Raw genomic sequence first — 57671 nt, forward strand, 5'->3', positions numbered from 1 at the left:
CGCCCTTGACGTAGGCCGCGTGGTGCTTGGCGTGGTGCAGCTCCAGGATCTCCCCGGTGATCGCCGGCTCCAGCGCGGCGTAGTCATATGGCATGTCCGGCAGGGTGTACTGCCCCATCGGTGCTCCTCTCTCTTGATCTATTGCAAACTACTCGCAACAACCAGAGAGTCGCAACAGGATCCGGCCGTGATCCGGCCACACGCGGCGCCCGGAACGGCGTCTACGCCAGGGCCTGGCGGATCTTCGCGGCGTACGAGGCGGCCTCGGCGTCGCCGTCGTACTTCACCCTCGGCCAGAAGAAGCCGCGCAGGCCGTCCTTGCGGTTGCGCGGGACGACGTGGGCGTGCAGGTGGGGGACGCTCTGGCTGACGCGGTTGTTCATGGCGACGAACGTTCCCGCCGCGCCGAGGCCCTGCTCGACGGCGCGGGAGATCGCCTGGACCCGCTGGAAGAACGGCCCGACCTCCTCCCCCGGCAGGTCCGTCAGGGTCTCCGCGTGCCTGGACGGGACGACGAGCACATGGCCCTTGAACACCGGGCGGGCGTCGAGGAACGCCACCGCGACCTCGTCGGAGAGCACCACGTGGGCGGGCACCTCGCCGGCCACGATGGCGCAGAACGGGCAGGGCGCGTCCGCGGCCGGGCTCACCAGCCGACCTTCGTGGCGCCGGACAGCAGCGAGCGCGCGATGACCATGCGCTGCACGTCGTTGGTGCCCTCGCCGATCGCCATGAGCGGCGCGTCGCGGTAGAGGCGCTCGACCACGAACTCCTGCGAGTAGCCGTAGCCGCCGTGGATGCGCATCGACTCCATCGTCGCCCGCAGCGCCACCTCCGAGGCGAAGTACTTGGCCATGGCCGCCTCGGAGGTCACCGGCCCCGACTCCGAGCGGGAGGCCGCCCAGTAGGTGAGCAGCCGGGCCGCCTGGATGTCGGTGACCATGTCGGCCAGCTTGAGCTGGATCGCCTGGAAGTCGGCGATGGGCCGCCCGAAGGCCTGGCGTTCCTTGGCATAGGCCAGCGCCGCCTCGTAGGCGCACTGCGACACCCCGACCGCGCGGGCCGCGATGTTGACCCGTCCCAGTTCGAGGGCGGACAGCACCTGCTGCATGCCGCGCCCCTCGACGCCGCCCAGCAGCGCCGAGGACGGCACGCGGACCCCGTCGAGGACGACCTCGCACGTCTCGGTGCCCTTGTAGCCGAGCTTCGGCAGGTCACGGCTGACGGTGAACCCCCGGTCGGCGTCGACGAGAAGCACCGACATCCCCTTGTGCGCGGGCTCGGTGACGGAGGTCTTCACCAGCACCGGCAGCGGGTCGGCGTGCCGGGCGTTGGTGATCCAGGTCTTGGTGCCGTGGACGACGTACCCGTCGCCGTCCCGCACGGCGCGCGTCCGGATGCCCTGCAGGTCGGTGCCGGCGCCCGGCTCGGTCAGGGCGATGCCGGTGCGCCGCTCCCCCGAGGCGAGGGCCGGCAGGTACCTCGCCCGCTGCTCCTCGGTGCCGTACTTCGCGATCATCCACGTCGACAGGGAGTGGGACCCGAGGACCCCGGCCACGCCCATCCAGCCCCGGGCGATCTCCTCGAAGACCAGGGCGAACGACACCCGGTCGAGGTCGAGGCCGCCGTACTCCGCCGGTACGGTGATCCCGAACAGCCCGAGCCGTCGCAGGCCCTCGACGATCTCCTCCGGGTACCGGCCCTCGCGCTCCCACTCGGAGGCGACCGGCACGATCTCCCTGTCGACGAACTCGCGCAGCGTCCGCCGGAACAGCTGCTGGTCCTCGTTCAGCTCGAAATCCATACGGGGTCCGATCTACTCGGCGCCGAGCGGGCCGCTCTTGGCCTCGGGGAAGTGGTCCTTGTCCTGCGGGGCGTCCCGCTTGTAGACCATCACGGACCGGCGCCACGACATGACCTCGTCGCCGTCCTGGTTCAGGCCCCGCGTGCGGCAGGTGACGATCCCGGCGTACGGCCGCGACCTCGACTCCCGCGTGGCCAGGACGATCGACTCGGCGTAGAGGGTGTCGCCGACGAACACCGGATGGGTCAGCCTGATCTCGTCCCACCCCAGGTTCATCATCGCGTTCTGGCTGACGTCGATGACCGACAGGCCGAGGACGATGGCGACCGACAGGCCGGAGTTGACGATGATCTTCCCGACGGGGGCGCGGGCGGCGAAGTGGGCGTTGAAGTGATTCTGGTTGGTGTTCATCGTGAGCAGGGTGAACCAGGTGTTGTCCGCTTCGGAGATCGTCCGGCCGAGTGGGTGCCGGTAGACGTCGCCGACGACGAAGTCCTCGAAGTAGCGCCCGATCCGGGCCTCGTGCACGGTCACACGATCAACATCTCATGCCGGGCGGCCCCGGATCGAGGGCGCGGCGCGGACACGCGCCGGGGCCGCCCGCCCCCGGAAGGTCAGGCGAAAGCCTCCTCGCCCGCCTCGACCAGGTAGAGCGTGATGATCGTCCGGTTGCCCTCATCGTCCACGATCTCGAACCTTCGTTCGATCCCCGGCCCCACCACGCCGGCCAGGATGGCCCGCGGGCGGTCGATCGCGTGGCGCAGCACCACCGGGTAGCGACCCTCGCGGCCTCCCACGCCCACCGAGAACTGGTCGTCCTTGGGGTCGTACTCCAGGTAGGCCAGCGGTAGCCTCTCCGCCTCCACGAGATCGCCGAAGGTGCGGTGCAGCTCCTCGATGGTCACGGCGGCGCCCTCGTAGTCGCGGGTCATCGCGTCGAAGAACGCCCGCCACTCCTCGCGCGGGACCTCCGGCCGCTGCTGGTTCATCTCATGGCCCCCTCCCGGCCCTGGCCTCGTCACCATGGTCGACCGGTCCGGGCGCGCGCACATCACCCAGGCGGGTAGGAGTCCTCGCCCCGGGGCAGCAGGACGCGGAACACCGTGTGCCCCGGCTTGCTCTCCACCTCGACCGAGCCGCCGTGGGCGAGCGCGACCGCCCGTACGATGGCGAGCCCCAGGCCGCTGCCGCCGGAGGCGCGCGAGCGGCCCTCGTCGGCCCGCACGAACCGTTCGAAGATCTCCGGCAGCAGCTCCTCGGAGATGCCCGGACCGTCGTCCGACACCGACAGCTCGACCCATCGCCCCTCCCGGACCCGCGTCCCCACGCGGACGACCACGGTGGAACCGGCGGGTGTGTGGCGGCGGGCGTTGTCGAGCCGGTTCGTCAGCACCTGGTGCAGCCGCTCGACGTCCCCGAGGACCGTGACGGGCTCCTCCGGCAGCTCCAGCCGCCGGCGGTGGCCGGGCCCGGCGACCCGGGCGTCACCGGCGTCCAGGACCAGGTGGTGGCCCTGCTGCACCACGTGGCGGGGTCGCCGAGCGCGGCGCGCACGTCGACCCGCACACCGGCCTGCCGGCCACGGCGCTGGCGTCCGTCACCGTGGTCACCGGCGACCTGACCAGGGCCGACACGACGGCCACCGCCGCCCTCGCCATGGGCGGCGCCGCCCGTGAGTGGCTGGAGGGCCTCCCGGACCTGGAGGCCTTCGCCGTCCTGCCCGCAGGCGGAACCTGGTGGACCGCCGGCTTCGCCCGGTACGCCGCACAGGCCGGCGAGCCGGATTCGGCGCGCCCCCGCTGACCTGCGAAAACGACCTCCGACCTGCCTTGTCGCCCTTCCGGCCGTCTGCGAGGATCGGCATCTGGACACGATCAAGGAGGATCTTGTGGCCTCTCGGCTCAACCCGTACATCACCTTCGACGGCGACGCCCGTCAGGCGATGGAGTTCTACCAGGACGTCTTCGGCGGCACCCTGCGCACCAGCACCTTCGGCGAAGCCGGGATGCAGGACCCCGCTCTCGCCGACAAGATCATGCACGCCATGCTCGAGACCGACCGCGGCTTCACCCTCATGGCCTCCGACACCGCGCCCGGCATGGAGCGCACCGCCGGCGACAACATCTCCGTCAGCGTGAGCGGCGACGACGCCGACGACCTGCGCGGCTACTGGGCGAAGCTGTCCAGCGGCGGCACCGTCACCGTCCCCCTGGAGAGGCAGATGTGGGGCGACGAGTTCGGGGCCTGCGTCGACCGCTTCGGCATCGGGTGGATGGTGAACATCACCGGGGCGCAGGGCTGAACCCCGTGATCGGGCCCTCGTCCGGCCGAGCCGGGCAAGGGCCCTCCCTTTCGCTCCCGGAAGAGCGAGGACGGGCGACCGGGTTCCGGAGGTGATGATGTGCTATGACGTGAAAGAGGAGCGAAACGGATGATGCCGGGCGCCCCCCGATGTCATCGGTGCGACCAGAAGGATCCCATTTGACCAGCAACAGCACCGCGCCCGGCGGCCCTGCCACCGGGCCGCTCACCGCCTACAGCCTCGACCAGCTGCGGGAACGGCACAGCGTCAAGTGGCAGGAGTACCCTCCGGGCGTGCTGCCGCTGTGGGTGGCCGAGATGGACACCCCGCTCGCCGAGCCGATCGCCCAGACCCTGGTCAAGGCGGTCACCATGGGCGACACGGGGTACGCCTTCGCCGGTGGCCTGCCGGAGGCCTTCGCCGCCTTCGCCGACCGGCGGTACGGCTGGCGGCCCGACCCGGACGGGATCCGGCTGGTGCCCGACGTGATGGCGGGGATCGTCGAGATGCTGCGGCTGGTCACCGAGCCGGGCGACCGGGTGGTGTTCAACACCCCGGCCTACCCGCCGTACTTCTACTGGCTGCCCCGCATCGACCGCGAGATCGTCGAGAGCCCGCTCGCGCTCACCTCCACGGGGTTCCGGCTCGACCTGGACGCGCTGGAGCGCGACTTCGCCGCCGGCGCGGCGGCGTACCTGCTGTGCAGCCCGCACAACCCCACCGGCCTGGTCTTCTCCGAGGAGGAACTGCTGGCGGTCGCCGAGCTCGCCGACCGGTACGGCGTGCGGGTCGTGGTGGACGAGATCCACGCGCCGCTCGTCTACCCGGGCGCCCGGCACGTGCCGTTCGCGTCGCTGGACGCCCCCGCCGCGGCCCGCTCGGTCACGCTCGTGTCGGCCTCCAAGGCCTGGAACCTCGCCGGCCTGAAGGCGGCGCTCGCGGTGGCCGGCGAGGACTCCCGTGACGACGTCGGCGCCATCCACCCGGAGGTCAGCGAGAGCGCCGGGCTGCTCGGGGTGCTCGCCTCGGAGACCGCGTTCACCGCCGGCGAGCCGTGGCTGGACGAGCTGGTGACCGGGCTCGACGCCAACCGGACGCTGCTGAAGGAGCTGCTCTCCGAGCACCTGCCGGAAGTCGGCTACCAGCCGCCGCAGGCGACCTACCTGGCCTGGCTCGACTTCCGGGCGTGCGGCCTCGGCGACGACCCCGCCGAGTGGTTCCTGCGGCGCGGCGGCGTCGCGCTGTACCCGGGACACAAGTTCGGCGCCCCCGGCCGCGGCTACGTCCGGTTCAACTTCGCCACCTCGGCGGAACGGGTGACGGAGGCGGTCCACCAGATGTCGTCCTCCCTCTCCGGCCGGCCGGGCGCCGGCCCGGCCGGCCTCGACGCCCTGTAGGCCCTCAGTCGAGCAGGGCCGCCAGGAAGGGGTTGGAGAAGACCTTGTGGGGGTCGAGTCCGTCCAGCGTGGCGACGGCGGTGTCCCAGTCGTCGCCCGCGGCCTGACCCGCGCGGTAGGCGTTCGGGATCGTGATGTCGCGGACGGTGGGATCGGCCCAGGCCGCCGTGCCGGAGTAGCCCCACCCCTTCGACCACTCCGGCCGCACCGCCGCGTACGAGCCGGAGTAGTTCGACAGGACCCACTGCTCGGTCTCCCGGTAGAACTGCTGGGAGTACGGCGTGCCGGGCACGGTGAGGATGTCGAGCCACACCGCGACGTTCCATTCGGGGTGGTCGGGCCGCTGCCGCAGCGCCGACAGCTGCGGTGACACCGCGCCGCCGACCTGGCAGTCGGCCGGGTCGTCCAGCCCGGTGACGCGGATCTCCAGCGGGCCGTTCATCGGGTAGCGTCCCTGCGCGGCATAGGCGCCGATGGCGTTCTGGTAGTAGGTGTAGAACTCGCTGACCACCCGCTGGATGTTGTTCCTGCTGGTCAGGACGGCATAGCCGTTGGCGGTCACGCGCAGCGTGGTCGGGCGGACGTACAGCAGCAGGTTCTTCGACCAGCCCCAGATGTCCCAGGTGCCGGTGACGATGAGCCCGGAGCCGACGACGGCCATCTGGGTGTTCTCGAACGTGGGGGTCAGCCCGGCGTTCCCGGCGACGATCTGCGACAGCTGGTCGGAGGCGTCCTTGGAGAGGAAGTCGGAGAAGCTGTAGTTGTAGGGGCCGTCGACCTGCCTGGACAGGAGCGGCTTGGACGGCGCGACGCTCCACACCTTCAGCCAGGGAACGGTGGTGAAGGGGAACCAGATGGCCTCGACGCGGCCGGTGGCGTTGACGTAGCCGGCGAAGGAGTCCGATCCGGCGGTGGCGGGCGGCGCGAACAGCGTGCCGACGTTGATGTGGTAGAAGCTCTGGCAGCGCAGCCGCTTGTTCGCACCGACCCGCAGGGTCACCTCGGTGACGAAGGTCCGGCCGAGGTTGACCAGGAGCGCGGCGGCGGCGGGGTCGGAGCGCTCGAAGGTCCGCACCACGTACTGCCCGGACGCCGCGTCCCACACGACGGCCTTGAGCCGGACGACCAGGTTGCTCACCGACCCGAAGGTGTGCCCGGGCGTGAGCGTCTCCCCCGTCTTCGGCACCGCCGTGCCGTGGCCGTCGACGGCGAGCACCCCGCCGAGCGACAGGTCACCCGGCGCCGGGGTGGCGGTGAGGCCGTACCCCGCGGCCTCCAGGGTCGTGAGCAGGGACTCCATGGTGACGCCGGTCTGGGCGGTGACGCTCGCGGGCGAGCCGGGGTTCACCGTGACGGCGGTGAGATGCCGGGTGGTGTCGACGAGCAGCGTGTTGGACGGGGTTCCCGGCGGGATCACCAGAGGGGACCAGTTGTGCGACATCCCTCTCGGGCGGATCTTCCATCCGCTGGCCCTGGCCCAGTTGGCGAGGGTCACCACCTCGGCGACGGACGCCGGCGCCGACGTCCAGACGCCGTCGGCCTCGATCTCACCCGACCAGTTCTCGTAGGTCTGCTGGTAGAGGGAGAGGCCGGCCGGGTAGCCGGGGGGCGCCGCGAGGGTGGCGCCGGCGGCGGGGGTGAGGCGCGCGCCGGGCGTCCACGAAAGGACGCTGAGCGCCGCGGCCCCGGCGGCGCCGCCGAGTACGGCGCGCCGCGTCACACCGGTCCGCGTGATGTCATCACCGTATGCCATGGGAACCTCCGTTGAGCTGGTGAGGAGGGTGGTGACCTGCGTTTTCCGGGCATGCGGCGGCCCGGGGCGGCGATGAGGGATCACCGGCGTCCCCCGCGCGGCGACAGGGACGGCCGAGGCGGGGAACGCCGGGAGGTCGCGGATCGGCGTCCGCCACGGGGGCGACGGCCCCTGGGGGTCACGGCGCCTGGAAGAGGTGGCGTCCCGGAGGGGTCACGTCCGCGAAGGTGGAGAGGTCCGCGAGAGGGCAGAGAAAGGCGGATAGGAGGCCGGCCTCGTGCCGGTGGCCGGCGGTGCGAGCTCGCGCCTTTGCCCGCGTGTAGCGATATGTCAGGAACTCACAGTTTCCCGATGGCCTTTTATACGCCCGCGAAACATGTCGGTCAAGCACTTGCTTGGTGTCCTTCCGATGTCCCGGTGGGGCGCGGTGCTGCGGGAAATCGTTGGGTCTTGACGGAAGGGCACGCCACTGTAAAGGTCCTTTGCAGAGAGCGCTCTCTCACCGCCGGGCCGGACCGGTGGTGAACCCGCGGAACATGCCACCCCGGCGACCGGCCCCTCCTTCTCACCCCCCGGGACGCACATGATCCTGCTCCGCAAGCCGCTCCCGCGCGCACTGGCCGCCGTGACGGCTCTCCTCCTCGCGGTGGCCGGCCTGACGCTCACCGCGTCCGGCGCCTCCGCCGTCACCTGGCAGCCGAAGACCCCGCCCCTGTCCACGCCGTGGACCGCGCTGGTCTCTCCCACCAACGCCCTGCCCGAATATCCGCGCCCCCAGCTCGTCCGCCCCGACTGGCTGAACCTCAACGGCGTGTGGGAGTTCGCGGGCGCCCCGAACCTCGACTCGCCCCCGATCGGCCGGACCCTGTCCGAGGGCGTGCTCGTGCCGTACCCGATCGAGTCCGCCCTGTCGGGGATCAAGCGCCACGAGGACGACATGTTCTACCGGCGCACCTTCACCGTCCCGTCCGGCTGGAACGGGCGCCGGGTGAAGCTGAACTTCGGGGCGGTCACCTGGGAGACACGGGTCTGGGTGAACGGCACCCAGGTCGGCCGGCACACCGGCGGCTACGACGCCTTCTCCTTCGACATCACCTCCGCGCTGCGATCCGGGGCCAACGAGCTCGTCGTCGGCGTGTACTCCCCCGTCGACGGGAGCACCTTCCCCATCGGCAAGCAGCGGCGCTCCCCCGGCGGCATCTGGTACACCGCGTCGTCGGGCATCTGGCAGACGGTCTGGCTGGAGCCGGTGAACGCCGACCACATCACCCGGCTCGACACCGTCCCCGACGTCCGGGCCGGGGTGCTGGACCTGGTGGTGCGGGGCTCCGGCGACCAGGCGCGGGCCGAGGTGCTGACCGGCGGCGCGGTCGTCGGCTCCGCCACCGGCGCGGTCGGCGCGCACATCCGCGTCCCCGTCCCGAACGCCCGCCTGTGGTCGCCGGACGACCCGTTCCTGTACGACCTGCGGGTCACGCTCACGGGCACCGGCGGGGGCGACGTCGTCACCGGGTACTTCGGCATGCGGTCGATCGGCAAGGCGGTCGTCGGCGGCGTCGTGCGCCCGCTCCTGAACGGGAGGTTCGTCTTCCAGCTCGGCACCCTCGACCAGGGGTTCTGGCCGGACGGCGCTTACACCGCGCCGACCGACGAGGCGCTGCGGTCCGACCTGGAGCGACAGAAGGCCCTGGGCTTCAACATGGTCCGCAAGCACATCAAGGTCGAGCCCGCCCGCTGGTACTACTGGGCCGACCGGCTCGGCCTGATGGTCTGGCAGGACATGCCCTCGCTGGACGCGGTCGACGACCCGCCGGACCGCGGCCGCGCGAACTACGAGTCCGAGCTGCGCAGGATCGTGGACCAGCTCAAGGGGATCACCTCGATCGTGCAGTGGATCCCCTTCAACGAGGGATGGGGCGAGTACGACGATCAGCGCATCGTCGACCTGGTCCGCTCGATCGACCCCAGCAGGCTCATCGACCACGACTCCGGGTCGAACTGCTGCATCTCAGATCCGGAGCCGACCAACGGCGACGTGATCGACGACCACTTCTACCAGGTGCCGGACGACACCGGCACCCGCCTGCCGTCGTCCACCCGGATCGCCGTGCTGGGCGAGTACGGCGGCCTCGGCAGGCGCGTCGCGGGCCACGAGTACCAGCCCGGCGCCGGCTTCGCCTACGGCGACCTGTACCCGGACGAGGGGTCGCTGACCAGCCGCTACCTGGAGATCGTCAAGCAGGTCGGACGGCTGGTGCACACCCGGGGGCTGTCGGCCTCGGTGTACACCGAACCGTACGACGTGGAGAACGAGGTCAACGGCTTCTACACCTACGACCGGCAGGTGCCGAAGATGACCGAGTCGCGGGTGCGGGACGCCAACCGGCGCCTGCTGGCGGTGGCCGCGGGCACCGAGGTCGCCCGCGGCGAGCCGGTGTCGCTGCGCGTGACCACTTCGGGCTACACCGGCCGCTACCTGCGCCACCAGAACGGCCTCGCCCGCACCGACGTGATCGGCGACGGGAGCGGCGACCTGGCCGAGCAGGACGCGACGTTCTGGGCCCGCCCCGGCCTCGCCGACGCCTCGTGCCTGTCGTTCGAGTCGCGTGACCATCCGGGTGAGTACCTGCGGCACTCCGACTACCGCCTGCGCAAGGACCGCCAGGACGGGACGGCGCTGTTCGCCGCCGACGCCACCTTCTGCCCCCGCGAGGGACAGGGCGGGACGGCACTGGAGTCCTACAACCTGCCCGGTCACTACATCAGGCACTACAACGAGCTGGTCTACGTCGCCCGGCAGGGCGGGCCCAACCCCTGGGACACGGCGGCGAGCTTCGCCGCCGACACGACCTGGGCGGTGACCGTCCCGCTCTGGCGCAGCGGCGCGGACCTGCCGCCGGACCAGGCCCGGTCGTTCCGGGTGACCACACCCGGGTACACCGACCGCTACCTGCGCCACCAGAACGGCCTCGCCCGCACCGACGTGGTCGACGGTACGAGTGCGGCCCTGCTGAAGTCGGACGCGACGTTCGTCGTGCGGCGCGGCCTGGCCGAGCCGACCTGCTACTCGCTGGAGTCGCGCAACTACCCGGGCCGCTACCTGCGGCACTCCTCCTTCCGCCTGCGCCTGGACGCCCCGGACGGCAGCGCGCTGTTCCGCCGCGACGCCACCTTCTGCGCCCAGCCCGGGGCCACGCCGGGAAGCGTGCGCCTGGCGTCGGTCAACGAGATCGGCACGAGCGTGCGGCACTACGCGGCGGAGGTCTGGGTGGCCTCCGACGGCGGAGCGCATCCCTACGACAACCCCACTCTGTACGCCGAGGACACCAGCTGGGCCGTCACCCAGCCCTGGACCCCCTGACCGGCCGCCGTCCGCCCAGGTCACGGGGCCACGCGACCTGGGCGGACGGGTTCCTCTACGGAGGCCGGCGCGATGAACCGGAGCACCGCACCCCATATTCGGAGGGCCTCTTGGCGCCGTACCCCATGGAGCAGTGGCGCGCCCCGGCCCCGGCCCTCACCTGAGCGGGCGGGGCAGCAGGTGTTCGATATTCCGAAAATTCGGAAAAACGGTTAAGCTGATGGGCATGTTCACTTTCCTGACCGCGCTCATGGCCGCCGCGCTCGTGACACCCGCCGCCCCGGCCGCCCCCGCCGACCTGAAGGACGCCGACGCCGTGCTCGGCTACATCGCCGCCCACCCGGCGGACGTCGCTCTGGTGACCCAGGGGATCCGGCACAACGCCTCCCGCCTCACGCCGGTCGCGTCCACCGTCAAGATCGTGCACCTCGCGGCCTACGTCGACGCCGTCCGGAGGAAGAAGGCCGACCCGGCCGAGCCCGTACCCGTGGCCCGGTGGAACGCCTACCACGTGCCGGGCACCGACGGCGGCGCCCACGACAGGGCGCTCAAGCGGCTCCACCCCGGGGCGGACGTCACGCTCGACCAGCTCGTCTCCGCCATGATCGAGGAGAGCGACAACTCCGCCGCCGACCTGCTGCGCGACCGCCTGGGCCCCGAGGCGCTCCGCAGGATCGCCGGCACCCCGGTCGGCACCATCAACGGCGAGATCCTGCGGGCCTTCGCCGGCTGCAAGCTGCCCGCCGACGCCTGCCTGCGGGACTACGTCCGCGCGGGCGAACCGGTCCAGCCCGCGCTGCCCGCCTTCGCCCGGCAGGCGGCCTGGGCGGACACCGTGACCCGGGTCAAGCCCGGGGTCCTCCAGCGCCTGCTCGGAGAGCTGAGGAAGGACAAGACCGCGAGCAGGCACCTGGAGTGGCCGATGCGCCAGCCGGGCATGGACCCGGAGAAGGTGCTCATCGGCACCAAGGGCGGGTCCCTGCCGGGCGTCGTCAGCGAGGCCATGTACGTCGTCCCGGCCGGCGGTGAACCGCGCGAGACGGTACTGGCGCTGCGCAGGCTACCGGAGGGGACGTGGTACTCCGCGATGCGCAGCTATGCTCATCAACAGTTCATCGTGCGGATGGCGACCGACCCCGCCTTCTACGCGAAAGTGCGCGCTGCATTGAAGTGAGGCCACCCTGACGAGCGTCGACGACCGCCTGCGGGAGCTCGAGGAGCGCGTCGCCGCCCTGGAGTCCGCGCTCCACGGGCCGAGGCCACAGCCGGCGGGCGACGACAGCGGCCTGGTCACCTACGGCGGCACGGCCCGGCTCGGCGGGTACGAGTGGGCCTGGGAGGTCAACCGCACCCCCCAATGGCTGCTCCGGCGGCCCACCGGTCCGCTCGCCGCCGTCCTGGCCGCCGCGGGGCACCCGGCGCGCCTGGAGATCCTGCAGTCACTGGTCTCCGGCCCCAAGCAGATCGCCGACCTGCAGTCCGAGCTGGCGCTCACCTCCCCCGGCCAGCTCTACCACCACCTCAAGACGCTGACCTCCGCCGGACTGCTGGAGCAGCCCGAGCGAGGCGTCTACCGCGTGCCGGCCCACGCCATCTTCCCCGTCCTCACCCTGGCCAGCGCCGCCAACGACGTGGCCGAACGCTCCGGCGCCCCCTCCGACACCTCCTGACCGCCGCCCCCATCCCTGGCGGACGGCGCGGCCGCTACATCTGCACACCCCGGAGAGGTGGATCGCCTGCTCGGCGGACGGCGATGACCGGCCGACCGGCACGTACACGGGTGGGGTAGCCGCCAGGACGCTGACGCTGCGACGCGGTTCAGGCTATGAGCAGGCGGAGGCCGAGATCCGCCGCGTCGAAGCCGGCGAGGTCGCCGTTGCGCTCGGCCCACCGGCCGGAGTCGAGGTCGTCGCCGAGGCTTCGCACCGCCCGCTGCTCGGCCTCCGGCCCGACCCTCGTCCACACGGACATCGCACGGCGCACGTGATCCTCCAGGTACGCCGCCGGTCGGCGCCAGTACGCCTCGAACAGGCCATCAGCGCAGTCCCACGGAATGGGCACCGGCTCAGCGCGGGCGCCGATCGCGTCGGCCATCCCGGCGAGCGAGGGGAAGTCCGCGAGGACGGCGGCGAACTCGGGCAGGTAGTCGCGGGTAAGCCAGAACCGGTCCTGCCATCCGGGCTCGTCGGTGTCGAACGTGAGCACCACCACGCGGCGGGCCACGCGCCGCATCTCGCGCAGCCCCGCTATCGGGTCCCCCCAGTGGTGAACGGTGGAGACGGCCATCGCCACGTCGAAGGACCCGTCCTCGAACGGCAGGCTCTCCGCGGCGGCGGCCACGCACGGCGCCGAGCCGGCAGGCCGCTGCCCCCGCATGACCGACGACGGCTCCACCGCGGTCACGTCGCGATCAGCAGGCTCGTAGGAGCCGGTGCCGGCCCCGACGTTCAGCACCGTCCGTGCGTCCCCAAGCGCGTCCCAGATCTGCGCGGCGATCCGCGGCTCGGTACGCCGTGTCGCGGTGTAAGCGCCGCCGATCGCGTCGTACAGCCGTGCACCGAGCATCTCCAGTTGCTCCTCCGGTGTCACCTTCAGTCCCTTCGCCCGCGACTCGAGTTCCCTGTCGATGGCCGCCACCATGGCGTCGGCGCGATCACGCCGCTCCAGCAGCAGGCCGCGCAGCCGGCGCAGGTGCGCGACCGCGTCGGTGGACGGGTCGCCGACCAGTTCCGCGACCTCCCGCAGCCCGAAGCCCAGCCGCCGATAGGCCAGCACCTCCCGCAGCCGCTCCACGTCGCCCGCCGAATAGGCCCGGTACCCGGCCGCGGTCCGCGCCGACGGCCGAACGAGCCTGATCTCGTCATAGTGATGCAGCGTGCGGACACTCACGCCGGCCAGCGCGGCCACCTGTCCCACGGTCCAGTGATCCTCCACGCCCCGACTATGCGGCCTGACGCCACGTGAGGGTCAAGCGCCTGCCTCCCGGCAGCGATGGCCGAACGCCGAGAGGCTCGGCGACCACGAGTGGCTTGGCAGGTCATGTGTGAGGGCCTGCCAGGAGGTCAGGCCGATCCCTGGTCTTTCCCCGGGCCGAATCGGTGCCGGTATTCCAATGGAGTGAGCCCGATCTTGCGCCGCATCAGCGCACGCAGGTTGGCGCCGGTGCCCAGCCCACTGTGCCGTGCGACCGTCTCAAGGTGCGGCTCGCCCCGTTCGATCAGCCTGCACGCCAGAGCAAGCCGTTCCACGGTGAGCCACGCCAGCGGGGTGGTGCCCAGCTGCGCCCGGAAACGACGATGCAGTGTCGCCGGGCTGACCGAGGCGCGCGCTGCGAGGTCGGACACCGTGAGCGGGGCGTCCAGATGCTCCTGGGCCCAGACGAGGACAGGCGCCAAGGACTCATCCGGCACATCTGGCACGGGCCGCTCCACGAACTGCCGCTGCCCGCCGTCGCGGTGCGCGGCGAAGACGAGCCGTCGGCTCACGGAGTTGGCGACTTCGGCGCCATGGTCGCGGCGGACGATGTGCAGGCCCAGGTCGAGCGCGGCCGCGCTCCCCGCGGAGGTGAGGATGTCACCGTCGTCCACGAACAACACGTCTGTTTCGAGCCGGACGGAAGGGAAGCGGGCCCGGAAGGAATCCGCCCACTGCCAGTGCGCGGTGGCCCGGCGCCCGTCGAGGACCCCGGCCTCGGCCAGGGTGAAAGCCCCGCTGCAGAAGCCGACCAGCCGAGCCCCGCGCGCGTGCGCCCGCCGGATCGCGTTAAGCAGAGCGGTGCGGCGGGGCACCTCGACGTCGGGACGGTTGGGAACTATCAACGTATCTGCCGATTCGGCCGCCTCCAGGCCGGCGACGCCCGTGAGCGTGAAGAACCCGTCCCGCATCAGGGTGCACGGCTCGGGGGAACACAGGCGGAAATCATAGAGATCGCGCCCAAGCTCGGGCCTGCGCAGGCCGAAGATCTCGGTCGCGCAGCCCAGCTCGAAAGGGTTGGAGTTCTCGTCCACGATCACGACGACCCGATGCGAGCCGTCCGCATGAGCGACGTGCGAGGATTCTTGCGCCATGTGCTATTCCTAGCACTCACGACGATCGTGCCCAATGGGCGAGGATGCACTCGTGAGCAACGAACCCATCACCCTCAGCGAAGCCCTGGCCTCCTTCGACGCTCTGTGGAGCCCCCGTATCGTCACACGCGTCAACGACTACGACGTACGCATCGCCAAGGTCGAGGGCGAGCACATCTGGCACGTCCACGACGACACCGACGAGTTCTTCCTGGTGCTCGAGGGGGAACTGCACATCTCCTTGCGCGAGCCCGGTGGGGAGCGCACGGTGCGCCTCCCCCAGGGGGCGGTGTTCACCGTCCCCCGCGGTATGGAGCACAAGCCGTCCGCTCCCACCGCCGCCGCGATCCTCCTGTTCGAGCCCACCGGGACACCGACGGTCGGCGATCGCCCGGCTGAGATCCCCGACCACATCGACGCGACGACAGGGCACACGCTCGGCTCCTGAGGGTGACCGGGACGTATCTCTCGACCGGCGCTCACCAAGTGGCGGGCGACGTCCTCGTGGAAGACGGAGCCATTTGAATGCCGGCAGATCCCGGGCGCCGGCGCGCAGGTTTCGACGGCGAGCTGGAGGACGGGCGCGAACCTCGGCTCGACCAGAGGCACCGCGACCGGTTGCGGTGCGACGGTCAGGTGTCGATGAAGGCCGGGGGGACCATGACCCTGAGGCCGTTGGGGATGGTGCGGATGGTCAGGGGGGTGCGCAGGACGACCTCGCCGTCGATGTCGGCGGGCATGGGGGGCTCGGTCTCCACGAGCATCTCGCGGCCGGTGACGAACGGGCCGCCCGCGAGGCTGCTCCAGCGGCCGCTGGTCGCGCGGACCAGGGTCTCCACCAGCAGCCGCAGCCGCTTGCCCGAGCCGAGCTGGTAGGCCACCAGGCGGCGGTTGTCGATGCTGATGTCCTTGGCGATCTGCCAGCCGCCGTGGTAGCGCCCGTTGGCGATGTTGAGCTGGTGGGTCAGCAGCTCGTGGCGCCGGCCCTCGACGGTGATGTACGCCCGGAACGGCTGGTGGCGGGGCAGGATGGTCAGCGCGGTCAACGGGTAGGCGGCGCGGCCGAGGACGCGCTTGACCCACGGCTTGACCGTGCCGGCGACCTCCACCGACACGCCGAAGCTGGTGAGGTTGGCGAACGGATGGTCGCCGGCCATGCCGAGGTCGATGTCGACGACCTTCCCCCGGCTGAACACCTTGATCGCCAGGGCGAGGTCGAGCGGGAGCCCGAGGCTGCGGGCGAAGTTGTTGGTGGTGCCGAGCGGCAGCACCCCGAGCGCGACGTCGCGGTGGGCGACGTGCTTGACGGCCTCGCTGAGGGTGCCGTCGCCGCCGCCGACGACCAGCAGGTCGGGCTGCAGGTCGAGGGCCTCCTCGAGGATCTTGGGCAGCCGGGACGGCTCCATCACGGCGTAGGTGCGCAGCGGCTGGAAGCCCTCGGCCTGGAGCAGGCTCAGCGCCTCGAAGTACCGCTTGCGCCCCCGCCGGGAACGGGTGTTGATCACAAGGACCGCCCTGCGCAGGTCGCGGATCGCCTTGGTGTGTTCCGCCTTGCTCCGCAGCTCGCTCACCGATCTCCCGTTCCGTAGGACGTTCCGCAGACATGCTATGCAGTCTGTGACGCGAAGGGGACGGGTACGGCGAGCCGTACCCGTCCCCATTGTGCCGAGGACCCGTGCGGGTCCCCTGGAGCGCTACTTCTTCGGCGGGGTCACCTGGGCGATCACGCCGAGGTTGCCCGGAAGCGGAGCGATGAGCTTGATCTGGACGCCGAGCTGCTTGCCCTCGTCACCGGGGTTGCCGGTGCCCAGGGTGAAGCCGTTGACGTTCTCGCCGTACACATCCTTGGCGGGGGTGCCGTCGGGGTTGACGACCCGCAGGGAGTACTGCTGGTTGTCCTTGGACGGGACGACCACCGAGCCGTCGCGGAAGCGGTAGAACAGGCTGCCGTCGCGGTACTCCAGGCCGGGGTACCAGGTCTTGGCGTCGGTGAACGTCCTGACCCCGTCCTGCGGCTTGAACTGGGTGCAGTACTCGGTGAACGGCTCGCCCTCGATGCACTCCTTGAAGGCGTACGTCTTGCCGAAGCCGAACGCCGCGTTGGAGGACTGCGGGCGGGACGGGATGTTCTTCAGCGTGCTCTTGTCGACCTCGGCGGCCTTGCCGGACCGGCGCAGCGGGTCGAAGTGGGAGTCGACCAGGAGCAACTCGCCCTTGGCGCCGGCGGACGGCAGCGACCAGATGTTGGACGCCGGGTTGTTGTAGCCGGCCGAGGTGTCGCGCAGCGAGATCAGCAGGCCGGGGGCGTTGTAGGGGACCTTCTCGACCTTCCAGGCGCCGTCACGGTTCCAGGTGGTGTCGTAGGTGTAGCTGAGTCCCTTGTCGAACCCGTCGAGGTTGCGCCACTCGGCCAGGTAGTACTGGGCGCTCTTCAGGGTGCCGTTGTGCTGGGTCCAGCCGGTGCCCTTGGTGTCGGTGAAGGTGCCGGTGACGGCGGTCCAGCCGTTGGCGCCGGACTCGACGTCGTCGCTCCAGACCGTGTTGCCGCCGGCGGTGACCGAGAAGTCGTCGGCGAACCAGCCGCGCTCCTCGGAGGCCGCGTCGGTGGCGTAGCGCAGGCGCAGCTTGACGTTCTTGCCGGCGAACGGCGCGAGGTCGACGTAGTAGTGCTGCCAGCCGCCCGAGTCGCCGGTCAGGCCGTACTTCTTGTTGCCGTAGTCCCGCATCCGCTTGTTCGGGTCGGCGTAGTTGTCGTCGGTGGAGACGAGCGAGCCGTCGGCGGCGTAGATCTTCTGCTCGGCCCAGGTGGTCCCGCCGTCGGTGGAGACCTCGACGAAGCCGAAGTCCCAGTCCTGCTCGATGGTGAAGTCGTTCCAGAACCAGAACCTGGCGTCGTTCCCGGCCGGGACCGCGACGTCGCGGGCGATCTTCACATCGGCCCAGTCCTGGTCGTTGCCCGACCACCACGCCTTGGAGCCGCTGTGCGGGGTGGTGAGGACGACGTCCTTGTCGGGCAGGTTGACCCGCACGCCGTCCTCGGTGAGCTTGGGCGTGCGCGAGGACTGGCCGACGGTCACCAGCTTGGTGCCGTCACCGGGGTTGATCACCTTCGGGTTGGCCCAGCCGAGCACCCACTTGTCCCACAAGCCCATGTGGGTCGGCATCGACTGGAAGATCGGCCCGGAGTGGGAGCCGGTGGACATCAGGTCCCAGAACTCCACGTCGCTGTCGCCGGCGCCGGTGGCGTCGTACAGGTCGGGCAGGCCGAGGTCGTGGCCGTACTCGTGGGCGAACACGCCGACGCCCGAGTTCTCCGGCTGCACGATGTAGTTGGAGATCTTGACCTTGGTGCCGGGGACCGTGTAGCCGCCCGCGATGGCGCTGGAGTGGGCCCAGATCGCGAAGGTGCCCTGGGCGCCGCCGCCGCCGGACTTGTCCTCGCCCGCGTGGATCAGCACCAGGTGGTCGACCACGCCGTCGGGCTCGTTGTAGTTGCCGTCGCCGTCGGCGTCGGAGGTGTCCTCCTGGTCGTAGTCGGCCCAGGGGAAGTTCGGGTTCTGCTTGACCAGCTCGTTGACGGCGTCGATGCCGAGCTGGGCGGCGCCGCGCGGGTTGTCCGGGTGGCCGGAGGTGTCCTGTACGGCGGCGTGGCAGGCGCCCGCGCCGTACCAGGCCTCGGAGTGCGGGACCTTGATCCAGCCGATCGCCTCACCGGTGACGGTGTAGGCGCCCTTGGACATCTCCTCGTACATGTTCTTCATGGTGTAGCCGGAGATGTCGATGCCCGGCTTGCCGTCGCGCGGGTCCTTCAGGTCGGGACGGACCCGGTTGGTGATGCCCTCGCTGGAGTAGAGCATCTTGTTGTAGTGGGCGTTGTTGAAGTCGGACACCCACATGGAGTTGTTGTCCTTGCCACCGCCGGCGGCCAGGGCGGGGTTCGGGATCTGGTTGTGCAGCGGCCCGTTGATCTTCGTGCCCGGCGGCTCGGTGACGCAGTCGTCCGGGTCGTTGATGCTCTTGGGGTGGCTGTAGCCCGAGAAGTCGTCGTTCGCCTGGTCGTTGAACTCGACCAGCAGCGTCAGGAGCTTGGCCTTCTGCGTGGTCTTGGACTTCTTGAACAGGAACTCGTAGGGGTTCTTGCCGGTCCGGACGGCCTGGCTCTCATGCTTGGCCAACTCGCGGGCCGCCACAGGGTTGCCCTCGGCGTACTTGTGGTCGATCTCCTCCGCGGTGGGGGCGGCGGTCCGCCGCTTGCCCGTCGTGGTGTCGACCTTCTCCCCGGACTTCGGCGTGGTGTCGCTCTGCACCCGGGGTGGCGCGTAGTTGATGTAGTAGTCGCTCGCCGACGGCTGGTATCTCGCCACCGTGGTGTCGCTCGACGCCGAGGCGCCGGTGGTCGCGAGACCGGCCGCGGCGAGTCCTACCACCGGCAGAACGGCGACGATGCGCCTGACTCTGCGTGACAACAGGATTTCCTCCTCCGCCCGAAGGGGCGGCCCACCATGGAACGCCCCAAGAATCGGCAAAGCGGACGCTAGAGGAAAAAGTAAAGGCAAAGTAAAGGCAACTCAGGTTGTTGCGAAATCGTCATCCTGACGAGTTTCCGGTTGGGGCGTACACCCCCGGAGAAGTACGAGGTCCCTCTGATGGGCCGCCGAGCACCGCGTGCCGGTGGTGCCGCGGGCCTGGCCAGGGCGCGCGACCGCCGTGGACGGCCAGCGCGGGCTGGGCCCGCCGAAGCATCCGCCGACCCATCCGGCGGCCGGACCGCTGGTGAGCGAGCATCCGCCGGCCCGATCTGGAGGCCGGGCCGCTGGTGAGCGAGCTCGGCACGGCGTGAAGCGGGTCTTCGGTCCGCTGGGGATCATGAATCCGGGCAAGGCTATCTGACACTCCGCCACCTGCCCCAGTTGTCACACTGGTAGCGTTCTTCACCTCAATTGCTGACAAATCGGGGTATCGGGGGTCCAGGTGGCACAACCGCTCACGGACGACGACCCGCGCCGCTTGGGCGCGTTCGAGGTTCTCCAGCGGCTCGGCGAGGGCGGCCAGGGGGTCGTCTACCTCGGCCGGGGGCCGCAGGGCGAGCAGGTGGCGATCAAGCTGCTGCACGCGCGTCTGTCGGGGGACGCCGACGCGCGGGCGCGCTTCCTGCGCGAGGTGTCGGTCGCGCAGCGGGTGGCGAGGTTCTGCACGGCGTCCGTGCTGCACGCCGACCTGGCGGGCAACCAGCCGTACATCGTCAGCGAGTACGTGCCGGGTCCCTCGCTGCGGCAACTGGTCGACCGGGAGGGACCGCGCCGGGGGGCGGCGCTGGACCGTCTCGCGGTCAGCACGGCGACGGCGCTCTCCGCGATCCACCGGGCCGGCATCCTGCACCGCGACTTCAAGCCCGCCAACGTGCTGATGGGTCCCGAGGGGCCCGTCGTGATCGACTTCGGCATCGCGCGGGCGCTCGACACGCCGGGCGCGACCGCCACCGGCGACACCCTCGGCACCCCCTCGTACCTCGCGCCCGAGCAGCTCGCCGGCCAGCAGGTGACCGCGGCGGCCGACGTGTTCGCGTGGGGCGTCACGATGGCGTTCGCCGCGACGGGACGGGCGGCGTTCGGCTCCGACTCCATCCCGGCGGTGATCAACCGCATCCTCAACGAGCCGCCCGACCTCGGCTCGCTGGACGGCCCGCTGCGCGGCCTGGTCGCCGCCTGCCTGTCCAAGGACCCGGCGGCGCGGCCCTCGGCCGAGGACGTCGTCGCGCACCTCATGGGGCAGCAGAAGGTGGCCGCGCCGCCCGCCGCCCCGGAGAACTCCCCGGAAGGGACCCGCCTGGCGGCGGCCGAGCGAGCACGGCCCGGCGGTCGCGGCGGGCGTACGGTCATGCTGACCGTCGCGGCCGGGGTGGCGGCCACCGTGCTCGCCGCGGGCGGCGTCATGGTGGTCAGGAACGTGACGCTGACGGCCAGCACCTCCACCGCCGAGGAGGCCACGCACAAGGCGAACGCCCAGAAGGGGACCACCGCGCAGCCAACCGACGTGGACCCGACGGGCGGCGTGACCGCCGACCCCACCCGGCTGGACCCGCCGGAGCCGCCGCCGGACGGCGAGCCGACGCCGGACATGACGGACGTGGCGTCGCGCCCGGGCAAGACCGCGGACGTCTCCCTGCCGAGCCAGCCCACCGCGAGCAAGCGGCACACCCCGCCGTCCCACACGGCCAGGCCGACCCCCACCGACAAGGTCGACCCCGAGCCGACCGACACCGAGACCACCGAGCCGAAGCCCCAGCCGACGAAGACCACCTCTTCCCCCAAACCGACGCCGAAGGCCACCCCGAAACCGAGCCCGAAGCCCACCCCGAAGCCGACGCCCAAGCCGAACCCGTACACGGCCGCCCAGGTGTGCGGCTCGGGGTTCAAGCCGATCGACTCCCACTCGCTCGGCAGCGCGACGATCTGGCTGCTCTACAACGGCTCGTCCGGGAAGAACTGCGTGGTCACCATGTCGAAGTACGTGGTGCCGCAGAAGATCCGGATGACCGCGGTGCTGCAGGTCCAGGGCGGCGCCACCACCAACGCGGCGGGCGACTACACCGTGTACGCGGGCCCGATCAGCCTGGCGGCGCAGAAGAAGTGCGTCATGTGGGGCGGCGGCTACGGCACGGCGAGCTGGAAGAGCGGCTGGTCCCACTGCGGCTAGCTCCGCGCCGGACGGCCGGCACGGATTCAGCCGGTGAAGGGCCGAGGATACGGCCTGCCCCCTCTTCTGGGTGGTTGCGGGGTGTACTACCTTCTGGATCACGGCCACCGGTATCCGAGGAGTGACGCCTTGATCGACAGCCGGCTCGACACCGCGAGCGCCGAGTTCCAGGCGAGGCGGGACGCCATGGCCGCCAAGCTGGAGGAGCTCTCGGCCGAGCAGGCCAAGGCGGTGGCGGGCGGGGGGCCGAAGTACGTCGAGCGCCACCGGCGGCGGGGGAAGCTGCTCGCCAGGGAGCGGGTCGAGCTGCTGGTCGACCCCGACTCGCCGTTCCTGGAGCTGTCGCCGCTGGCCGCCTGGGGCACCGACTTCCCGGTGGGGGCGAGCGTGGTCACGGGCATCGGGGTGGTCGAGGGCGTCGAGTGCGTGATCGTCGCCAGTGACCCGACCGTCCGGGGCGGCGCGTCGAATCCGTGGACGCTGAAGAAGACGCTGCGCGCGTCCGACATCGCCCTGGAGAACCGGCTGCCGCTGATCAACCTGGTGGAGTCGGGCGGGGCGGATCTGCCGACGCAGAAGGACATCTTCATCCCCGGCGGCCGGATATTTCGGGACCTGACCCGATTGTCCGCCGCCGGCGTCCCCACGATCGCCCTCGTCTTCGGCAACTCCACGGCCGGCGGAGCGTACGTCCCCGGCATGAGCGACCACGTCGTCATGGTGAAGGAACGCGCCAAGGTCTTCCTCGGTGGCCCTCCCCTGGTCAAGATGGCCACCGGAGAGGAGTCCGACGACGAGTCGCTGGGCGGCGCCGAGATGCACGCCCGCGTCTCCGGCCTCGCCGACCACCTCGCCGAGGACGAGTACGACGCGCTGCGCATCGGCCGCCGCATCGTCGCCCGCCTCGACCGGCGCAGACCCGGCCCGCCGCCCGCCGGGGCGCGTCCTCCGCTGTACGACGAGGAGGACCTGCTCGGCATCGTGCCCGAGGACCTCAAGATCCCCTTCGACCCGCGCGAGGTGATCGCCCGGATCGTCGACGGCAGCGAGTTCGACGAGTTCAAACCGCTGTACGGCCAGAGCCTGGTCACCGGGTGGGCCGACCTGCACGGGTACCCGATCGGCGTCCTGGCCAACGCGCGGGGCGTGCTGTTCGGCGAGGAGGCGCAGAAGGCCGCCCAGTTCATCCAGCTGGCGAACCGGTCGCGCACCCCGCTGGTCTTCCTGCAGAACACCACCGGCTACATGGTCGGCAAGGACTACGAGCAGGCCGGCATCATCAAGCACGGCGCCATGATGATCAACGCCGTGTCCAACTCGACCGTGCCGCACCTCACCGTCGTCATGGGCGCCTCCTACGGCGCCGGCAACTACGGCATGTGCGGGCGGGCGTACGACCCGCGCTTCCTGTTCTCGTGGCCGAGCGCCAGGTCGGCGGTCATGGGCGCCGCGCAGCTCGCCGGCGTGCTGTCGATCGTCGGGCGCGCGGCGGCGCAGGCGCGCGGCCAGACCTACGACGAGGAGGCCGACGCGGCGATGCGGCAGATGGTCGAGGCCCAGATCGAGGCGGAGTCCCTGCCGTTCTTCCTGTCCGGCAGGCTGTACGACGACGGGGTGATCGACCCGCGCGACACCCGCACCGTCCTCGGCCTGTGCCTGTCCGCGATCGCCAACGCCCCCGATCCCGGCCCTGCCGGATTCGGCGTCTTCCGGATGTGACGATGATCAGACGACTGCTGGTGGCCAACCGGGCGGAGATCGCCCGCCGCGTCTTCCGCACCTGCCGCGACCTCGGCATCGAGACCGTGGCCGTCCACTCGGACGCCGACAGGGCCGCGCCGCACGTCGCCGAGGCCGACCACGCGGTGCGGCTGCCCGGGGCACGGCCGTCCGACACCTACCTCGACGTGGCCGCGATCGTGGCGGCCGCGCGCGCGGCGGGCGCCGACGCCGTCCATCCCGGTTACGGCTTCCTGTCGGAGAACGCCGGCTTCGCCCGGGCCGTCCTCGCGGCCGGGCTCACCTGGGTCGGGCCGGGCCCGGAGGCCATCGCCGCGATGGGCTCCAAGATCGAGGCCAAGCGGCTGATGGAGCAGGCCGGGGTGCCGGTGCTGTCCTCCCTCGCGCCCGGCGAGCCGGTCGCGGAGTTCCCCGTGCTGGTGAAGGCCTCGGCGGGCGGCGGCGGGCGTGGCATGCGCGTCGTGCGCGACCCGGTCGAGCTGGAGGAGGCCGTCGCGGCCGCCGGCCGGGAGGCCCTGTCGGCGTTCGGCGACGGCACGGTCTTCGTCGAACCGCTGCTGGAGCGGGCCCGGCACGTCGAGGTGCAGATCCTCGCCGACGCGCACGGCACCGTGTGGACGCTCGGCGAGCGCGAGTGCTCGATCCAGCGCCGGCACCAGAAGGTCGTCGAGGAGGCCCCCTCCCCGGGCATCTCCCCCAGTGTGCGCGAGGCACTGCTGGAGGCCGCCGTGCGGGCCGCCAAGGCGATCGGCTACGTCGGCGCCGGGACCGTCGAGTTCCTCGTCAGGGGCGACACGATCGCGTTCCTGGAGATGAACACCCGGCTCCAGGTCGAGCACCCGGTGACCGAGTGCGTGTTCGGGGTCGACCTGGTGCGGCTCCAGCTGGAGATCGCCGAGGGCGGCCGGCTGCCCGGTACGCCGCCCGAGCCCGCCGGCCACGCGATCGAGGTCCGGCTGTACGCCGAGGACCCCGCGCACGGGTTCCGGCCGCAGAGCGGGCTCCTGCGCCTCTTCGAGGTGCCGGGCGTGGACGCCCGCTTCGTGCCGCCGGCGGACGGGCGGCCGTACGGCCTGCGGCTGGACTCCGGCGTGGAGAGCGGGTCGGAGATCGGCGTGCACTACGACCCGATGCTGGCCAAGGTGATCGCCTGGGGTCCGGACCGCGGCGCGGCGGCCCGGCGGCTGGCCACGGCCCTGGCCCGCGCCCGCGTCCACGGCGTCACCACCAACCGCGACCTGCTGGTCCGCGTGCTGCGGCACGAGGCCTTCCTGTCGGGCGACACGCACACCGCCTTCCTGGACGAGCACGAGCTCACGGGGGACGACGGGGTCACGCCCCTGCTCGCCCTCGCCGCCGCCCTCGCGCTGGCCTCGGCCAACCGCGCGGCCGCCACGGCACTGGGCGGGCTGCCGAGCGGCTGGCGCAACGTGCCGTCGCAGCCGCAGCGGGCCGCGTTCGACGGCCCGGACGGCCGGGTCGAGGTCGCCTACCGGCTCACCCGTGACGGGCTGCGGGCCGAGGGCTTCGACGACGCGCGGCTCGTCTCCGCCACGCCGGAGGAGGTCGTGCTGGAGGCGGCCGGGGTGACCCGCCGCTTCACCGTCGCCCGGTACCCGGAGGCGGTGTACGTCGACTCGCCCCTGGGGTCGGCACGGCTCGTGCCCGCGCCACGGCTGCCCGAACCGGTGGTGCGCATCGCCCCCGGCTCCCTGCTGGCCCCCATGCCGGGTACGGTGCTGCGCGTCGAGGTCGCCGCGGGCGCCGAGGTGGCCGCGGGGCAGCCGGTCCTGGCCATGGAGGCCATGAAGATGGAGCACCAGATCACCGCTCCCGCAGCGGGCGTCGTCGCGGCGCTCAACGTGACCCCCGGCCGCCAGGTCGAGGCGGGAGCCGTACTCGCCGTCATCGAGGAGCACCCATGAGCACCCTGGTACACCACGAGGTGGACGGCGGGATCGCCACGATCACGCTCGACTCGCCGCACAACCGCAACGCCCTGTCGATCCGCCTGCTCGGCGAGCTGTACGCCGCGCTGGAGGCCGCCATCGCCGCCGAGGACGTCCGCGTCATCGTGCTGACCGGCACCGGCCCGGTGTTCTGCTCCGGGGCCGACCTCAAGGAGCAGGCCCCCGGGCGCGGCGCGCCGCACGACGCGCCCGTCACCGCGTCCTTCCCCGAGATCATGAGCCTGATCTGGGAGAGCCCGAAGCCGGTCGTCTGCCGCCTCAACGGCACCGCCCGGGCGGGCGGCCTCGGGCTGGTGGCCGCCTGCGACTTCGCCATCGCGCCCGACACGGCGACCTTCGCGTTCAGCGAGGTACGGCTGGGCGTGGTGCCGGCGATGATCTCGGTGACCGTGCTGCGGCGGGTCGAGGCGCGCGCCGCCGCCGAGTACTTCCTCACCGGCGAGGTCTTCGACGCGGCCCGCGCCGCCGAGATCGGCCTGCTGACCCGGGCCGTCCCGGCAGGGGAGCTCGACGCGACGGTGGCCCGGTACGCGGACATGCTGCTGCGCGGCGGCCCGGAGGCCCTGGCGATCACCAAGCAGCTCGTGCGCACCGTGCCCGGCCTCCCGGTCGAGGAGGGCATGCGGCGCATGGCCGAGCTGTCCGCCCAGCGGTTCACCTCGGCGGAGGGCCAGGAGGGCATGCGGGCGTTCATGGAGAAGCGCCCGGCGGCGTGGATCCCCGAGGGGGCCGGGCAGGCGGAGCGGGCGCGGTGAGCCGGGGGGAGGCTCCGCTGCGGATCGCCAACTGCAGCGGGTTCTACGGCGACCGGCTGTCGGCGGCCCGGGAGATGGTCGACGGCGGGCCGATCGACGTGCTCACCGGCGACTGGCTGGCCGAACTGACCATGCTCATCCTCGCCGGGAACCGCCTGAAGGGCCGCCCCGGGTACGCGCGGACGTTCCTCACCCAGATGGAGCAGGTCCTCGGCACCTGTCTCGACCGCGGCGTCAGGATCGTGTCGAACGCCGGCGGGCTCGACCCGGCCGGGTGCGCGCGGGCGGTGGCGGAGCTGGCGGGCCGCCTCGGCCTCGACGCCCGCGTGGCCCACGTGACCGGCGACGACCTGACCGGACGCGACCTCGGTGACGCCGTCGACCTCGACACCGGCGAGAGGCTCGCCGCGTCCCCGCTGACGGCCAACGCCTACCTCGGCGGCCGGCCCATCGCCGTCGCGCTGGAGCACGGCGCGGACGTCGTGGTGACCGGCAGGGTCACCGACGCCGCGCTGGTCACCGGGCCCGGCATGTGGCGGCACGGCTGGGGGCCCGGCGATCTCGACGCCCTGGCGGGGTCGGTCGTGGCCGGGCACGTCATCGAGTGCGGCTGCCAGGCGACCGGCGGGAACTACGCGTTCTTCGGCGAGGTCCCCGACCTGGCGCACTGCGGGTTCCCGATCGCCGAGCTGCACGCGGACGGCTCCAGCGTGATCACCAAGCATCCGGGGACGGGCGGGCGGGTCTCGGTCGGGACGGTGACGGCGCAGCTGCTGTACGAGATCGGCTCGCCCCGCTACCTCGGGCCGGACGTCACCGCCCGCTTCGACACGGTCCGGCTGGAGCAGGAGGGCGAGGACCGGGTGCGGATCTCCGGGGTGAGGGGCGAGGCTCCGCCGGACACGCTGAAGGTGGCGCTGAACCACCTGGGCGGCCACCGCAACACGATGACGCTCGTGCTCACCGGGCTCGACGTCGAGGCCAAGGCCCGCCTCGCCGAGGAGGCCGTCTTCGCCCGCGTCCCCAGGGACACCTTCGACCAGGTGCACGTCGAGCTCGTCCCGCTGGGACCGCGGGCCGCGCCGGCGGTGGGATCGCCGGGTGGCGTGGCGCTGTTGCGGATCACGGTGATGGACGCCGACCCGCGAAAGGCGGGGCGGGTGTTCTCCTCGGCGGTGGTGGAGACCGGGCTGGCGAGCTACCCCGGCTTCTACGGCCTCACTCCGCCGGGCGACGCCTCCCCGTACGGGGTGTACTGGCCCACCACGGTTCCCGCCTCCTCCGTGCAGGCCGAGGTGTGGCTGGGCGACGACCTGGTCTGGCGGCAGCCCCGCACACCGGCGGGCCTCCCGCCGGACACCGCCCTGGACGGCGGCCCCGGACCGGACGGCGACCTCGGACCGGACGCCGTACCGGGCTCCGGCGACGGGGACGGCCCGGTGTCCGGCGGGGCCGTGGAGGACGTGGTGCGGGCCCCGCTGGGGACGGTCGCCGGCGCCCGGTCCGGTGACAAGGGGGGCGACGCGAACCTCGGCGTCTGGGTGCGCACGCCCGAGGAGTACGCCTGGCTGGAGCGGTTTCTCACCGTGGAGCGGCTGCGGGAGCTGCTCCCCGCCACCGCGCCGCTGCGGATCGAGCGCCACCGCCTGCCCAACCTCCTCGCGCTGAACTTCGTGGTGCACGGCCTGCTCGGCCGGGGCGTGGCCGCCAGCCCGCGCCTGGACGCCCAGGCCAAGGCCCTCGGCGAGGAACTGCGCGCCTGCGCGGCCCCGATCCCCCGCTCCCTGCTGCCGTCGGTGTACGTGTCCGGGGCTTGACCTGAGCCTGGCTCATTTTTGATCAAGCGGCTACAATTGCGCGCAATTGTGCCGATCACGGCGCATCGGGGAAGGAAACTCATGCGTCTGCGGTTTCTCGGCTCCACTTCGGAGGCCGGTGCCTGCCCTTCGCTGTACGAGACCGACCGGGGAACGGTCGTCGTCCAGGGCCTCACCCTGACCGATCCCGAGGCCCGGGCGGACCTGCGCGACATCCTGGACGGCGAGTCCGCCGTCGAGGTGCCCCGGGAACTGCTCGTCGAGGTCGCCCGCGCCGTCCTCGGCGAGCCCGGCCCCGCCGCGCAGGACGCCCCGGCGCCGCGGCCCACCCCCGGCGGACGAGTCAATGATCACGAATAGCCCGATCTCTATGGCGCCGGGCCCCGGACCGGTCTAACCTCGACCGAGTCCGGAGCCGACTGGAGGTGGGCGTGAGCTTTCAGCAGGCGCGCATCGACCTGGGCGCCCAGCTCCGGCGGCTGCGCGAGGCGGCCCAGCTGTCCGGCAAGGACCTCGCCGCGCGCCTCAACTGGCAGGCCTCGAAGGTCTCGCGCATCGAGAACGCCCGGCAGAGCGCCACCGAGGACGACGTCGTGGTCTGGGGCCAGGCGGTGCAGGCTCCCGCCGAGGTGATCGACGACCTGATCGCCCAGGCGGTCACGCTGCTCGAACGGCAGGACTCCTGGCGGCAGCGGCACAAGAGCGGCCTGGCCGCCCTGCAGGAGGACGTCCGCGACCTCGAGGCGCGCACCAGGCTGTTCCGGGTGTTCGAACCCGGGGTGGTGATCGGGCTGCTGCAGACGGCCGAGTACGCGCGCCACATCTTCTCCAAGGTCCGCCGCCTCTACGGCGCCACCGACGACATCGACGTGGCGATCGCCGTCCGCATGCGACGGCAGGAGATCCTCTACGACCCCTCCCGGCGGTTCCGCTTCCTGATGCCGGAGGCGGCGCTGCGGTACCGGCTGGCCCCCGACGACGTGATGCGCGGGCAGCTCGACCGCCTGCTCGCGGTCACCACCCTGCCGAACGTCGAGTTCGGCGTGATCCCCTTCTCGGCCGAGCTGCCGTCCGCCCTGCTGAACGGCTTCTGGATCTACAACGAGGCCATGGTGGGCGTGCCCACGCGCACCAAGGACCTCGTGCTGCGCGACCCCGAGGACGTCGCGTTCTACGCCGGCGCCTTCGAGGAGCTGTACCAGGCGGCGGCGTTCCACGAGGAGGCGCGTGAGGTCATCGTCCGCGTGCTCGTCGAGTTCGCCCGGCAATCCCCTCAGTGATCGGGACAATTGCTTGCCGGTAACGGCAAGATCATGCAATCCTGGCGTCTCCGGCCGATGTGGAGGGGGCACCCATGCTGGACACCATGTCCTGTCTTGAGCAGTTCGCCCTGGCGACCCGCAGGCACATCGACCTGTCGGTGCGGGTGCTCGGCGGCACGCCCGCCACCGTGAAGGTGCGCAACCGCTTCAGCGAGACCCTGATGGAAGTGGTCACCCTCACCCCGCAGGGCGCCTTCCTCACCTCGTGGGGCTACCGCCTGGGCACCGTGGACAACGTCGAGGACGCCGCCGGGCGCCTGGCGTACCTCCTGGCCGCGATGCCCGGCTGAACGCGTCCTCCGAGGTCACAGGAGCACGACGCAGCCGCGCGCCCGCAACCGGTCCAGAGCCTCCGCGTGGCCGTAGAGTTTGTTCCAGCGCAGGTCGAGCTTCTCCAGGCGCGGCAGGTCGGCCAGGTCGCCGGGGATCTCACGCAGCCGGTTGTTCCTCAGGTCCAGGTGGGTCAGGTTGACCAGCCCGCGCAGCGAGCCGGGCAGGGACGTCAGGAGGTTGTCCCGAACGTCGAGGACGCGCAGCTCGCGCAGGTCGCCGACGGACTCGGGGAGCGCCGTCAGCCGGTTGCCGCGCAGGTGGAGCTCGCGCAGCGACGCCAGCCGCCCGAGCGTCGCCGGCAGCGCGGTGAGCTGGTTGTTGTACAGGCGCAGCTCGGTGAGGGCCGCCAGGCCGCCGAGGCTGTCGGGCAGCTCGGACAGCCGGTTGTCGGTGAGGTTGAGGTAGGCCAGCCGGTCGAGGCGCCCGAGGGACGACGGCACGGCGGTGAGGCCGTTGTCGCTCAGGTAGAGATAGTCGGTGAGGTTCGGCAGGTCACCGATCGCGCTCGGCACCTCTTTGAGCGAGTTGTGCCCGAGATCCAGCATCCGCAGCTCGCGCAGCCGTCCGATCTCCTCGGAGATCTCGGTGATGGCGTTCTCGGCGAGGTTCAGCGAGCGCAGGCCGGTGAGGCGCCACAGCGCGTCCGGCACCTGGGTCAGGCGGTTGCCGCCGGCCGCGAGGTGCCGCAGCCGCGACAGGCGGTCCAGGTCGGCGGGCAGCTCGTCGATCCGGTTGCCGTACAGGAAGAGGGTCTCCAGCGCCGTCAGCCGCAGCAGGACGGCCGGGAACCGCTCCAGCTCGTTCCCGTCGAGGTGCAGCGCGCGCAGCGACGCCAGCCGCCCGATCTCCTCGGGCAGCTCACGCAACCGGTTGGCGTCCAGCAGCAGCTCGGCGACCGGCCCGTCGGCGCGCCACACCGACTCCGGCAGGGCGGTGAGCCCCTGCCACGCGAGATCCAACGGTCGATTCACCTTCATGCCACCCCTGTCCAGACGTGTCGGCCCCGCTCCGGTTCCTCCGGGACCGGCGGCAACTATAGAGCGGCGAGCAGGAAGCGGGGCGGGCAACGGCGATCTTCGTCCGCCCGCCGTCCACGCCTCACTGGTCGTCGGGGAAGGCGGAGGGGTCGATGCCGACCTCGCGGGCGGCGGCGATGCGGGCGTGCTCCAGCAGGCGCCTGCGCGACAGCAGGGAGGGGTGCAGCGTGTAGCGGATCACCAGGCCGTCGAGCACGCCGTCGAGGCGCTCGGCCGCACCGTAGGGGTCGTCGCAGACGAACTCGCCGGCGTCGACACCGGACCGGATCAACTGCTCGATCGAGGCGATCCAGGCGGCGTCGAGCTCGAGCAGGAGCTCCTGGACGACCTTCTCGCGCAGCCCCGTCGCGTAGGCGTCGATCCACAGGATCCAGCTCTGGTCGCCGCGCGACTCGGGGATGTAGAACCGCAGGACCCGGTCGAGGCGCTCGACGACCGACCCCGGGCCTTCGACGAGCTCTTTGAGCCCCGCCGCCTCGCTGCCGATGGTCGCCCGGAGCATCTCGGTGATCAGCTCGTCCTTGGTGGCGAAGTGGTAGTGGATCAGCCCGCCGCTGACGTTGGTCGCCTTGGCGATGTCGGCCACCCGGGTGCTGGAGATGCCGCGTTCGAGCACCACCTTCCGGGCGGCGTCGAGCAACTCGGCCCGGCGTTGATCCGCCTGGTCCGCCCGGCTACCGCGTGTCCCCTCCGCACTGCGCACGTCCGGATCCTACCGGAGCTACCGAGATCAGCCGCTGCACCCCGGCGCCTCACTCCGCTTACCACCAGGGAGGCGGTCCGTCAGGGGCGCCGGCCCGGAGCGCGACTCCTCGGCGGCTCCGCGTGCCGGCGCACCCTGATTCGGTGGTTCTCAGCGGTGGGTGTGATCCCGGCATGAGCGACGCTGACCGGGCGCGTACGCGAGGATCTGTCCGGCTTGCCGGGCCGGCAGGGCTTGGTCCGCGCTCGGGCAACGCGGGGTCTCGAAGACGACGCCGTCCAGGAGGTTGCCGGTCGCCGGGTTACCGCCGGCGGTCGACACCGACCCGAAGGAGAACCGGGTGACGGTCTGTCCCGGCGGGACGACGTAGGTTCCGGTGTAGCGGCGCCAGGCGGTGTTGCCGTCGGTGATGTCGGGCGAGGAGGCTCCGGTGGGGGTCTGGGCCACGGTGGCGCCGGGGGCGCCGATGAGGACGTGCATCGTGTCGGTGCCCGCGACGCCCCGGTGATACAGCGACCAGGTCATGACGGTTCCGGGGATGGTGGGCAGGTCCTGGTACAGGGTGGAGAACATGTTGGCGTTGAGTTCCGCGAACTGCTGCCCATCGGCTGCCGGGACGCCCTGGTAGCCGGTGCGCCAGAACTCGAGCAGGTTGTCGGTGGCGGTGGTGTGCCAGCCGATGCCCGGGTTGGTCGAGGCGTCGGGGAGCATCTGGAACCCGGTCACCGTCGGCGCCTCGAAGCTGCCGTTGACCAGGCTGATGGGTGTGTCGGTGCACGGGACGGTGACGGTGACCTTGGCGGTGGAGGTTCCGCAGGCGGTGGTGATGGTGTAGGTGAAGGTGTCGGTGCCGGCGAAGCCGGGGGCGGGCGTGTAGACCACCGTGTTGCCGGAGACGGTCGCGGTGCCGCGAGCAGGGGCGGTGACGTTGCTGATCACCGGTGCGGTGGCGGTGTCGTTGGCCAGGACGGGGACGCTGACGGGTCTGCCCTGGGTGATGGCGCTGTCGTCGGCGGCCTGGGTCGGCGAGATCGACTGGCCGCTGACGATCTGGATCGGCGGGGCGGGTGTGTTGTTGCCGAGCCGGCCGGGGAAGGCGACGACGCTGCTGATGCCGGTCGGCCGGATGGTCATGCCGCGTCCGGTGGTGCCCTGGCGGACCTGGAAGGTGATGACCTTGGCGGGCGGGTCGGTCTTGGTGCCCGGTGAGGTGATCGACAGGGTGGTGCCGTTGACGGTGCCGGTCCCGGACTGGCCGACGATGTCGGCGCTCGCCATCAGGGACGACAGGTCCCAGGTGGTGGTGTAGGTGCGTACCAGCAGCGGCCACTGGGCCGTGCGGTGGGTCAGGATGAGGGTGAAGGTGCCGCCCGGCGCGATCTGCCCGCCCCACAGGGACGGTGAGGTGTCGACCGAGACCGACCCGCTGCCCAGCCGCATGCCGAAGGCGTTCTTCCAGTAATACTCGACGGGGTAGGTCGCCTGCCCCTGCCGGACGCAGGGGGCGGCGGCCTGTCGTGTCGTGGTGCCGACGTGCGCATCGGTGCCGGCCACCGCCGGGGTACCCGATACGGCAAGCAGCGCGGTCAGGGCGCAGGTCAGCGTGGTGAGCGCGGACCTGGTCCGTTGTGACATCACCATGGAACTCCCGATCTGTCATGGAAACAAGTTCAAGATCAAATCCAGAGTGATGTTACCGAGCGTGATCGACAAGTCGCCGTCAGCGCCGAACGGAGATTCCGTGTCGTACCCGGCACGGTGTTCGCCCTGCCGCGGTACGGGGATGCGTTCCGGGGCCGCGGCCGTGAACGAAGACGCCGCCAGGAGCCCGCGTTCACCGCCGTACGACGGCGCCGGATCCGCCGTACCCCTTCCCACCGCTTCGGCGCCGTGAAGGACACCGGCGAGCGGCGGGAGAGGGCAGGCGGGAGGCGCCTTGTTCTAGCCGAGCTTGTACAGCGACCGGCCTGTGGAGGTGGTGTCCGTGGCGCCGTACTCCGAGGGCTTGACGAGAGTGCCGTGGGCCTGGACCCAGGCGGTCACCTCGTCGTCGCCCCCCATCGGCCCTCGCCCGCCTACCAGGACGTACTTCAGCTGCCCGCTCGCCACGTACTGCTGGAGCCCGGTCACCGTCATCGCCGGGTCGCTGCCGGTGAAGCCGCCCATCGCGGCGACCGGCTCGCCCCCGGTCGCCAGGATGATCGAGGAGGCGCTCTGGGCGCTGCCGACGGCGACGAGCCATCTGGCGCCGCCCCGGTTCTTCTCCAGGTAGGAGATCAGCCCGGAGCTCACCTCCCGGTCCCCGAAGCCGCCTCCAGTGGGCCGCGTACCCGAGGGAGGCCGCGTGCCCGAGGGGGGCCGCATTCCGCCGGGGAAGCCCATCCCGCCGGGGCCTCCCCTGCCGGGGAAGCCGCTCCCCTGCGGTCCGGCCGTCGGGTTGGAGCCCTCGACGGGGGACGACAGCGGGGTGAGCGCGTACGCGGCCGGTCCGGTGAGGCCTCCCGCGAGGCCGAGGACCAGCGCCAGGGCGGCGAGCCGTGCCCGCCCCCTGCCGCCGAGCCGTACGGCGAGCAGCGCCACGGCGGCGAGGCCGCACAGGCCGGCGGCGGCGTAGCCGAGCACGGTCCACCCGCCGGAGGCGCGGCTCAGCACGACGTACGCCCAGGCCCCGGTCACGGCGACGCCGAGGGGCAGCGCCCAGGCCCACGCCCGGCGCTCCCTGTGGGCCCGCCACAGCAGCGCTCCGCCGAGACCGGTCAGCGCGGCCACGCCGGGGGCGAGGGCGGTGGTGTAGTACGGGTGGAAGCCCCCGGAGGAGAAGCTGAACACGGCGTAGTGCACGAACGCCCAGCCACCCCACAGCAGCAGCCCGGCGCGCACACCGGGGCGCCGCCGGGCGAGCACCAGCCCGCCGGCCAGGGCGAGGGCCGCGAACGGGATCAGCCAGGAGATCTGCCCGGCCATGACCTCGTTGAACAGCCGGCCCGCGCCGGACTCGCCGCCGAAGTTCGCCCCGCCGGCCCGCGCGCCCGCGCCGGCGCTCCGCCCGAGGACGCGGCCGAGGCCGTTGTAGCCGATGACGAGGTCCCACACGGTGTCGTCGGTGCTGCCGCCGACGTAGGGCCTTCCGGAGGCGGGCCACAGGTCCACCACGACCATCCACCAGGCGCTGGACGCCGTGAGCACGACACCCGCCACCAGCAGGCGGCCCAGGCGCGCCAGGAGCCGTCCCGGCGCGGCGTACAGGTACACCAGGGTGAACGCGGGCAGCACCAGGTAGGCCTGCAGCATCTTGGTGTTGAAGGCGAGGCCGACGAGGATGGCGCACACCACGAGGCGGCTCAGGCGCCCGCCGCGGATCGCCTCCAGGCAGGACCACGCGGCGGCCACCAGGAGCAGCACGAGGATCGTGTCGGGGTTGTTGTCCCGGTTGATGGCGACGGTGATCGGCGTCAGCGTCATGGCCAGCGCCGCGACCAGCCCGGCCGCGTGCCCCTCGGCGCCGCCGAGCGAGCGGCGCACGGCCGAGTGGACGAGGGCGACGGCCGTGACGCCCGCCGCGGCCTGCGGCAGCAGCATGCTCCAGGTGCCGTACCCGAAGATCCGCGCCGACAGCCCCATCACCCACAGCGCGAACGGCGGCTTGTCGACGGTGATGAACGCCCCCGAGTCGACGGCGCCGAAGAAGAACGCCTTCCAGCTCCTGGTGCCGGAAAGGATCGCGGCGGCGTAGTAGTCGTTGGCGTTCCCGTTGGCGCCGAGCGCCCAGGTGTACAGCAGGGCCGCCAGGGCGAGCACGCCGAGCAGCGCCGGGCGCGCCCAGCGCGGGTCGTCCGGCCGGCCGAGCACGAGCCGGGCGAGCCGGCCGCGCCGCGCGGCGGAGGGACGCCGGTGCCCTCCGGCGTCCACCGGACGTTCGACGCCTACGGTCATCGGGGGTTCTCCTTCCGGCGCGGGTTGAACACCCACACCCTGAGCAGCAGGAAGCGGACCATCGTGGCGAGCGCGTTCGCGAAGATCACGCCGATCAGCTCGACGAGCCTGGACGCGCCGCCGGGCAGCACCGCCAGCACTCCGGTGGTCAGCGCGAGGCCGACGAAGAACGCGACCAGGCCCTCGATCTGGTGCCGCAGCGCCCCCGCCGAGCCGGTCACGCCGAAGGTGAAGCGGCGGTTGGCGGCGGTGTTGGCGACCGCCGTGACCAGCAGCGCGATGGCGTTGGCCGTGAAGGCGGGCAGGAATCCGCGCAGCAACCAGAACAGGGCGAGGTAGGCGAGCGTGCAGAAGGCGCCGATGACGACGAAGCTGGGGAGCTGGCGGCCCATGCCGGCCGGCAGGCGGGCGGCCGCGACGCGTTCGGGGACGGGAATGCGGGCCGCGCCCGACAGGGTCCTGCGTGCCACCCTGGCCATGCCCTTGAGGTCGTCGACGGCCGTGCGGACGATGTCGACGCGGCTGTCGGGGTCGTCCACCCAGTCGACCGGGACCTCGTGGATGCGCAGGCCGTGACGCTCGGCGAGGAGCAGCAGCTCGGTGTCGAAGAACCACGCCTGGTCCTCCACGGCCGGCAGCAGGGCCTGGACGACCTCGGTCCGCGCCGCCTTGAAGCCGCACTGGGCGTCGGAGAAGCGCGCGCCCATGGTGGAGCGGAGCAGCAGGTTGTAGACGCGGGAGATGATCTCGCGTTTGGGGCCGCGCTCGACGCGCGAGGTCCGGGCCAGGCGGGTGCCGATCGCGAGGTCGCTGTGGCCGGAGAGCAGGGGCGCGATGAGCGGCAGGAACGCGGTGAGGTCGGTCGACAGGTCGACGTCCATGTAGCTGACCACGTCGGCGTCGCTGGCCGACCACACCTGCCGCAGCGCCCGCCCGCGGCCCTTCTGGTCCAGGTGGACGGCCCTGACGTGGGGAAGGGTGCGGGCCAGCTCGGTCGCGATGTCCCAGGTGCCGTCGGAGCTCGCGTTGTCGGCGATCGTGATCCGGAAGCCGTACGGCAGGTCGCGGGTGAGGTGGTCGTGCAGGCGGTGGACGCTCTCGGCCAGGACCCGCTGCTCGTTGTGAACGGGGACCACCACCTCGACGAGGCGGGTCCTGGTGGCGGTCGCGGAAGGGTGGGCGGGGAACGGCCGGGTGAGCGCGGCTCCCGTCTCGGGGGTCATGCTCGCCGTCCGTGGGTCGGCTCTCTCATGCCTCCACCGTCGAGGAGGCGGATTGAACCCCCCTTAGGCGTTCATTAACCCCGTCTGAGAATGCGCGCGGCCCGGGAGGCCGAGGCGGGCGAGGGCGCCGCCACCGGGCGCGTTGCCCAGGCCGACCTCCCCGCCGGCGTCGCGCACGGCCTGCGCGACGATGGCGAGGCCGAGACCCGATCCGGGCATGCTCCGGGCGGTCGAGGAGCGCCAGAAGCGCTCGAAGACGTGCGGGAGCTCGTCCTCGGGGATGCCGGGGCCCTGGTCGCGGACGGTCAGCACCCCCCGGTCGAGCCGTACGGTGACGGTGCCGCCGGGCGGGCTGAACTTCACGGCGTTGTCGAGCAGGTTCACCACGGCGCGTTCGAGCGCGTTCTCGCGGCCGTGGACGTACCACTCGCCGACCTCGGCGTCGATCCGCACGTCGTGGGCGCGCAGCCGGGCCCGGCCGACGGCGGCCTCGACGACGTCGTGGAAGGGCAGGTCGTCCGCCGGCTGCTCGCCGCCGGACACGCGCGACAGCTCCAGCAGGTCACCGACCAGGCTGGACAGTTCGGCCATCTGCGCCTTGACGCTCGCCAGCAGCCGTTTCCCGGTCTCGGGGTCGAGCCGTCTGCCGGTGTTCTCGCTGCGTATGAGCAGGTCGATGTTGGCCCGCAGGCTGGTGAGGGGGGTGCGCAGCTCGTGCCCGGCGTCGGCGATGAGCTGCTGCTGGCGTTCGCGGGAGCTGGCGAGCGCGGCGGTCATCGCGTTGAACGACGTGCTCAGCCGGGCGATCTCGTCCTCGCCGTCGACGGGGATCCTGGTGTCCAGGTCCTCGGTCCTCGCGATGTGCTCGACGGCGCCGGTCAGCCGCTGGATGGGGCGCAGCGCCGTGCGCGACACCAGACGGCCGGCGGTGGCGGCGCCGATGACGCCGAGCCCGGCGACTCCGGCGAGCAGCAGCCCGAGGCCCCGCAGTGTCCTCTCGGTGCCGGTCACGTCGCGGGAGACGCTGACGGCCACCCCCGGCGCCACGTTCTTGGTCAGGACGAGGACGCGGCCGCCGCTGTCGGTCACGCCGTCGCGGTACATCTTGGTGCCGGGCCGCAGGGCGACCTGCTCGTCCATCGGGTCGACCTTGACGGCGTCCCACCCCTGCGCGCAGCGGTGACCCTCGGCGTCGACGAGCTGCTGCAATCGAAGGAACGGTCCGGGGTCCTGGTCGCCGGTCGGGTTCGGCGAGCAGTGGTCCTGGATCATCCGCACCGTCCTGCCGTCCACGGGGGGCTGCTCCAGGGACATCCTCAGCTGGCGGTACAGCTCGTTGCGCACCAGGAACCAGCAGGCGACCGCGCACACGGCGATGGCCACGGCCACGGCGGTGGCGACCAGCACGGTGAGCCGCGACCCCATGGACCTCGGCCGGGCGCTCCTCACGAGGGCGTCCGCAGCACGTACCCGACCCCGCGCACGGTGTGGATGAGCCGGGGCGCGCCACCGGCCTCGGTCTTGCGGCGCAGGTACATGATGTACACGTCGAGGGAGTTGGACGACGGCTCGAAGTCGAAGCCCCACACCTCGCTGAGGATCTGCTCGCGGGTGAGCACCTGCCGGGGATGGGCGAGGAACAGCTCCAGCAGGAGGTACTCCGTGCGGGTGAGCTCCAGCGGCCGCCCGGCGCGGGTCACCTCGCGGGAGGCGGTGTCCATGCGCAGGTCGGCGTAGGTCAGCAGGCCGTCGCCGGTGACCGGGGCCGCCGGCGCCCGCAGGGCGCCGCGCCGCAGCAGGGCGCGCACCCGGGCGAACAGCTCGTCCAGCTCGAACGGCTTCACCAGGTAGTCGTCTGCCCCGGCGTCCAGGCCGGACACCCGGTCCCCCACGGCGTCGCGGGCGGTGAGCATCAGCACGGGCACGTGGTTGCCGGAGGCGCGCAGCCGCCGGCAGGCGGTCAGCCCGTCGACGCGCGGCATCATCACGTCGAGCACGACCAGGTCGTACGGCTCGCGCCCGGCCGCCTCCAGCGCCTCGGCGCCGTCGCGGGCGAGGTCGACGGCGTACCCCTCGAATTCCAGGCTGCTCTGCAGCGCCTCCCGCAGGGCCGGCTCGTCGTCGACGACGAGCAGCCTGCGGCCGTCACTGTCCGTCACTGTGCTCACCGGCCCACGGTAGCCGGAGAATCTGAGAAGCCCATTAACAGGTTCTTTTCAGGACCTTCAGGATGCGCCGCTCAGGAGGCTCATCGCCGCGTTGTGGCCGGGGATGCCGCTGACGCCGCCTCCCCGCCGCGCGCCCGCCCCGCAGAGCAGGACGCGCGCGTGCGCGGTCTCCACGCCCCACCGGCCCGCCTCGCCGGGCTCCTCGGCGTACGGCCAGGACAGGTCGCGGTGGAAGATGTGGCCGCCGGGCAGCCCCGCCTCGTTCTCCAGGTCCACCGGGCTCTTGGCCTCGACGCACAGGCCACCGTCGGGGGCGCGGAGCAGGCAGTCCTCGATGGGCTCGGCCAGCACGCCGTCGAGGGAGGCCAGCGTGGCGGCCAGGGCGTCCTCGCGGGCCTTGACGGGGTCGGCGCGGAACAGGCGGGCGGGCATGTGCAGGCCGAACAGCGTCATGGTGTGGGCGCCGGCCTCCCGCAGTCCCGGCCCGAGGATCGAGGGGTCGGTGAGCGAGTGGCAGTACACCTCGGCGGGCGGCAGCGCGGGGATCGTCCCCGCGGCGGCCTCGGCGTGCGCGCGGGCGAGCTGGGCGGCGCCCTCGTTGATGTGGAAGGTGCCGCTGAAGGCCTCCTCGGGGGTCACCGAGGGGTCCTTGAGGCGGGGCAGCCGCGAGAGCACCATGTTGACCTTGAGCTGCGCGCCCTCCGGCGCCTCCCCGTCGTGGCCGAGCAGCCGGGCCAGGACGGCGGGCGGGGTGTTGACCAGCACGCGCTCGCCGGTCACGGTGTGCTCGGCGCCGCCGGCGTCCCGGAACGTCACCTCCCCGTCCGGGGCGATCGAGAGCACCTCCATGCCGGTGCGGATCTCCGCGCCGCCGCGCCGGGCGGCCTCGGCGAGGGCGCCGCTGACCGCGCCCATGCCGCCGACCGGGACGTTCCAGTCGCCGGTGCCGTCGCCGATGACGTGGTACAGGAAGCAGCGGTTGGCGAGCAGGTCCGTCGCGGGGTCGGCGAAGGTGCCGATCAGCGCGTCGGTCAGCACGACGCCGCGCACGGTGTCGTCGGCGAACCGCTCGGCGACCGCCTCGCCGATCGGCCGTTCGAACAGCTCGCGCCAGGCCTCGTCGTCGGCGACCACCTCGCGCAGCCCGGCACGGTCGCGCAGGGGCGCGAGGAGGGTGGGCGCCACGCGCTCGGCGACGTGCGCCGTCATGGCGTAGAACCTCTCCCACCGCACGTGGTCGCCGTCGCCACCGGTGACCTGGGCGAACGAGGCGGCGGTCCGGGCGCGGTCGCCGTTGTCGACGAGCAGCCCGGTGCCGCCGACGGGGGTGTAGGACGCGTAGCGCCGCCTCCGCAGTTCGAGCTTGAGGCCGAGATCGGTCACGATCTTGCCGGGCAGGAGGCTGACCAGGTAGGAGTACCGCGACAGGCGGGCCTCGACGCCGGGGAAGGCCTGGGCGGAGACCGCGAGCCCTCCCACGTGGGGCAGGCGTTCCAGCACCAGGACGCGCCGTCCCGCGCCGGCCAGGTAGGCGGCGGCGACCAGCCCGTTGTGCCCTGCACCGACGACGACGGCATCGTAATGCGAACGGAGCATGACAAAGCCTCCCAAGAAGGACAGTACGGTGAGACAGCACATCAGGGGAACAATCCCCTGGAGCGTACATACGAGAGGACCCTCAGCGAGCATGCGCACGACCGGCCACGGCGAAACGATCATCAAGACGTCCGGCGAAGTCACCGAGGCCCTGGCCCAGGGGACCCCCGTCGTGGCCCTCGAGTCCACGATCATCTCGCACGGCCTGCCCCAGCCCCGCAACCTCGCGGTGGCGGAGGAACTCGAGGAGCTCGTGCGGGAGGCCGGCGCCGTGCCCGCCACCATCGCCGTCCTCGACGGGGTGGCCCACGTCGGACTCGACAAGGGCATGCTGGAGCGGGTCGCCACCGACCCCGAGATGCGCAAGCTGGGCTTCCGCGACCTGCCCGTCGCCGCGGCCCTGTCGGCGAGCGGCGCCACCACCGTGTCGGCCACCGCCTTCCTCGCCGCCCGCGCCGGGATCCGGGTGTTCGCCACCGGCGGCCTCGGCGGCGTCCACCGCGAGTGGACCACCAGCCAGGACGAGTCCGCCGACCTCGACATGCTGGCCAGGACCCGCATCACCATCGTCTGCGCCGGCGTGAAGTCCATCCTCGACGTGCCCGCCACCCTCCAGCGGCTGGAGACCCGCGGCGTCACCGTGGCCGGGTACCGCACCGACTCCTTCCCCGGCTTCTACCTGCACACCTCCGGGTACCCGGTCGACTGGCGCCTGGAGAGCCCCGAGGAGGCCGCCGCCGTCATGCGCGCCCAGGACAGCCTCGGCGGGCCGGAGACCGCGCTGATCGTCGCCAACCCGGTCCCGGAGTCCGAGCAGCTCGACCCCGGGCTGCACGACCGGGTGCTGGCCGAGGCCCTCGCCGCCGCCGACCGCGAGGGGGTCACCGGCCAGGCGATCACCCCGTTCCTGCTCGACTTCCTGGTCCGCGGCACCGACGGCGCCTCCCTGGAGGCCAACCTGGCCGCCGTCAAGGGCAACACCCGCCTCGCGGGCCGCATCGCCGCCTCCTGGGCGGCGGAGCGCTGAGCGTCGTCGTCAAGGAGAGTTGAGTTGGCAGGCCTGCTCGTCGTCGGCGACGTCGTGACCGACGTGGTCGCGCTGCACCACGCGCCCGTCGCGACCGGCACCGACACCGCCGCCGACATCGTCGTACGGCCGGGCGGCTCGGGCGCGAACACCGCCTCCTGGGCCGCCCACCTCGGCGCCCCGACCAGGTTCCTGACCCGCGCCGGCTACGACACCGGGCAGTGGCACATCGCCGAGCTGCGCGGCTGCGGCGTGGAGCCGCACGTGCGGGTCGACCCGGAGCACCCGACCGCCGTCGTGATCGCGATGGTGGACGGCAGCGGGGAGCGGTCGATGCTGACCAACCGGGGCGCGGGCGGCCGCATCGGCCCGGACGACTGGGACGACGCCCTGCTCGACGGCGTCGCGCACCTGCACGTCTCGGGGTACACGCTGTTCGCCGAGCCGGGGCTGCGCCTGTTCCGGCTCGCCGTGCGGGCGGCGCTGGCCCGCGGCGTGCGGATCAGCGTCGACCCGGCGTCGACGGGGTTCCTGCGCGAGTTCGGCCCCGATCGGTTCCTGGAGGAGACGGCGCCGGCGGCGATCGTCATCCCCAACCGCGACGAGGCGCTGCTGCTCACCGGCGAAGCGGACGCCGAGGCCGCCGCGTCGGCGCTCGCCGGGCGGTACGGCATGGCGGCGGTGAAGCTCGGCGGCTCCGGGGCACTGCTCGCCCGGGCGGGGCGGACGGTCGTGCGGGTGCCGGGGACGACGGTGCACGCGGTCGACTCGACGGGCGCCGGCGACGCGTTCGCGGCCGGCTTCCTCGCGTCCCTGCTGATGGACGAGCCCCCGGAGGCGGCCCTCCGGGCGGGCTGCCTGGCGGGCGCCGAGGCCGTCACCCGCCTGGGCGGCCGTCCCGGCCCTCAGCGGCCGGCCGCGCTCACACCTGGCGGGGGCTGAAGGGGCGGTCCTCCGCCCAGTCGACGCGTTCACGGCGCCTGGTGAAGAGCCAGTGGCCGCCGGTCCTCACGAACGTGTCCTCGTACCGGATGGACATGACGTAGATCCGGTGCCCGTCGCCGTCGGCGTAGACGTGGGAGGCCGTGCAGTAGGTCTCGCCGGTCGCCTCGCCGCCGGTGACCTCGAGCAGCTGGTTGGCCACCAGGTGGCTGGTGGCCTGGAAGCGGGCGAGGCCGGTCAGGGCGCGGGCTATCGCGGGCCGGCCCCGGTAGGAGCGCCGCGGCTCCTCGTCCCCCGGGCCGTGGACCAGCAGCTCGCCGTCCTCGGTGAACAGCGCGACCACCCGCTCGGGGAGGCGCCGGTCGACGGCGGAGGCGTACCGGTCGACGAGCTCGCGCAGCAGGACGCGGTCCCGCCACTCACCTTCCGGGATCATGTCCTCCCCCTTGGGCTCGGTCACGCCGCCAGCGCCCGGAAGCGGGTGGCGAGGTCGCGGAAGAAGGCACGGGCGCCGGAGACGTCCGGGCAGAACGGCGTGAGGAACGCGTTGACCGCCGTGCCGCCGCTCGCGACCAGCTCCGGCACCGTCTCCATGCTGCGGGCGAGGTCCGGGATGCCGGCCGCGTCGCGGAGCACGGGGATCGACGCCTGGACGCCAAGCCCGGCCGGATCGCGGCCCGCCCGGCTCCAGGCCTCCCGGATCACGGCGGTCCCGGCGGCCACGCCCCCCGGCGTCTCCCCCATGATCGGGATCCAGCCCGAGCCCCACCGGGTCAGCCGTTCGAGGTTGCGCGCGTGCAGGGTTCCCGCGATCCACAGCGGCACCCCGCCGGGCTGGAGCGGCTTCGGCTCGCACCACACGTCGCTGAAGTTCACGGTCTCGGAGGCGAACGAGGCGGGCGAGTCCCGCCACAGCACCGCGCAGGCGGCGATGGTGTCCGTCAGGAGCCGCCCGCGCCGTTCCCAGTCGGCGCCGGCCGCGTCGTACTCCTCCCGCTGCCAGCCGGCGCCCACCCCGAGGTCGAGACGGCCTCCGGAGATGACGTCGAGGGTGGCCGCGGTCTTGGCGAGCAGGGCGGCGCCACGCAGGGGCGCGATGAGCACGCCGGTCGCGAGCCGCAGCCGGGAGGTCGCCCCGGCGACCGCGCTCAGGACGGTCAGCGGCTCCAGCCAGGGCTCCTCGGGGGTGCCCGGGAAGCGGCCCCAGGGGTAGGCGTGGGTGTTGCGTCCCATGACGACGTGGTCGACGACCACGACCCGCTCCACGCCCTCGTCCTCGGCCATCCGCGCGAGATCGAGGTAGCGCCGCCACTCCCCGCGCGGCAGGAGGCCACCGAAGTTCGGCAACGTCACCGACAGGGCGGGGACCACCGGACCACCTCCTGCCGAGAGGAACGCGAGCCCCACCCTACCAAACATGCGCTTGTTAGCTCAGTGGCGCCGTCCGCCGGGCCGGCGACGGGCGGCGGACACCCTCACCGGCCTCCCAGCAGGTCACCGACCGCCGCGACCCCCTCCGCGATGGAGCGTTCACCGATGTTCCCGAAGCCGAGGATCAACCGGACCGGCGTGGCGGCCCCCGAGGAGCGGCACGCGCTCATGCCGTAGAGGCCGACGGACCGCGCGCGGGCTGCGGCGATCACGTCCTGTTCGCCGGCGGCGCCGCCGAGATGCGCGACGGCGTGGAACCCGGCCGCCAGACCCGTCACCGTGACGCCGGGGGCGTGCTCGGCGAGCGCGCCCAGCAGGGCGGCGCGCCGTCCCGCGTACGTGGCCCGCATGCGGCGCAGGTGCCGGTCGAACCGGCCCGACTCGATCAGCCTCGCGAGGGCCAGCTGCTCGAGAGTGGGCGAGCCGCGGTCGTCGAGCCGCTTGTGCGCGGCGATCTGCTCGCACAGCGCGGGCGGGCAGAGCATCCAGCCGATGCGCAGCGCGGGCGCCAGGGACTTGCTGACGGTGCCGAGCGAGATCACCCGGTCGGCGGCCAGCCCTTGCAGCGCGCCCACCGGTTCACGGTCGTAGCGGAATTCGGCGTCGTAGTCGTCCTCGATGACGATCGCGTCCCGGCGTCCCGCCCAGTCGATGAGCGCGAGCCGCCGTTCCGGAGCGAGGACCACGCCGGTCGGCCACTGGTGGGCGGGGGTGACGACGACCGCGCGGGCGTCCGTCGCGGCGAGCGCCCCGACGTCGATGCCGTGCTCGTCGACCGGAACGGGGATCGCCGACATGCCCTCCGAGGCGGCGGCCGCGGAGATCGTGGCGGGTGAGCCGGGATCCTCGTAGGCCACCGTCCGCACACCGGCGTGGGCCAGGGTTCGCAGGGCCAGACGCAGACCCTGCGCGTACCCGGAGCAGATGACGATGCGGTCGGGTTCGGCCGCCGCGGCGCGCACCCGGCGCAGGTAGCCGGCCATCACCTCGCGCAGTGCCGGGCTGCCGCGAGGGTCGCCGTAGTCGAGCGCGGCGGCCGGGACGGCGCGTGCCGCCTCGCGCGTGGCCCAGAGCCAGTCACCGATGGGGAAGGCGCCCAGGTCGGGGACGCCCCACCGGAAGTCGGCCAGCAGGCGGGGAGCCGCCGCGGGCGGCGCCGCGGGCGCGGGGGGCGCCGCCGCGCCGGCCGCCACACGGGTGGCCGAGCCGATCCGGGTCACGAGGTATCCCTCCGCCTGGAGCTGGGCGTAGCACTCCTGCACCAGCCCCCGCGACAGGCCGAGCGTCCGGGCGAGTTCGCGGGACGACGGAAGGCGTTCGCCGACGCGCAGCCGCCCGGTGCGGATCGCGTCCCGAAGCCGCTGTTCCAGTTGCGCGCGCAGCGGCCGGGCACTGCTCCGGTCGACGGTCAGCAGCAGATCCGGGGACAGACCGGACCACTTCAGTGACACGGAATTGGAGCTTACCGGCGGTCCGGACGGCCGTTAGCTTCCCTCGTGTGACCACGATCAACTCTCAGGCCCCTACGGAAGGCCGGCGGCCGCCGCTGGTGACGCGGGCGCTGCTGCTGCGGTTCGTCTCGCTCATCGGCGCCTCGGCGAGCTTCTATCTGCTGCTGTCGGTCGTCCCGCTGTACGCCCAGGCGTCCGGCGGCGGGAACGGGCCCGGCCTGGCCACGGGCGCGCTGATGCTGGCGACGGTCGCGGGCGAACTCGCCGCTCCCGGTCTCGTGGCGCGCTTCGGCTACCGCCGCACACTGGCGGCGGGACTCGCCCTGCTCGGCGCGCCCGCGCTGGCGCTGACCGCCACCACGAGCATGGCGGGGATCCTCGCGGTCTGCCTGCTGCGCGGGCTGGGGTTCGCGGTCACGGTCGTCGCCGGAGGCGCGCTGACGGCGTCGCTGATCCCCGCCCGGCGCCGAGGCGAGGGGATGGCGCTCGTCGGGGTCGTGTCCGGGATCCCCTCACTGGCGGCTCTGCCGCTGGGGCTGTGGCTGGCCGATCGCGTGGGGTACCGGCCGGTCTTCGTGGCCGGGGCCGTGTTCGCGCTGGCCGCGATACTCGCGGTGCCGGGCCTGCCCGACCGGGAGCGGACGCCGGGACGGGCGGACGGCGTCGTCCAGGGCTTCCGGACGGCCGCCCTGTTGCGGCCCGCCGTCGTCTTCGGGGCCACGGCCCTGGCGGCCGGCATCATCGTCACGTTCCTCCCGCTCGCCATACCGGCATCGGCCACCGGGCTCGTCGCCCTGGCCCTGTTCGTCCAGCCGGCGGCGTCGACCGCGGCCCGCTGGGTCGCCGGCCGCCACGGCGACCGGCACGGACCGGCCCGTCTGGTCCTCCCCGGGCTGCTCCTCTCGGTCGCGGGCGTGCTGCTGACGGCGCTGACCGGCTCTCCCGTCGCGGTCGTCGCCGGAGTGGCCGTGTTCGGTGTCGGCTTCGGCATCGCCCAGAACGCCACCCTGACGCTGATGTACGCGCGCGTCCCCGCATCCGGCTACGGAGCCGTCAGCGCTCTGTGGAACTTCGCCTACGACGCCGCGATGGGCGCCGGCGCCATCGCCTTCGGCGCGCTCGCGGCCCGGACCGGTTACCCCTTGGCCTTCGCCCTCACCGGAGCGGTGATGCTCACCGCCCTCGTCCCGGCCCTGGCCGACCGCCGCGCGCCCGCCTCCCGACGATGACGCCTCAGCGGACGTGGGAGCCGGGGTTGGCGGCGTCCCAGCGGCGGCGTGACTCGGCGATGGCCTCGTGGTGGCCGGCCGACCAGTCGGCCAGCGCCTTCACCAGGTGGGTCAGGCTGTGGCCCATCGGCGTCAGCTCGTACTCCACCTGCGGCGGGACGGTGGGATACACCGTCCGGGTCACCAGCCCGTCGCGTTCGAGGCGGCGCACGGTGAGCGTGAGCATGCGCTGCGAGATGCCGTTGATCGCCCGCTGGAGCTCCCGGAAGCGCCTGACCCCTTGGGCCAGCTCGACGACGACCATGACCGACCACTTGTCGCCGATCCGGTCGAGGACCTCCCTGATCCCGCAGCGGTCCTCGCCGTCGCCGCAGGACTCCACCAGGGGCGGGGTGGTTACCGTCGTGTGCCCCACTGACATCGAAGTGCCTCCTTATGCCGGACATCCTGGTTACCGATGATTGTGCCGGTTACCGAAAAGAACCAGCATCCAGAGGAGTCAATGATGATCCTTGTCACCGGTGTGTCCGGAGCCCTCGGCGGCCTCGTCCACAGCCGTCTCTCCGCCGACACGACACTCGAGGTCGTCGCCGGCACCCGCACGCCGTCCCGGTGGGCGGGGACCGGCCCGGTGCGCCCGGTCGACTTCGACGAGCCGGGCGGCCTGGCCGCCGCTTTCGACGGGGTGGACGTGCTGGTGCTCGTCTCCGCCGGGTACGCCGAGGACGACGTGGTGCTCGCCCGCCACGCCGCGGCGATCGAGGCGGCGGAGAAGGCGGGCGTGCGGCATGTCGTCTACACCAGCCTGGCGGGCTCGGGCGAGCACCTGACGATCGCCCTCCCGCACCGCTGGACCGAGGCCCGGCTGGCCGCCGCGCCGTTCGCGACGACGATCCTCCGCAACGCCCTCTACGCCGAGATCCCGGCGGGACTCGCCCTGCTCGCCGCCGCGTCCGCCGCGTCCACCGGCGTGTTCAGAGCCCCCTTCGGACAGGGCACGGTGCCGGTGGTGGCGCGGGAGGACCTCGCCGAGGCCGCCGCGAGGGTCGCCGCCGAGACCCAGAGGGCACTGTCCGCCGGGCAGGACGGCCCCCACGCCGGGCGGTGCTACGAACTGGAGGGGACGGCGCCGGTCGGGGGCGCCGACATCGCGGCGGCGCTGGCCGAGGCCCTCGGCACGGCGGTGCGCTACGAGCCGTCGCCGCTGGGCGAGACGTGGGCCGCGCTGGCGGGGGCCGGGCAGCCGCCGTACCAGGTGGCGCACATGGTCTCGATCTTCTCCAACATCAACGCCGGGATGATGACGCCCTCCGCGTCGGACCTGCCGGCGCTGCTGGGAACCGCCCCCCGCCCGGTGTCCGATCTCCTCGTGGAGGCGGTGCGCGCCGGAGCGTAGCGGGCCGACGGGGCGGCGAGGGGGCACCCGGGTGTGACGGCCCGGCCGGGGGGAAGCGGGACGGATGTGACCGGCGCGGGAGGGTAGCCACCTGTATCCCCGCAGGGCCTTGCGGGCGGAGGGCGGGAGCGGTCAGCCTTCAAGGCTCTGGTGGTGTCGCTGTGTTCTCCCTAGACGGCGCTAATTGATAGCCTCCGGCGTAAGCTGCACCATTAGCAACATGCGTCACAGTCGGGAGGATGCGGTCAGCCGATGGACGCCGATTCAATGATCTGCCTGAGTGATCTCGTCCCGGCCCTGCGCTGGAGCCGTCCTCAGCAGATCGCCGAAGTGCTCGCCGACCCCCGGCTCCCGGGTGGCTGGTGGGCTTCGGTCGCCCTCAGTCGTGCCCTGGGCACGACCGGTGTCGACTGGCTCTGCGACCGTCTGTCGCGGCTCGCCGTCAGCAGATGGGATCACCTCGCTCTGATGGACGTGCTGCCGGCCCTCCAGGTTCATTCGGTGGACCCGGCGCTCCCGGGGTGGCCCGAGCCCGCGCGCTCGGCGATCACCGGCATGGGCGGGTGGCAGCGGCTGCGCAGGCTCACCGCCGCGGACCTGCGGGTCCCCGCGGTCCCCGCCTCGCCGGAGGTGATCATCACCGCGATCTTCCGCGAGGTCCTCGGCCGGGTGCCCGCCGTGTCCTCGCAGGTCGCGCCGCCCGCCGTCCCCCAGCCGCCGGCCACCCCGAACACCGGGCCGCACCCGACCCAGACCGGGCCGCAACCCGCGCAGACCGGCCCGCATCCGACGCAGACCGGGCCGCACCCCGCCCAGACCGGACCGCACCCGACGCAGACCGGTCCGCTTCGCGCGCAGCCCGCCGGTCTCGGCGGGGCCGGCCTGACGCAGCAGGACTCCTACCGCCCCGGCCCCCCGGCCGCCCCTCCGGCGCCGCCCACGCCCCCGGTCTCGGACAACCCGCTGGTCAGGCTGGTCGACGCCGTCTTCCGCGAATGGACTCCCCTGGAGCGGGCCGTCGCCATAGAGCGCCTGTTCGCCGAGGAGCCCGTGAGCCTGCGCACCCTCGCCCACGAGCTGCACGTCGAGCGCGACGTCCTCTCCCAGGCGCAGCGGGCCGCCGAGGAGCGGGTGCTCCACTGGCTGCGCTCCCCCGAGTCCACCGCGGTGACCGGCCACCTGTTCCGGCTCACCGAGTGGCTCGGCGCCGCCGCCACCGAGGAGCAGCTGATCGCGGCCGACCCCGCCCACCCCATCGAGGTGCCCTCGCTCGGAACGCCGCTGTGGCGGGTGCTGGTGGCCCTCATGCCCGACCGCCGGCTGCAGGACGGCTGGCTGGTCGTCGGGGACATCACCCGGCTGCGTGAGCGCACTCTCCAGGTGCTGGGCGGCAAGACCTCCGGTGAGGACGCCGTGGAGGCGCTCGGCCAGATCGGCATCCGCGCGCACTCGGCGCAGGCCTGGATCGACGCCATCCCCAAGTCGTCCACGCCCCCGCCGGCCGACCCGGGCACCGCGACCGGCGGCTTCGCGCCGCTGCCCCGCCGCACCCCCGGGGCCAACGGCCACCAGATGCGCGGCGGCGTGCCGATCCCTTCCGTGGCCGCCAACCTGCCCGACGCCCAGACGGCCCTCGCCGCGCTCACCGCCCTGTCGGGCCCGCCGCGGCCCCATCTGGTGCCCGACCCCCGCACCGAGAACCGCCCTCCGGTGCCGAGCCCGCAGTCCGACCCGCGCCGCTGGCAGCGCATCGACGTGACGACCGGTCACCTGCGGGGCGAGCCGGTGCCCGTCCCGGAGGGGTACGCCACCCAGCTCGGCATGCGGCCGGGCACGCTGCTGTCGGTGACCGGGCCGGGGGACAACGCCGTCGTGCTGGTCTGGCGCGACCGCCAGCCGGTGTTCGACTCCCTGCAGCCGGTGCTGATGCGCCTGAACGCCCGGCCGGGCGACTCGGTGTACGTCACGGTCGACGGCTACCGGCTGGACGCCCAGCTGACCTCCGCCCAGTGACCCGCCGGCCCGCGTCGGCGGGCCGGCGGCGCTAGGCCTGCCGCTCGGCCGACTTGAGCACCTTGCGGTAGTACGTTCCAGCGGTCTCGTACTTGAGGGCCTCGTAGAACTCAGGGGCCCGGCGGGTGGCCAGGGCGATGTACCCGGCGTCACGCGAGCGGGCCCAGGTCTCGAACTCCTCCAGCAGGGCGCGGCCGAGCCCACGGCGGCGGAAGCCGTGCTGCGTCATGGCCTCCTCCACCCAGGCGACGTGCCCGTTGGCGAACAGGGTCAGGTGGACGAAGCCGAGGAGGTAACCGCGCACGTGCCCGCCGACGACGGCCACCAGGACGAGCGCGTCGGGGTTGTCCAGCAGGGACGGGAAGGCGGCGTCGAACGCCGCGCGCTGCGGGCGGAACGAGAGCGCGAACTCCCGTGCCAGCCCGAAGATCTCCTCGGCGTCGTTCTTCTCAGCCCTCCGCACCAGGAGATCGTCAGAAGTCATGAAAAGGACTTTAAGGAGTCGATGCCCCGTTCGTCCATTCGGCCACCGGCCGGGATCACTCTTCGCACTCCTCGAAGTGCAACCGGCCGCCGATCTGGGTGCCCAGCTCGAGCTGGTCGTAGTAGACGCGGTGGCTGACGATCAGGTCGTCCTCGACGGTGGAGAAGGAGCAGGCCCGGACGGTGATGGGACGCCCCGTCGGCTCGCAGACGCCGCCCCCGGGCACCAGGAACTGGCCCTTGTGGGTGCCGGAGATGGTGTACTCGGCGGCGACGGTGTCGCGGAACATGACGACCGACTGGATCGTGACCTTGGTGTCGGGGAAGGCCTCGATGAACTGCCCGTACAGGGAGGCGATCTCTTCACCGCCCTCGGCGATGCCGTCGGGGGAGACCAGGACCGACCTCTCGCCGAAGCTCCGCCCGATCGCGTCGAGATCGTGGGAGTTGTAGGCGTCTCTCAGCCGCCCCACGGCTTCACGCGGATCGGACATCACGACGTCCCCTTCTCGCCTCTTGAAGCGGCGGACGGCGAACAGGCGTGGCCCGCGCGGCGGACCGGTAGGCGTCATCGCTCATTACGATAGCGCAGGTCAGAGCAGCACCGGCGGAGTCCTGTGGCCCGCGCCCCCGCCGTGCGGTGCGCGCGGGCCGTGCTTCTAGGCGGGCAGGCCGAGCTGGCGGGCGATCAGCATGCGCTGGACCTCGCTCGTGCCCTCACCGATCTCCAGGATCTTGGCGTCCCGGTAGAACCGGCCCACCGGGTATTCGTTCATGAAGCCGTACCCGCCGAAGATCTGGGTGGCGTCGCGGGAGTTGTCCATCGCGGCGTTGGAGCTCACCAGCTTGGCGATGGCCGCCTCCTTCTTGAACGGCTCCCCGGCGAGCATCTTCTCGGCGGCGTGGTAGTAGGCGAGCCGGGCGGTGTGGGCCCGCGCCTCCATGTCGGCGATCTTGAACTGGATCGTCTGGTACTCGCCGATGCTGCGGCCGAACGCCTGGCGCTCGCGCACGTAGCGCAGGCTCTCGTCCACACAGCCCTGGGCGAGGCCGACCGACAGGGCGGCGATGGCGATCCGGCCCTCGTCGAGGGTCTGCAGGAACTGGGCGTACCCGCGCCCGCGCTCCCCCAGCAGGTTGGCCGAGGGCACCCGGCAGTCGGAGAACGACAGCTCGCGCGTGTCGGAGGCCGACCAGCCGACCTTGGAGTACTTCTTCGACACCGTGAACCCGGGGGTGCCGGACGGGACGATGATCGTCGAGATCTCCGGGCCGCCGCGCCGTCCGCCCTCCACCGGCTCGCGCTGCCCGGTGATGGCCGCGACCGCGACGAAACCGGTGATGTCGGTGCCGGAGTTGGTGATGAACGCCTTGGAGCCGTTGATCACCCACTCGTCGCCGTCGAGCACGGCCGTGGTCCGCATGCCGCCCGGCACGTCGGAGCCGCCGCCGGGCTCGGTGAGGCCGAAGGCGCCGAGCGTCTCGCCGGTGGTCAGTCTGGGCAGCCATTCGGCCTTCTGCTCGTCGGTGCCGAACCGGTAGACCGGCATCGCGCCCAGCGACACCGCGGCCTCCAGGGTGATGGCGACGGAGGAGTCGACCCGCGCGAGCTCTTCCAGGGCCAGGCACAGGGCGAAGTAGTCGCCGCCCATGCCGCCGTGCTCCTCGGGGATCGGCAACCCGAACAGCCCCATACGCCCCATCTGCGCCACGATGTCGTACGGGAACGCGCCGCGCTCGTAGTAGTCGCCGATCACCGGGGCGACGACGTCGCGGGCGAACTCCTCGACGGTCTTGCGCAGCGCCTCGTACTCGTCGTTGAGCCGGTGCATGATGCCTCACTCCTCCTGTTTGGACATGGCCTGGACGACACGGGAGGGGCTCGGGCGGCCCAGCTCCCCCGCCAGCCAGGCGCTGGTCGCGACCAGCGATTCGAGATCGACGCCGGTCTCCACACCGAGCCCGGACAGCATCCAGACCAGGTCCTCGGTGGCGAGGTTGCCGGTGGCGCTCTTGGCGTACGGGCAGCCGCCGATGCCGCCGGCGGAGGCGTCCACGACCGTGATCCCCGCCCGCAGGGCGGCCAGGGTGTTGGCCAGGGCCTGGCCGTAGGTGTCGTGGAAGTGCACGGCCAGCCGGTCGGGCCCCACCCCGGCCCGCCCGAACGCCGCGAGGAGCTCGGCCACGTGGCCGGGCGTGCCGACGCCGATCGTGTCCCCGAGGGAGAGCTGCTCGCAGCCGAGGTCGAGCAGCCGGGCGCCGTTGCGGACGACCTGCTCGATCGGCACCGGCCCCTCCCAGGGGTCCCCGAAGCACATGGACAGGTAGGCGCGGACGGCGAGACCGCTCTCGCGGGCGCGCGCCACGACCGGGGCGAACATCTCGATCGAGCCGTCCACGCTGCGGTTGAGGTTGCGGCGGGCGAAGGTCTCGGTGGCGCTGCCGAAGATCGCGATGTCGGTCACGCCGAGCGCGAGCGCGCGGTCCAGGCCGCGCTCGTTGGGGACCAGGACGGGATAGCGGACGCCCGGCGCCCGCTCGACCCGCGCCAGCAGCTCCTCGGCATCGGCGAGCTGGGGAACCCACTTCGGGTGGACGAAGCTGGTGGCCTCGATCGTGGTGAGCCCGGCCCGGGCGAGGCGGGTGAGAAACTCGGCCTTCACCTCCACCGGCACGACGGCCGACTCGTTCTGCAGCCCGTCCCTCGGCCCGACCTCGTAGATCGTCACCCGCTCGGGCAGGCCCTCCATGGGTACGTTGAGCGGCGCCCGCATCACGACTCCTCCCCTCGCTCGGGCTCGTCCCGGACGACGGCGAGCACCGCGTCCATCTCGACCGGCCGGCCCGCCGTGACGGGGAGCTCGGCGACGACGCCGTCGGCGGGGGCGGTGACGGTGTGCTCCATCTTCATCGCCTCCACGATCAGCAGTGGCTGCCCCTCGGTGACCCGCTCTCCCTGCGCCACCTTGACCAGCAGGACGGTGCCCGGCATGGGGCTGCGGACGATCCCGTCGCCGGCGCGTCCGGCACCCGGCCGGTCGGCGGGATCGCCGGGCTCGTGCGGGGTCAGGGCCCACGACCGGCCGTCCCGGCCGAGCCAGATCGTCCCGCCGTCCATGGCGTGGGTGTAGCGCGAGGTGATCCCGTCGAGGGTCACCAGCACCTCCTGCCCTCCGGCCCCCTCGAGGCGGGCGGCGAGCGGCGGGGCGTCGCCGACGGCCACCTCCGCGGCCCGCCCCGCGTCGCCGCGGACCCGTACCTCGACGGTCTCACCGCGCGCCGCCAGGCGCCAGGTGGTCCAGGCGGGCTCGCCGATCCGCCAGCCGTCCGGGACGTCCCAGGGGTCGTCCCCGGCGACGGTGGCGAGCCGCCGGTGCAGGATCAGCGCCGCGGCGGCGAGGACGTCGCCCGGCACGGCCGCGGGGCCGTAGGCGGCGGCCAGCAGCGCGTCGAGGCGCTGGTCGATGAGGCCGGTGCCGAGCTTCCCGGCGGCGACGTCGGGGTCGGCGAGCAGCGCGCGCAGGAACGCGACGTTGGTGGTGACCCCGAGGACGGCCGTCGAGCGCAATGCCGCGTCGAGCCCGCGCAGCGCGGTCTCGCGGTCCGGCCCCCAGGCGATCACCTTCGACAGCATGGGGTCGTAGTCGCTGCCGACCACCGTGCCGGGCCGGAGCCCGGAGTCGACCCGCACGTGGGGCATGCCGTCCGGTTCGGCGAGCGCGAGCACCTCGCCCCCGGTGGGGAGGAAGCCGCGCTGGGGGTCCTCGGCGTAGACGCGGGCCTCCACGGCGTGGCCGCGCAGCCGCACCTCCTCCTGGCACAGGGGCAGCGGCTCGCCCGCCGCCACGCGCAGCTGGAGCTCCACCAGGTCGAGGCCGGTGACCATCTCGGTCACGGGGTGCTCGACCTGGAGGCGGGTGTTCATCTCGATGAAGTAGCCGGGGTCGCCCGGCCGGTCACCGGAGACGATGAACTCGACGGTGCCGGCGCCGACGTACCCGACCGACTCGGCGGCCCGCACGGCGTCGGCGCCCATGCGGCGGCGGGTCTCCTCGTCCAGCAGCGGCGAGGGCGCCTCCTCGACGATCTTCTGGTGGCGGCGCTGCAGGCTGCACTCGCGCTCGCCGAGGTGGACGACGTTACCGTGGGCGTCGGCGAGGATCTGGATCTCGATGTGCCGGGGGTCGGTGACGTAGCGCTCGATCAGCAGGGTGCCGTCGCCGAACGCGGCGGCGGCGGTGCGGCGGGCCGACTCCAGGGCCTGGGGCAGCTCTCCCGCGTCGCGCACCACGATCATGCCCTTGCCGCCGCCGCCCGCCGACGGCTTGATCAGCACGGGGTAGCCGATGCGCTCGGCGACCGCGGCCAGGTCGTCCGGCTCGGCGCCGCCGGGCACCACCGGCACGCCCGCCGCGGCGACGGTCTCCTTGGCGCGGATCTTGTCGCCCATCGCCTCGATCGCCTGCGGCGGGGGCCCGACGAAGACCAGGCCCTCCTCGGCGCAGCGCCGCGCGAAGGCGGTGTTCTCGGCCAGGAAGCCGTAGCCGGGGTGGACGGCCTGGGCCCCGCTCGCCTTGGCCGCCGCGACGACCTGCTCGATGTCGAGGTAGCCGGAGGCGAGCCGTACGGCCGTGTCGGCCTCGCGGACGTGCCGCGCCCCGGCGTCGGCGTCGCTGTACACCGCGACGGAGCGGACGCCGAGGCGGCGCAGCGTCCGGATGACCCGGAGCGCGATCTCGCCGCGGTTGGCGACAAGGACGGTCTCGAACGTCGAAGGCATGATCACATCCGGAAGACGCCGTAGCCGATGGGGTCGAGGGGGGCGTTGGCCGCCGCCGAGAGCGCGAGCCCGAGGACGGTGCGGGTGTCGAGGGGGTCGATCACGCCGTCGTCCCAGAGCCGCGCGGTGGAGTAGTAGGGATTGCCCTGCTCTTCGTAGCGCTCGCGGATGGCCCGCTTGAACTCCGCCTCGTCGTCGCCGCCCGGCCGGACCGTGGCGAGGACGTTGGCGGCCTGCTCGCCGCCCATGACCGAGATGCGGGCGTTCGGCCACATCCACAGGAAGCGCGGGGAGTACGCCCGCCCGGCCATCGCGTAGTTGCCGGCGCCGAAGGAGCCGCCGATCACCACGGTGAGCTTCGGCACCCGGGCGCAGGACACCGCCGTCACCATCTTGGCGCCGTGCTTGGCGATGCCGCCGTGCTCGTAGGCGCGGCCCACCATGAAGCCGCTGATGTTCTGCAGGAAGACCAGGGGGATCTCGCGCCGGTCGCACAGCTCGATGAAGTGGGCGCCCTTGAGGGCGGACTCGCTGAACAGGATGCCGTTGTTGGCGACGATGCCGACGGGATGCCCGTGGATGTGCGCGAACCCGGTCACCAGGGTGGGGCCGTACTCGGCCTTGAACTCCAGGAAGCGGCTGCCGTCGACGATGCGGCCGATCACCTCGCGCACCTCGTAGGGGGTGCGGGTGTCGGCGGGGACGATGCCGTACAGGTCGCGCGGGTCGTGCCGGGGCTCCTCGGGGCGCGCCCGCTCCCAGGCCCGCGCCGGGCTCGGGAGGGTGGCGACGATGTCGCGGACGATGGCGAGCGCGTGGGCGTCGTCCTCGGCGAGGTGGTCGGTCACGCCGCTGACCCGCGAGTGGACGTCGCCGCCGCCGAGCTCCTCGGCGGTGACCTCCTCGCCGGTCGCCGCCTTCACCAGCGGCGGGCCGCCCAGGAAGATCGTGCCCTGCCCGCGGACGATGACCGCCTCGTCGCTCATGGCGGGGACGTACGCGCCTCCGGCGGTGCAGGAGCCGAGCACGGCGGCGATCTGCGGGATGCCCTGGCGGGACATGGTGGCCTGGTTGTAGAAGATGCGGCCGAAATGCTCGCGGTCGGGGAAGACCTCGTCCTGCATGGGCAGGAACGCGCCGCCGGAGTCGACCAGATAGACGCACGGCAGGTTGTTGTGGAGGGCGACCTCCTGCGCGCGCAGGTGCTTCTTGACCGTCAGGGGGTAGTAGGTGCCGCCCTTGACGGTGGCGTCGTTGGCGACGATCACGCACTCGCGCCCGCCGACCCGGCCGACGCCGGTGATGATGCCCGCCGCCGGCGCCTCGTCGTCGTAGAGGCCGGTGGCGGCGAGCGGCGAGAGCTCCAGGAAGCGCGAACCGGGGTCGAGCAGGGTGCCGACGCGGTCGCGGGGCAGGAGCTTGCCGCGCGCGACGTGCCGCGCGCGGGAGCGCTCGGGACCGCCGAGCGCGGCGACGGCGAGGCGTTCACGCAGCTCGGCGGCCAGCCGCTCGTTGACCTCCGCGTTGCGCTTGAACTCCTCGCCGCCCGGGCTCACCGTGGTCCGGAGCACAGGGGCCATGTCGCGCACCTCCCTGGAGTTAACGTTCGCTAACACCGACCTGGATGTTAGTCATCATTAACCCGTTCGTCTACCATTGCCGGTCATGACGGCCGTCCCGAGTCCTACCCGCGTTCCGAGCCCTCGCCGCAGGGAGATACTCGACGCCGCCGCCGTTCTGTTCGCGGCCCGGGGCTTCCACGGGGTGTCGATCGAGGAGATCGGCGGGGCGGTCGGCATCTCCGGCCCGGCGCTGTACCGCCACTTCAGCGGCAAGGAGTCGCTGCTTGCCGAGATGCTGCTCGACATCAGCGAGCGGCTGCGCACCTCCGGGGTCGAGAGGGTCACCCGGGCGCAGAGCGGGGCCGAGGCGCTGGACGCGCTGATCAGCGGCCAGATCGAGTTCGCGCTCGACCATCCGGCGCTGATCACCGTGCACGACCGCGAGCTCGGCAACGTCCCCGAGCCGTCGCGCCGGCAGATCCGGCGGCTGCAGCGGCTCTACGTCGAGGAGTGGGTGACCGTCCTCAGCGAGCTCTACCCGGACGTGCGCCCGCCCCGCCTGCGCGCGGCCACCCACGCGGTGTTCGGACTGCTCAACTCCACCCCGCACAGCGCCGGCGAACTCCCCCGCGACGAGATGGCGCCCCTCCTCCACACCATGGCCCGCGCCGCCCTGACCACCCTCGTTAACGAGGACTAACCTCCCCTCCCGCACCTTGACAGGCCGGAGGACCGCCGGGGACGTCGCGAGACCCATATGTCCGGAAAGAGGGTTGTTCTGCCAACTATCTAGATATATCGTCAAAGTATCTCGATAGTTGGAAGGATGGCAGCCATGGACGCCGCACACGACCGGCACGCGCGGACGGCCGCACAGGTGCCGCCGTTCCCCCCGCACCACATGGGACCCGTGCCGCCGAGGCCGTACCCGCCGGGCCCGCCGCCCCTACCCGGCCCCCCGCCGCCGGGCGCCCACTTCGCGCCGCGCGTACGACGGGGGGACGTCCGGGCCGCGCTGCTGGCCCTGCTCGCCGAGCGGGAGGCCAACGGCTATCAGCTGATCCAGGAGATCCGCGGCCGCAGCCACGGGGTCTGGAGCCCGAGCCCCGGCTCGGTGTACCCGGCGCTGCAGCAGCTGGAGGACGAGGGCCTGGTGACCGGTGAGGAGTCCGGCGGCAGCCGCACCTATCGGATCACCGACACGGGGCGCGGCCACGTCGCCCGCCACCGCGAGGACCCCTGGGCGGAGGTCGCGCGCAGCCTGCCCGAGGAGATGATGGAGCTGCGCATGCTGTGGGGGCAGCTCAGCGAGGCGTTCGGGCAGCTCACACACGTCGCGAACGCCAAGCAGGTGGCCGCCGCGAGCCGGCTCCTCAAGAC

The 57671-nt window shown here is 72.5% G+C and carries 48 protein-coding genes and 3 pseudogenes (1 of these 51 running past the window's edge); 22 read left to right on the plus strand and 29 right to left on the minus strand.

Annotated elements, in window-relative coordinates:
• The 6 genes and pseudogenes from KIK05_RS22515 to KIK05_RS22540 form a co-directional block, all read right to left on the minus strand.
• A pseudogene (locus KIK05_RS22515) lies at nucleotides 1-118 on the minus strand (superoxide dismutase); the annotation flags it as partial.
• 103 nt (nucleotides 119-221) lie between these two features.
• On the minus strand, nucleotides 222-650 hold the full coding sequence (locus tag KIK05_RS22520) for an HIT family protein (protein ID WP_214412779.1): 429 nt from the start codon (nucleotides 648-650) through the stop codon (nucleotides 222-224).
• Nucleotides 647-1804, minus strand: a complete 1158-nt coding sequence (locus KIK05_RS22525) for an acyl-CoA dehydrogenase family protein (RefSeq protein WP_214412780.1) — start codon at nucleotides 1802-1804, stop codon at nucleotides 647-649. The genes KIK05_RS22520 and KIK05_RS22525 overlap by 4 nt, the downstream gene beginning before the upstream one ends.
• Before the next feature lie 12 nt (nucleotides 1805-1816).
• The gene (locus KIK05_RS22530) at nucleotides 1817-2338 is read right to left on the minus strand and encodes a MaoC family dehydratase (RefSeq protein WP_214412781.1); all 522 of its coding nucleotides are present in this window, start codon (nucleotides 2336-2338) and stop codon (nucleotides 1817-1819) included.
• An 80-nt stretch (nucleotides 2339-2418) separates the two neighbouring features.
• Entirely contained in the window at nucleotides 2419-2793 is a 375-nt protein-coding gene (locus KIK05_RS22535) for a DUF5335 family protein (RefSeq protein ID WP_214412782.1), read from the minus strand.
• Nucleotides 2794-2855: 62 nt separating this feature from the next.
• Nucleotides 2856-3329 (minus strand): sensor histidine kinase, encoded by a 474-nt coding sequence (locus KIK05_RS22540; RefSeq protein ID WP_214412783.1) that lies wholly within the window; start codon nucleotides 3327-3329, stop codon nucleotides 2856-2858.
• 41 nt (nucleotides 3330-3370) lie between these two features.
• Here KIK05_RS22540 and KIK05_RS22545 point away from each other — a divergent pair.
• From KIK05_RS22545 to KIK05_RS22555, 3 genes and pseudogenes are all read left to right on the plus strand, one after another.
• Nucleotides 3371-3607, plus strand: a pseudogene (locus KIK05_RS22545) (FAD:protein FMN transferase); the annotation flags it as partial.
• A gap of 85 nt (nucleotides 3608-3692) precedes the next feature.
• A complete protein-coding gene (locus KIK05_RS22550) occupies nucleotides 3693-4106 on the plus strand; it encodes a VOC family protein (protein ID WP_308250062.1) in 414 nt (137 codons plus the stop codon).
• 179 nt (nucleotides 4107-4285) lie between these two features.
• Nucleotides 4286-5503, plus strand: coding sequence for a MalY/PatB family protein (locus KIK05_RS22555; protein WP_250563265.1), 1218 nt, complete (start codon nucleotides 4286-4288; stop codon nucleotides 5501-5503).
• Nucleotides 5504-5507: 4 nt separating this feature from the next.
• Here KIK05_RS22555 and KIK05_RS22560 read toward each other — a convergent pair whose 3' ends face one another.
• Nucleotides 5508-7256 carry a cholesterol oxidase substrate-binding domain-containing protein gene (locus tag KIK05_RS22560; protein ID WP_214412785.1) on the minus strand — a complete coding sequence of 583 codons (1749 nt, stop codon included), beginning with the start codon at nucleotides 7254-7256 and terminating at the stop codon, nucleotides 5508-5510.
• Nucleotides 7257-7839: 583 nt separating this feature from the next.
• Here KIK05_RS22560 and KIK05_RS22565 point away from each other — a divergent pair.
• From KIK05_RS22565 to KIK05_RS49440, 3 genes and pseudogenes are all read left to right on the plus strand, one after another.
• Entirely contained in the window at nucleotides 7840-10617 is a 2778-nt protein-coding gene (locus KIK05_RS22565; protein ID WP_214412786.1) for an AbfB domain-containing protein, read from the plus strand.
• 226 nt (nucleotides 10618-10843) lie between these two features.
• The gene (locus tag KIK05_RS22570; protein ID WP_214412787.1) at nucleotides 10844-11791 is read left to right on the plus strand and encodes a serine hydrolase; all 948 of its coding nucleotides are present in this window, start codon (nucleotides 10844-10846) and stop codon (nucleotides 11789-11791) included.
• 223 nt (nucleotides 11792-12014) lie between these two features.
• Nucleotides 12015-12161 (plus strand): annotated as a pseudogene (locus KIK05_RS49440) (helix-turn-helix domain-containing protein); the annotation flags it as partial.
• A gap of 274 nt (nucleotides 12162-12435) precedes the next feature.
• Here the strand turns inward: KIK05_RS49440 and KIK05_RS22580 are convergent.
• The gene (locus KIK05_RS22580; protein ID WP_214412788.1) at nucleotides 12436-13551 is read right to left on the minus strand and encodes a MerR family transcriptional regulator; all 1116 of its coding nucleotides are present in this window, start codon (nucleotides 13549-13551) and stop codon (nucleotides 12436-12438) included.
• 128 nt (nucleotides 13552-13679) lie between these two features.
• Complete coding sequence (locus tag KIK05_RS22585; RefSeq protein ID WP_214412789.1) at nucleotides 13680-14684, minus strand: helix-turn-helix domain-containing protein; 1005 nt, start codon at nucleotides 14682-14684, stop codon at nucleotides 13680-13682.
• Between the two features lie 52 nt (nucleotides 14685-14736).
• Between KIK05_RS22585 and KIK05_RS22590 the strand changes: the two genes are divergently transcribed.
• On the plus strand, nucleotides 14737-15132 hold the full coding sequence (locus tag KIK05_RS22590) for a cupin domain-containing protein (RefSeq protein WP_214412790.1): 396 nt from the start codon (nucleotides 14737-14739) through the stop codon (nucleotides 15130-15132).
• A gap of 184 nt (nucleotides 15133-15316) precedes the next feature.
• Here KIK05_RS22590 and KIK05_RS22595 read toward each other — a convergent pair whose 3' ends face one another.
• Together KIK05_RS22595 and KIK05_RS22600 are read right to left on the minus strand one after the other, a co-directional pair.
• Nucleotides 15317-16255, minus strand: a complete 939-nt coding sequence (locus tag KIK05_RS22595) for a diacylglycerol/lipid kinase family protein (protein WP_214412791.1) — start codon at nucleotides 16253-16255, stop codon at nucleotides 15317-15319.
• A gap of 123 nt (nucleotides 16256-16378) precedes the next feature.
• A complete protein-coding gene (locus tag KIK05_RS22600) occupies nucleotides 16379-19150 on the minus strand; it encodes an immune inhibitor A domain-containing protein (RefSeq protein ID WP_214412792.1) in 2772 nt (923 codons plus the stop codon).
• Nucleotides 19151-19655: 505 nt separating this feature from the next.
• On the opposite strand from KIK05_RS22600, the gene KIK05_RS22605 reads away from it, so the two are divergent.
• The 8 genes from KIK05_RS22605 to KIK05_RS22640 all read left to right on the plus strand — a co-directional run bounded on the left by KIK05_RS22605 (nucleotide 19656) and on the right by KIK05_RS22640 (nucleotide 29274).
• Nucleotides 19656-21380: a serine/threonine protein kinase gene (locus KIK05_RS22605; protein ID WP_214412793.1), complete on the plus strand. Its 1725-nt coding sequence runs from the start codon at nucleotides 19656-19658 to the stop codon at nucleotides 21378-21380.
• Nucleotides 21381-21566: 186 nt separating this feature from the next.
• Nucleotides 21567-23099 (plus strand): acyl-CoA carboxylase subunit beta, encoded by a 1533-nt coding sequence (locus tag KIK05_RS22610; protein ID WP_214412938.1) that lies wholly within the window; start codon nucleotides 21567-21569, stop codon nucleotides 23097-23099.
• 2 nt (nucleotides 23100-23101) lie between these two features.
• On the plus strand, nucleotides 23102-25045 hold the full coding sequence (locus tag KIK05_RS22615) for an acetyl/propionyl/methylcrotonyl-CoA carboxylase subunit alpha (RefSeq protein ID WP_214412794.1): 1944 nt from the start codon (nucleotides 23102-23104) through the stop codon (nucleotides 25043-25045).
• Nucleotides 25042-25845 carry an enoyl-CoA hydratase-related protein gene (locus tag KIK05_RS22620; protein WP_214412795.1) on the plus strand — a complete coding sequence of 268 codons (804 nt, stop codon included), beginning with the start codon at nucleotides 25042-25044 and terminating at the stop codon, nucleotides 25843-25845. Before KIK05_RS22615 ends, KIK05_RS22620 begins: the two co-directional genes overlap by 4 nt.
• A gap of 74 nt (nucleotides 25846-25919) precedes the next feature.
• Entirely contained in the window at nucleotides 25920-27662 is a 1743-nt protein-coding gene (locus KIK05_RS22625) for an acyclic terpene utilization AtuA family protein (RefSeq protein ID WP_250563281.1), read from the plus strand.
• Nucleotides 27663-27743: 81 nt separating this feature from the next.
• The gene (locus KIK05_RS22630) at nucleotides 27744-28022 is read left to right on the plus strand and encodes a hypothetical protein (RefSeq protein WP_214412958.1); all 279 of its coding nucleotides are present in this window, start codon (nucleotides 27744-27746) and stop codon (nucleotides 28020-28022) included.
• Nucleotides 28023-28093: 71 nt separating this feature from the next.
• Nucleotides 28094-28942: a helix-turn-helix domain-containing protein gene (locus KIK05_RS22635; RefSeq protein WP_214412797.1), complete on the plus strand. Its 849-nt coding sequence runs from the start codon at nucleotides 28094-28096 to the stop codon at nucleotides 28940-28942.
• Nucleotides 28943-29016: 74 nt separating this feature from the next.
• Nucleotides 29017-29274 carry a hypothetical protein gene (locus KIK05_RS22640; RefSeq protein WP_214412798.1) on the plus strand — a complete coding sequence of 86 codons (258 nt, stop codon included), beginning with the start codon at nucleotides 29017-29019 and terminating at the stop codon, nucleotides 29272-29274.
• A 15-nt stretch (nucleotides 29275-29289) separates the two neighbouring features.
• Here the strand turns inward: KIK05_RS22640 and KIK05_RS22645 are convergent, their stop codons facing one another.
• From KIK05_RS22645 to KIK05_RS22680, 8 genes are all read right to left on the minus strand, one after another.
• Complete coding sequence (locus KIK05_RS22645) at nucleotides 29290-30276, minus strand: leucine-rich repeat domain-containing protein (protein WP_250563267.1); 987 nt, start codon at nucleotides 30274-30276, stop codon at nucleotides 29290-29292.
• 139 nt (nucleotides 30277-30415) lie between these two features.
• Entirely contained in the window at nucleotides 30416-31057 is a 642-nt protein-coding gene (locus KIK05_RS22650; RefSeq protein ID WP_214412800.1) for a TetR/AcrR family transcriptional regulator, read from the minus strand.
• 150 nt (nucleotides 31058-31207) lie between these two features.
• Nucleotides 31208-32692, minus strand: coding sequence for an Ig-like domain-containing protein (locus KIK05_RS22655; RefSeq protein ID WP_214412801.1), 1485 nt, complete (start codon nucleotides 32690-32692; stop codon nucleotides 31208-31210).
• 306 nt (nucleotides 32693-32998) lie between these two features.
• Complete coding sequence (locus tag KIK05_RS22660) at nucleotides 32999-34990, minus strand: mannosyltransferase YkcB-related protein (protein ID WP_214412802.1); 1992 nt, start codon at nucleotides 34988-34990, stop codon at nucleotides 32999-33001.
• Complete coding sequence (locus KIK05_RS22665; protein ID WP_214412803.1) at nucleotides 34987-36213, minus strand: bifunctional glycosyltransferase family 2/GtrA family protein; 1227 nt, start codon at nucleotides 36211-36213, stop codon at nucleotides 34987-34989. The genes KIK05_RS22660 and KIK05_RS22665 overlap by 4 nt, the downstream gene beginning before the upstream one ends.
• A gap of 63 nt (nucleotides 36214-36276) precedes the next feature.
• Nucleotides 36277-37662, minus strand: coding sequence for a sensor histidine kinase (locus tag KIK05_RS22670; RefSeq protein ID WP_308250063.1), 1386 nt, complete (start codon nucleotides 37660-37662; stop codon nucleotides 36277-36279).
• Nucleotides 37659-38381 carry a response regulator transcription factor gene (locus KIK05_RS22675; RefSeq protein ID WP_308250064.1) on the minus strand — a complete coding sequence of 241 codons (723 nt, stop codon included), beginning with the start codon at nucleotides 38379-38381 and terminating at the stop codon, nucleotides 37659-37661. Before KIK05_RS22675 ends, KIK05_RS22670 begins: the two co-directional genes overlap by 4 nt.
• Before the next feature lie 57 nt (nucleotides 38382-38438).
• Nucleotides 38439-39977, minus strand: coding sequence for a phytoene desaturase family protein (locus KIK05_RS22680; protein WP_214412804.1), 1539 nt, complete (start codon nucleotides 39975-39977; stop codon nucleotides 38439-38441).
• 91 nt (nucleotides 39978-40068) lie between these two features.
• Between KIK05_RS22680 and KIK05_RS22685 the strand changes: the two genes are divergently transcribed.
• Together KIK05_RS22685 and KIK05_RS22690 are read left to right on the plus strand one after the other, a co-directional pair.
• Nucleotides 40069-41004, plus strand: coding sequence for a pseudouridine-5'-phosphate glycosidase (locus KIK05_RS22685; RefSeq protein WP_214412805.1), 936 nt, complete (start codon nucleotides 40069-40071; stop codon nucleotides 41002-41004).
• Nucleotides 41005-41028: 24 nt separating this feature from the next.
• The gene (locus tag KIK05_RS22690; RefSeq protein ID WP_214412806.1) at nucleotides 41029-41946 is read left to right on the plus strand and encodes a carbohydrate kinase family protein; all 918 of its coding nucleotides are present in this window, start codon (nucleotides 41029-41031) and stop codon (nucleotides 41944-41946) included.
• Here KIK05_RS22690 and KIK05_RS22695 read toward each other — a convergent pair.
• From KIK05_RS22695 to pdxR, 3 genes are all read right to left on the minus strand, one after another.
• Nucleotides 41927-42382 carry a nuclear transport factor 2 family protein gene (locus KIK05_RS22695; RefSeq protein ID WP_214412807.1) on the minus strand — a complete coding sequence of 152 codons (456 nt, stop codon included), beginning with the start codon at nucleotides 42380-42382 and terminating at the stop codon, nucleotides 41927-41929. The two genes, KIK05_RS22690 and KIK05_RS22695, sit on opposite strands and share 20 nt — an antisense overlap.
• Nucleotides 42383-42402: 20 nt before the next feature.
• On the minus strand, nucleotides 42403-43317 hold the full coding sequence (locus KIK05_RS22700) for a TIGR03619 family F420-dependent LLM class oxidoreductase (protein ID WP_214412808.1): 915 nt from the start codon (nucleotides 43315-43317) through the stop codon (nucleotides 42403-42405).
• 104 nt (nucleotides 43318-43421) lie between these two features.
• Nucleotides 43422-44828, minus strand: coding sequence for a MocR-like pyridoxine biosynthesis transcription factor PdxR (pdxR, locus tag KIK05_RS22705; RefSeq protein WP_214412809.1), 1407 nt, complete (start codon nucleotides 44826-44828; stop codon nucleotides 43422-43424).
• A gap of 47 nt (nucleotides 44829-44875) precedes the next feature.
• On the opposite strand from pdxR, the gene KIK05_RS22710 reads away from it, so the two are divergent.
• Nucleotides 44876-46057 (plus strand): MFS transporter, encoded by a 1182-nt coding sequence (locus tag KIK05_RS22710; protein ID WP_214412810.1) that lies wholly within the window; start codon nucleotides 44876-44878, stop codon nucleotides 46055-46057.
• Nucleotides 46058-46061: 4 nt separating this feature from the next.
• Here the strand turns inward: KIK05_RS22710 and KIK05_RS22715 are convergent, their stop codons facing one another.
• A complete protein-coding gene (locus KIK05_RS22715) occupies nucleotides 46062-46478 on the minus strand; it encodes a winged helix-turn-helix transcriptional regulator (protein ID WP_214412811.1) in 417 nt (138 codons plus the stop codon).
• Between the two features lie 84 nt (nucleotides 46479-46562).
• Between KIK05_RS22715 and KIK05_RS22720 the strand changes: the two genes are divergently transcribed.
• Nucleotides 46563-47453, plus strand: coding sequence for an NAD(P)H-binding protein (locus tag KIK05_RS22720; protein WP_214412812.1), 891 nt, complete (start codon nucleotides 46563-46565; stop codon nucleotides 47451-47453).
• Between the two features lie 252 nt (nucleotides 47454-47705).
• A complete protein-coding gene (locus KIK05_RS22725; protein ID WP_214412813.1) occupies nucleotides 47706-49466 on the plus strand; it encodes a hypothetical protein in 1761 nt (586 codons plus the stop codon).
• Nucleotides 49467-49497: 31 nt separating this feature from the next.
• Here KIK05_RS22725 and KIK05_RS22730 read toward each other — a convergent pair whose 3' ends face one another.
• The 6 genes from KIK05_RS22730 to KIK05_RS22755 form a co-directional block, all read right to left on the minus strand.
• Complete coding sequence (locus KIK05_RS22730) at nucleotides 49498-49950, minus strand: GNAT family N-acetyltransferase (RefSeq protein WP_214412814.1); 453 nt, start codon at nucleotides 49948-49950, stop codon at nucleotides 49498-49500.
• Between the two features lie 55 nt (nucleotides 49951-50005).
• A complete protein-coding gene (locus KIK05_RS22735; protein WP_214412815.1) occupies nucleotides 50006-50521 on the minus strand; it encodes an ester cyclase in 516 nt (171 codons plus the stop codon).
• A gap of 87 nt (nucleotides 50522-50608) precedes the next feature.
• Nucleotides 50609-51781 carry an acyl-CoA dehydrogenase family protein gene (locus tag KIK05_RS22740; protein ID WP_214412816.1) on the minus strand — a complete coding sequence of 391 codons (1173 nt, stop codon included), beginning with the start codon at nucleotides 51779-51781 and terminating at the stop codon, nucleotides 50609-50611.
• Nucleotides 51782-51787: 6 nt separating this feature from the next.
• Nucleotides 51788-52723 carry a hydroxymethylglutaryl-CoA lyase gene (locus tag KIK05_RS22745; RefSeq protein WP_214412817.1) on the minus strand — a complete coding sequence of 312 codons (936 nt, stop codon included), beginning with the start codon at nucleotides 52721-52723 and terminating at the stop codon, nucleotides 51788-51790.
• The gene (locus KIK05_RS22750) at nucleotides 52723-54729 is read right to left on the minus strand and encodes an ATP-binding protein (RefSeq protein ID WP_214412818.1); all 2007 of its coding nucleotides are present in this window, start codon (nucleotides 54727-54729) and stop codon (nucleotides 52723-52725) included. Before KIK05_RS22750 ends, KIK05_RS22745 begins: the two co-directional genes overlap by 1 nt.
• Nucleotides 54730-54731: 2 nt before the next feature.
• Complete coding sequence (locus KIK05_RS22755; RefSeq protein WP_443729128.1) at nucleotides 54732-56300, minus strand: carboxyl transferase domain-containing protein; 1569 nt, start codon at nucleotides 56298-56300, stop codon at nucleotides 54732-54734.
• 94 nt (nucleotides 56301-56394) lie between these two features.
• On the opposite strand from KIK05_RS22755, the gene KIK05_RS22760 reads away from it, so the two are divergent.
• Together KIK05_RS22760 and KIK05_RS22765 are read left to right on the plus strand one after the other, a co-directional pair.
• The gene (locus tag KIK05_RS22760; RefSeq protein ID WP_214412820.1) at nucleotides 56395-56991 is read left to right on the plus strand and encodes an SACE_7040 family transcriptional regulator; all 597 of its coding nucleotides are present in this window, start codon (nucleotides 56395-56397) and stop codon (nucleotides 56989-56991) included.
• A gap of 135 nt (nucleotides 56992-57126) precedes the next feature.
• Nucleotides 57127-57671: the 5' portion of a PadR family transcriptional regulator gene (locus KIK05_RS22765; RefSeq protein WP_250563268.1), read on the plus strand. The gene runs 64 nt beyond the window's last position; 545 of the gene's 609 nt are visible here — the first part of the coding sequence; the start codon lies at nucleotides 57127-57129; its stop codon lies off the right edge, out of view.

The sequence above is a fragment of the Sphaerisporangium fuscum genome, assembly GCF_018531465.1.
GTDB classification, from domain to species: Bacteria; Actinomycetota; Actinomycetes; order Streptosporangiales; family Streptosporangiaceae; genus Sphaerisporangium; species Sphaerisporangium fuscum.

Bases quoted from the DNA above. Each gene is read 5' to 3' on its own strand.
- KIK05_RS22585 (WP_214412789.1), bottom strand. From the start codon at position 14,684: ATGGCGCAAGAATCCTCGCACGTCGCTCATGCGGACGGCTCGCATCGG.
- KIK05_RS22725 (WP_214412813.1), top strand. From the start codon at position 47,706: ATGGACGCCGATTCAATGATCTGCCTGAGTGATCTCGTCCCGGCCCTG.
- KIK05_RS22730 (WP_214412814.1), bottom strand. From the start codon at position 49,950: ATGACTTCTGACGATCTCCTGGTGCGGAGGGCTGAGAAGAACGACGCC.
- KIK05_RS22525 (WP_214412780.1), bottom strand. From the start codon at position 1,804: ATGGATTTCGAGCTGAACGAGGACCAGCAGCTGTTCCGGCGGACGCTG.
- KIK05_RS22680 (WP_214412804.1), bottom strand. From the start codon at position 39,977: ATGCTCCGTTCGCATTACGATGCCGTCGTCGTCGGTGCAGGGCACAAC.
- KIK05_RS22695 (WP_214412807.1), bottom strand. From the start codon at position 42,382: ATGATCCCGGAAGGTGAGTGGCGGGACCGCGTCCTGCTGCGCGAGCTC.
- KIK05_RS22610 (WP_214412938.1), top strand. From the start codon at position 21,567: ATGGCCGCCAAGCTGGAGGAGCTCTCGGCCGAGCAGGCCAAGGCGGTG.
- KIK05_RS22715 (WP_214412811.1), bottom strand. From the start codon at position 46,478: ATGTCAGTGGGGCACACGACGGTAACCACCCCGCCCCTGGTGGAGTCC.
- KIK05_RS22615 (WP_214412794.1), top strand. From the start codon at position 23,102: ATGATCAGACGACTGCTGGTGGCCAACCGGGCGGAGATCGCCCGCCGC.
- KIK05_RS22750 (WP_214412818.1), bottom strand. From the start codon at position 54,729: ATGCCTTCGACGTTCGAGACCGTCCTTGTCGCCAACCGCGGCGAGATC.
- KIK05_RS22625 (WP_250563281.1), top strand. From the start codon at position 25,920: ATGGTCGACGGCGGGCCGATCGACGTGCTCACCGGCGACTGGCTGGCC.
- KIK05_RS22655 (WP_214412801.1), bottom strand. From the start codon at position 32,692: ATGTCACAACGGACCAGGTCCGCGCTCACCACGCTGACCTGCGCCCTG.
- KIK05_RS22665 (WP_214412803.1), bottom strand. From the start codon at position 36,213: ATGACCCCCGAGACGGGAGCCGCGCTCACCCGGCCGTTCCCCGCCCAC.
- KIK05_RS22560 (WP_214412785.1), bottom strand. From the start codon at position 7,256: ATGGCATACGGTGATGACATCACGCGGACCGGTGTGACGCGGCGCGCC.
- KIK05_RS22620 (WP_214412795.1), top strand. From the start codon at position 25,042: ATGAGCACCCTGGTACACCACGAGGTGGACGGCGGGATCGCCACGATC.
- KIK05_RS22630 (WP_214412958.1), top strand. From the start codon at position 27,744: ATGCGTCTGCGGTTTCTCGGCTCCACTTCGGAGGCCGGTGCCTGCCCT.
- KIK05_RS22685 (WP_214412805.1), top strand. From the start codon at position 40,069: ATGCGCACGACCGGCCACGGCGAAACGATCATCAAGACGTCCGGCGAA.
- KIK05_RS22745 (WP_214412817.1), bottom strand. From the start codon at position 52,723: ATGCGGGCGCCGCTCAACGTACCCATGGAGGGCCTGCCCGAGCGGGTG.
- KIK05_RS22760 (WP_214412820.1), top strand. From the start codon at position 56,395: ATGACGGCCGTCCCGAGTCCTACCCGCGTTCCGAGCCCTCGCCGCAGG.
- KIK05_RS22720 (WP_214412812.1), top strand. From the start codon at position 46,563: ATGATCCTTGTCACCGGTGTGTCCGGAGCCCTCGGCGGCCTCGTCCAC.
- KIK05_RS22640 (WP_214412798.1), top strand. From the start codon at position 29,017: ATGCTGGACACCATGTCCTGTCTTGAGCAGTTCGCCCTGGCGACCCGC.
- KIK05_RS22565 (WP_214412786.1), top strand. From the start codon at position 7,840: ATGATCCTGCTCCGCAAGCCGCTCCCGCGCGCACTGGCCGCCGTGACG.
- KIK05_RS22660 (WP_214412802.1), bottom strand. From the start codon at position 34,990: ATGACCGTAGGCGTCGAACGTCCGGTGGACGCCGGAGGGCACCGGCGT.
- KIK05_RS22535 (WP_214412782.1), bottom strand. From the start codon at position 2,793: ATGAACCAGCAGCGGCCGGAGGTCCCGCGCGAGGAGTGGCGGGCGTTC.
- KIK05_RS22740 (WP_214412816.1), bottom strand. From the start codon at position 51,781: ATGCACCGGCTCAACGACGAGTACGAGGCGCTGCGCAAGACCGTCGAG.
- KIK05_RS22570 (WP_214412787.1), top strand. From the start codon at position 10,844: ATGTTCACTTTCCTGACCGCGCTCATGGCCGCCGCGCTCGTGACACCC.
- KIK05_RS22735 (WP_214412815.1), bottom strand. From the start codon at position 50,521: ATGACGCCTACCGGTCCGCCGCGCGGGCCACGCCTGTTCGCCGTCCGC.